60 protein-coding genes and 1 riboswitch (2 of these 61 running past the window's edge) are annotated in these 56,241 nt (G+C 45.9%); of the genes, 25 read left to right on the top strand and 35 right to left on the bottom strand.

The features are described 5' to 3' along the window. On the bottom strand, positions 1–2,173 hold the 5' portion of the coding sequence (locus J2Z65_RS13310) for an FAD-dependent oxidoreductase (protein ID WP_167060672.1). Its footprint begins 74 nt before the window's first position; 2,173 of the gene's 2,247 nt are visible here — the first part of the coding sequence; it begins with the start codon at positions 2,171–2,173; the stop codon falls past the left edge of the window. Between the two features lie 123 nt (positions 2,174–2,296). Between J2Z65_RS13310 and J2Z65_RS13305 the strand changes: the two genes are divergently transcribed. Beyond that, positions 2,297–3,079 carry an AraC family transcriptional regulator gene (locus J2Z65_RS13305; protein ID WP_167060669.1) on the top strand — a complete coding sequence of 261 codons (783 nt, stop codon included), beginning with the start codon at positions 2,297–2,299 and terminating at the stop codon, positions 3,077–3,079. 47 nt (positions 3,080–3,126) lie between these two features. Here the strand turns inward: J2Z65_RS13305 and ytvI are convergent, their stop codons facing one another. From ytvI to J2Z65_RS13290, 3 genes are read right to left on the bottom strand one after another with little or no spacing between them, the layout of a single operon-like run. Then, positions 3,127–4,239 (bottom strand): sporulation integral membrane protein YtvI, encoded by a 1,113-nt coding sequence (ytvI, locus tag J2Z65_RS13300; protein WP_167060666.1) that lies wholly within the window; start codon positions 4,237–4,239, stop codon positions 3,127–3,129. A gap of 25 nt (positions 4,240–4,264) precedes the next feature. After that, a complete protein-coding gene (gene map, locus J2Z65_RS13295; RefSeq protein ID WP_167060663.1) occupies positions 4,265–5,011 on the bottom strand; it encodes a type I methionyl aminopeptidase in 747 nt (248 codons plus the stop codon). A 32-nt stretch (positions 5,012–5,043) separates the two neighbouring features. Then, complete coding sequence (locus tag J2Z65_RS13290; protein ID WP_167060660.1) at positions 5,044–5,403, bottom strand: winged helix-turn-helix transcriptional regulator; 360 nt, start codon at positions 5,401–5,403, stop codon at positions 5,044–5,046. Positions 5,404–5,649: 246 nt separating this feature from the next. On the opposite strand from J2Z65_RS13290, the gene J2Z65_RS13285 reads away from it, so the two are divergent. After that, positions 5,650–5,952 (top strand): iron-sulfur cluster assembly accessory protein, encoded by a 303-nt coding sequence (locus J2Z65_RS13285; RefSeq protein WP_167060657.1) that lies wholly within the window; start codon positions 5,650–5,652, stop codon positions 5,950–5,952. Further along, the gene (locus tag J2Z65_RS13280; protein WP_167060654.1) at positions 5,952–6,173 is read left to right on the top strand and encodes a YuzB family protein; all 222 of its coding nucleotides are present in this window, start codon (positions 5,952–5,954) and stop codon (positions 6,171–6,173) included. The genes J2Z65_RS13285 and J2Z65_RS13280 overlap by 1 nt, the downstream gene beginning before the upstream one ends. A 226-nt stretch (positions 6,174–6,399) precedes the next feature. Here the strand turns inward: J2Z65_RS13280 and J2Z65_RS13275 are convergent, their stop codons facing one another. After that, a complete protein-coding gene (locus tag J2Z65_RS13275) occupies positions 6,400–6,894 on the bottom strand; it encodes a glutathione peroxidase (RefSeq protein WP_193580981.1) in 495 nt (164 codons plus the stop codon). A gap of 131 nt (positions 6,895–7,025) precedes the next feature. After that, positions 7,026–7,916, bottom strand: coding sequence for a TIGR01777 family oxidoreductase (locus J2Z65_RS13270; RefSeq protein ID WP_167060651.1), 891 nt, complete (start codon positions 7,914–7,916; stop codon positions 7,026–7,028). A gap of 108 nt (positions 7,917–8,024) precedes the next feature. Between J2Z65_RS13270 and J2Z65_RS13265 the strand changes: the two genes are divergently transcribed. The 8 genes from J2Z65_RS13265 (at position 8,025) to J2Z65_RS13230 (ending at position 15,548) form a co-directional block, all read left to right on the top strand. Further along, complete coding sequence (locus tag J2Z65_RS13265; RefSeq protein ID WP_167060648.1) at positions 8,025–9,014, top strand: glycine-rich domain-containing protein; 990 nt, start codon at positions 8,025–8,027, stop codon at positions 9,012–9,014. A 136-nt stretch (positions 9,015–9,150) separates the two neighbouring features. Next, positions 9,151–9,858, top strand: a complete 708-nt coding sequence (locus tag J2Z65_RS13260) for a FadR/GntR family transcriptional regulator (RefSeq protein WP_167060645.1) — start codon at positions 9,151–9,153, stop codon at positions 9,856–9,858. A gap of 56 nt (positions 9,859–9,914) precedes the next feature. Then, a complete protein-coding gene (locus J2Z65_RS13255) occupies positions 9,915–11,147 on the top strand; it encodes an MFS transporter (RefSeq protein WP_167060642.1) in 1,233 nt (410 codons plus the stop codon). Between the two features lie 23 nt (positions 11,148–11,170). Next, complete coding sequence (locus tag J2Z65_RS13250; RefSeq protein WP_167060639.1) at positions 11,171–11,977, top strand: ABC transporter ATP-binding protein; 807 nt, start codon at positions 11,171–11,173, stop codon at positions 11,975–11,977. 423 nt (positions 11,978–12,400) lie between these two features. Then, positions 12,401–13,627, top strand: coding sequence for an MDR family MFS transporter (locus tag J2Z65_RS13245; RefSeq protein ID WP_167060636.1), 1,227 nt, complete (start codon positions 12,401–12,403; stop codon positions 13,625–13,627). A 100-nt stretch (positions 13,628–13,727) separates the two neighbouring features. Next, positions 13,728–13,820, top strand: a riboswitch (cyclic di-GMP riboswitch). Between the two features lie 108 nt (positions 13,821–13,928). Then, the gene (locus J2Z65_RS13240; protein WP_167060633.1) at positions 13,929–14,228 is read left to right on the top strand and encodes a hypothetical protein; all 300 of its coding nucleotides are present in this window, start codon (positions 13,929–13,931) and stop codon (positions 14,226–14,228) included. 230 nt (positions 14,229–14,458) lie between these two features. Then, positions 14,459–14,854 carry an SMU1112c/YaeR family gloxylase I-like metalloprotein gene (gene gloA2, locus J2Z65_RS13235; RefSeq protein ID WP_167060630.1) on the top strand — a complete coding sequence of 132 codons (396 nt, stop codon included), beginning with the start codon at positions 14,459–14,461 and terminating at the stop codon, positions 14,852–14,854. A gap of 205 nt (positions 14,855–15,059) precedes the next feature. After that, entirely contained in the window at positions 15,060–15,548 is a 489-nt protein-coding gene (locus J2Z65_RS13230; RefSeq protein WP_167060627.1) for a DUF2798 domain-containing protein, read from the top strand. Between the two features lie 42 nt (positions 15,549–15,590). Here the strand turns inward: J2Z65_RS13230 and J2Z65_RS13225 are convergent, their stop codons facing one another. Next, positions 15,591–16,289 (bottom strand): hypothetical protein, encoded by a 699-nt coding sequence (locus J2Z65_RS13225; RefSeq protein ID WP_167060624.1) that lies wholly within the window; start codon positions 16,287–16,289, stop codon positions 15,591–15,593. 1,083 nt (positions 16,290–17,372) lie between these two features. On the opposite strand from J2Z65_RS13225, the gene J2Z65_RS13220 reads away from it, so the two are divergent. After that, complete coding sequence (locus J2Z65_RS13220; RefSeq protein WP_240159808.1) at positions 17,373–18,149, top strand: metallophosphoesterase; 777 nt, start codon at positions 17,373–17,375, stop codon at positions 18,147–18,149. Between the two features lie 62 nt (positions 18,150–18,211). Here the strand turns inward: J2Z65_RS13220 and J2Z65_RS13215 are convergent, their stop codons facing one another. Next, on the bottom strand, positions 18,212–19,360 hold the full coding sequence (locus J2Z65_RS13215) for a THUMP domain-containing class I SAM-dependent RNA methyltransferase (RefSeq protein WP_167060618.1): 1,149 nt from the start codon (positions 19,358–19,360) through the stop codon (positions 18,212–18,214). Between the two features lie 117 nt (positions 19,361–19,477). Between J2Z65_RS13215 and J2Z65_RS13210 the strand changes: the two genes are divergently transcribed. After that, a complete protein-coding gene (locus J2Z65_RS13210) occupies positions 19,478–20,113 on the top strand; it encodes an O-methyltransferase (RefSeq protein WP_167060615.1) in 636 nt (211 codons plus the stop codon). Between the two features lie 97 nt (positions 20,114–20,210). Here J2Z65_RS13210 and J2Z65_RS13205 read toward each other — a convergent pair whose 3' ends face one another. Both J2Z65_RS13205 and J2Z65_RS13200 read right to left on the bottom strand, forming a co-directional pair. Further along, complete coding sequence (locus J2Z65_RS13205) at positions 20,211–20,429, bottom strand: hypothetical protein (protein WP_167060613.1); 219 nt, start codon at positions 20,427–20,429, stop codon at positions 20,211–20,213. Between the two features lie 81 nt (positions 20,430–20,510). Next, a complete protein-coding gene (locus tag J2Z65_RS13200) occupies positions 20,511–21,284 on the bottom strand; it encodes a metallophosphoesterase family protein (protein WP_167060610.1) in 774 nt (257 codons plus the stop codon). A 153-nt stretch (positions 21,285–21,437) separates the two neighbouring features. Between J2Z65_RS13200 and J2Z65_RS13195 the strand changes: the two genes are divergently transcribed. Together J2Z65_RS13195 and J2Z65_RS13190 are read left to right on the top strand one after the other, a co-directional pair. Next, entirely contained in the window at positions 21,438–22,697 is a 1,260-nt protein-coding gene (locus J2Z65_RS13195; RefSeq protein ID WP_240159807.1) for a CapA family protein, read from the top strand. 17 nt (positions 22,698–22,714) lie between these two features. Beyond that, on the top strand, positions 22,715–23,338 hold the full coding sequence (locus J2Z65_RS13190) for a fumarylacetoacetate hydrolase family protein (protein WP_167060607.1): 624 nt from the start codon (positions 22,715–22,717) through the stop codon (positions 23,336–23,338). A gap of 52 nt (positions 23,339–23,390) precedes the next feature. Here J2Z65_RS13190 and J2Z65_RS13185 read toward each other — a convergent pair whose 3' ends face one another. After that, positions 23,391–24,581: an HD domain-containing phosphohydrolase gene (locus tag J2Z65_RS13185; protein ID WP_167060604.1), complete on the bottom strand. Its 1,191-nt coding sequence runs from the start codon at positions 24,579–24,581 to the stop codon at positions 23,391–23,393. Between the two features lie 171 nt (positions 24,582–24,752). Here J2Z65_RS13185 and J2Z65_RS13180 point away from each other — a divergent pair, with 171 nt between their 5' ends. Then, positions 24,753–25,568, top strand: a complete 816-nt coding sequence (locus tag J2Z65_RS13180) for a DUF92 domain-containing protein (protein ID WP_167060601.1) — start codon at positions 24,753–24,755, stop codon at positions 25,566–25,568. 65 nt (positions 25,569–25,633) lie between these two features. Here J2Z65_RS13180 and J2Z65_RS13175 read toward each other — a convergent pair whose 3' ends face one another. From J2Z65_RS13175 to J2Z65_RS13155, 5 genes are all read right to left on the bottom strand, one after another. Beyond that, on the bottom strand, positions 25,634–25,945 hold the full coding sequence (locus tag J2Z65_RS13175; protein ID WP_167060598.1) for a LapA family protein: 312 nt from the start codon (positions 25,943–25,945) through the stop codon (positions 25,634–25,636). A 65-nt stretch (positions 25,946–26,010) separates the two neighbouring features. Then, positions 26,011–27,801 (bottom strand): oligoendopeptidase F, encoded by a 1,791-nt coding sequence (pepF, locus tag J2Z65_RS13170; RefSeq protein ID WP_240159806.1) that lies wholly within the window; start codon positions 27,799–27,801, stop codon positions 26,011–26,013. Positions 27,802–28,049: 248 nt separating this feature from the next. After that, complete coding sequence (locus J2Z65_RS13165) at positions 28,050–28,232, bottom strand: hypothetical protein (RefSeq protein WP_167060595.1); 183 nt, start codon at positions 28,230–28,232, stop codon at positions 28,050–28,052. Between the two features lie 88 nt (positions 28,233–28,320). Next, positions 28,321–29,157, bottom strand: a complete 837-nt coding sequence (locus tag J2Z65_RS13160) for a YjbE family putative metal transport protein (protein ID WP_167060592.1) — start codon at positions 29,155–29,157, stop codon at positions 28,321–28,323. Positions 29,158–29,431: 274 nt separating this feature from the next. Next, positions 29,432–29,623, bottom strand: coding sequence for a hypothetical protein (locus J2Z65_RS13155; RefSeq protein WP_167062653.1), 192 nt, complete (start codon positions 29,621–29,623; stop codon positions 29,432–29,434). 252 nt (positions 29,624–29,875) lie between these two features. Here J2Z65_RS13155 and J2Z65_RS13150 point away from each other — a divergent pair, with 252 nt between their 5' ends. Together J2Z65_RS13150 and J2Z65_RS13145 are read left to right on the top strand one after the other, a co-directional pair. After that, positions 29,876–30,592, top strand: coding sequence for a class I SAM-dependent methyltransferase (locus tag J2Z65_RS13150; protein WP_240159805.1), 717 nt, complete (start codon positions 29,876–29,878; stop codon positions 30,590–30,592). 127 nt (positions 30,593–30,719) lie between these two features. Continuing rightward, positions 30,720–30,917, top strand: a complete 198-nt coding sequence (locus J2Z65_RS13145) for a cold shock domain-containing protein (protein ID WP_028556542.1) — start codon at positions 30,720–30,722, stop codon at positions 30,915–30,917. Positions 30,918–31,047: 130 nt separating this feature from the next. Here J2Z65_RS13145 and J2Z65_RS13140 read toward each other — a convergent pair whose 3' ends face one another. From J2Z65_RS13140 to J2Z65_RS13085, 12 genes are all read right to left on the bottom strand, one after another. Continuing rightward, complete coding sequence (locus J2Z65_RS13140; RefSeq protein ID WP_167060586.1) at positions 31,048–32,373, bottom strand: GntP family permease; 1,326 nt, start codon at positions 32,371–32,373, stop codon at positions 31,048–31,050. A gap of 81 nt (positions 32,374–32,454) precedes the next feature. Beyond that, positions 32,455–33,168: a UTRA domain-containing protein gene (locus J2Z65_RS13135; protein ID WP_167060584.1), complete on the bottom strand. Its 714-nt coding sequence runs from the start codon at positions 33,166–33,168 to the stop codon at positions 32,455–32,457. An 11-nt stretch (positions 33,169–33,179) separates the two neighbouring features. Then, positions 33,180–34,196, bottom strand: a complete 1,017-nt coding sequence (locus J2Z65_RS13130) for a sugar kinase (RefSeq protein ID WP_167062650.1) — start codon at positions 34,194–34,196, stop codon at positions 33,180–33,182. Further along, the gene (gene dagF, locus J2Z65_RS13125; RefSeq protein ID WP_167060581.1) at positions 34,189–34,944 is read right to left on the bottom strand and encodes a 2-dehydro-3-deoxy-phosphogluconate aldolase; all 756 of its coding nucleotides are present in this window, start codon (positions 34,942–34,944) and stop codon (positions 34,189–34,191) included. Before dagF ends, J2Z65_RS13130 begins: the two co-directional genes overlap by 8 nt. A 1-nt stretch (position 34,945) precedes the next feature. After that, entirely contained in the window at positions 34,946–36,049 is a 1,104-nt protein-coding gene (locus J2Z65_RS13120) for a DgaE family pyridoxal phosphate-dependent ammonia lyase (protein WP_167060578.1), read from the bottom strand. Beyond that, positions 36,027–37,127, bottom strand: coding sequence for an amidohydrolase/deacetylase family metallohydrolase (locus J2Z65_RS13115; RefSeq protein ID WP_167060574.1), 1,101 nt, complete (start codon positions 37,125–37,127; stop codon positions 36,027–36,029). The genes J2Z65_RS13120 and J2Z65_RS13115 overlap by 23 nt, the downstream gene beginning before the upstream one ends. Before the next feature lie 307 nt (positions 37,128–37,434). Continuing rightward, a complete protein-coding gene (locus tag J2Z65_RS13110; RefSeq protein WP_167060571.1) occupies positions 37,435–38,082 on the bottom strand; it encodes a nitroreductase family protein in 648 nt (215 codons plus the stop codon). A gap of 80 nt (positions 38,083–38,162) precedes the next feature. Continuing rightward, positions 38,163–39,266, bottom strand: coding sequence for an efflux RND transporter periplasmic adaptor subunit (locus J2Z65_RS13105; RefSeq protein WP_167060566.1), 1,104 nt, complete (start codon positions 39,264–39,266; stop codon positions 38,163–38,165). A gap of 13 nt (positions 39,267–39,279) precedes the next feature. Continuing rightward, on the bottom strand, positions 39,280–40,629 hold the full coding sequence (locus tag J2Z65_RS13100; RefSeq protein ID WP_167060562.1) for an ABC transporter permease: 1,350 nt from the start codon (positions 40,627–40,629) through the stop codon (positions 39,280–39,282). Then, a complete protein-coding gene (locus J2Z65_RS13095; protein ID WP_167060559.1) occupies positions 40,626–41,318 on the bottom strand; it encodes an ATP-binding cassette domain-containing protein in 693 nt (230 codons plus the stop codon). Before J2Z65_RS13095 ends, J2Z65_RS13100 begins: the two co-directional genes overlap by 4 nt. A gap of 24 nt (positions 41,319–41,342) precedes the next feature. Continuing rightward, positions 41,343–42,521, bottom strand: a complete 1,179-nt coding sequence (locus J2Z65_RS13090) for an MFS transporter (protein WP_167060556.1) — start codon at positions 42,519–42,521, stop codon at positions 41,343–41,345. A 22-nt stretch (positions 42,522–42,543) separates the two neighbouring features. Continuing rightward, on the bottom strand, positions 42,544–43,878 hold the full coding sequence (locus tag J2Z65_RS13085; protein WP_167060553.1) for a multi antimicrobial extrusion protein MatE: 1,335 nt from the start codon (positions 43,876–43,878) through the stop codon (positions 42,544–42,546). A gap of 177 nt (positions 43,879–44,055) precedes the next feature. On the opposite strand from J2Z65_RS13085, the gene J2Z65_RS13080 reads away from it, so the two are divergent. The 5 genes from J2Z65_RS13080 to serS all read left to right on the top strand — a co-directional run bounded on the left by J2Z65_RS13080 (position 44,056) and on the right by serS (position 48,689). Continuing rightward, positions 44,056–44,370, top strand: a complete 315-nt coding sequence (locus J2Z65_RS13080; protein WP_167060550.1) for a hypothetical protein — start codon at positions 44,056–44,058, stop codon at positions 44,368–44,370. A 30-nt stretch (positions 44,371–44,400) separates the two neighbouring features. Next, a complete protein-coding gene (locus J2Z65_RS13075) occupies positions 44,401–45,033 on the top strand; it encodes a hypothetical protein (RefSeq protein WP_167060547.1) in 633 nt (210 codons plus the stop codon). A 31-nt stretch (positions 45,034–45,064) separates the two neighbouring features. Beyond that, a complete protein-coding gene (locus tag J2Z65_RS13070) occupies positions 45,065–46,090 on the top strand; it encodes a tetraprenyl-beta-curcumene synthase family protein (protein WP_167062646.1) in 1,026 nt (341 codons plus the stop codon). A 35-nt stretch (positions 46,091–46,125) separates the two neighbouring features. After that, positions 46,126–47,094, top strand: a complete 969-nt coding sequence (pfkA, locus tag J2Z65_RS13065) for a 6-phosphofructokinase (RefSeq protein WP_167060544.1) — start codon at positions 46,126–46,128, stop codon at positions 47,092–47,094. A 314-nt stretch (positions 47,095–47,408) separates the two neighbouring features. Beyond that, a complete protein-coding gene (serS, locus tag J2Z65_RS13060; protein ID WP_167060541.1) occupies positions 47,409–48,689 on the top strand; it encodes a serine--tRNA ligase in 1,281 nt (426 codons plus the stop codon). 58 nt (positions 48,690–48,747) lie between these two features. On the opposite strand, the gene J2Z65_RS13055 is transcribed toward serS, so the two are convergent. Beyond that, entirely contained in the window at positions 48,748–49,707 is a 960-nt protein-coding gene (locus J2Z65_RS13055; protein WP_167060538.1) for a D-2-hydroxyacid dehydrogenase, read from the bottom strand. 180 nt (positions 49,708–49,887) lie between these two features. Next, positions 49,888–51,072, bottom strand: coding sequence for a putative glycoside hydrolase (locus J2Z65_RS13050; RefSeq protein ID WP_167060536.1), 1,185 nt, complete (start codon positions 51,070–51,072; stop codon positions 49,888–49,890). A gap of 102 nt (positions 51,073–51,174) precedes the next feature. On the opposite strand from J2Z65_RS13050, the gene J2Z65_RS13045 reads away from it, so the two are divergent. Next, positions 51,175–52,332, top strand: coding sequence for an MFS transporter (locus tag J2Z65_RS13045; protein WP_240159804.1), 1,158 nt, complete (start codon positions 51,175–51,177; stop codon positions 52,330–52,332). Between the two features lie 40 nt (positions 52,333–52,372). Here J2Z65_RS13045 and J2Z65_RS13040 read toward each other — a convergent pair whose 3' ends face one another. From J2Z65_RS13040 to J2Z65_RS13020, 5 genes are all read right to left on the bottom strand, one after another. Then, positions 52,373–52,609 (bottom strand): Sec-independent protein translocase subunit TatA/TatB, encoded by a 237-nt coding sequence (locus J2Z65_RS13040; protein ID WP_167060532.1) that lies wholly within the window; start codon positions 52,607–52,609, stop codon positions 52,373–52,375. Positions 52,610–52,739: 130 nt separating this feature from the next. Then, complete coding sequence (locus tag J2Z65_RS13035; RefSeq protein WP_079413795.1) at positions 52,740–52,934, bottom strand: hypothetical protein; 195 nt, start codon at positions 52,932–52,934, stop codon at positions 52,740–52,742. Positions 52,935–53,060: 126 nt separating this feature from the next. Continuing rightward, on the bottom strand, positions 53,061–53,885 hold the full coding sequence (locus J2Z65_RS13030; protein WP_167060529.1) for a YitT family protein: 825 nt from the start codon (positions 53,883–53,885) through the stop codon (positions 53,061–53,063). A gap of 150 nt (positions 53,886–54,035) precedes the next feature. Beyond that, entirely contained in the window at positions 54,036–54,725 is a 690-nt protein-coding gene (locus J2Z65_RS13025; protein WP_167060526.1) for a DUF4247 domain-containing protein, read from the bottom strand. Between the two features lie 51 nt (positions 54,726–54,776). After that, positions 54,777–55,313 carry a DUF4178 domain-containing protein gene (locus J2Z65_RS13020; protein WP_167060523.1) on the bottom strand — a complete coding sequence of 179 codons (537 nt, stop codon included), beginning with the start codon at positions 55,311–55,313 and terminating at the stop codon, positions 54,777–54,779. Positions 55,314–55,605: 292 nt separating this feature from the next. Between J2Z65_RS13020 and cshA the strand changes: the two genes are divergently transcribed. After that, on the top strand, positions 55,606–56,241 hold the 5' portion of the coding sequence (gene cshA / locus J2Z65_RS13015; protein WP_167060520.1) for a degradosome RNA helicase CshA. Its footprint extends 969 nt past the window's final position; the window shows 636 of its 1,605 coding nt (coding positions 1–636); the start codon lies at positions 55,606–55,608; its stop codon lies off the right edge, out of view.

The raw sequence follows: 56,241 nt of genomic DNA, 5'->3' as shown, positions 1-56,241 counted from the left end.
GGTCGGTTTCTAAGGTTTCGGAGAAGGTATGTGTATGATGGCGGGTGTGATTATTGAGACCTTCGGCCACCGTTTTCCAGTCGCCTCCGATATAAGCTTGGAGCTTATAGTCTTTAACCAGCTCAGGAATGATCTCGAATTCTGTCCGATGGTGATGCAAATTAATTAAATCTTCATTGACATCGTCATTCAATGTAAGCTGTACGGCGCGGATCGGCACTGGTTTCGGCCAGCTTGCTTCCAGCCATTCCGGCTTGCCGGCTGTCAAAGCCGCCGATGACCAAAGGTTAGGTCCTCCGTATGGCCGTTTATAGCCATTAGCCGCTTTATTCGCCGTGAATGCAGAAGTAGGCGAGAGCAGCCGGAAGCAAAGCGGTTTGCGTACGAAATCTTTGGAGCTCCAATCCACGACAGGCTGGTGGTGATGCATGTCACCGAAATCAGCCGAATCCGCAGTCTCCATGTTTTTGAAGGAGAGTATGCCGGACTGAGGGGCAGCAGACAAGTGTACCGACAGAGCTGGGTTGCTTCTAAGAATAATAAACGCATTTTGTGCTGTGTCCGGGTGCCAGCTGAGCGGAGCTTTTATCCATTGTTTGCTCCCCTTGGCCACTGCGATTTGAACTGTCGTTACTTGGGTGTGCGGGACGTAGTTTTGCGGCTTTCCTGTGCTCCACAGTTCAACCGTAAGTACCGTAGCTTCCGAGGCATCCAAGAGCAGCTCAACGCCTTCAATAAACGGATCGGCGGGCACGAGAACCGCTGTATGCGCGGTAAGCGGCATTACCGCCGCAGATTGTTCAAGAGCAAGCTGCGTCAAGGTGCTGGACGCAGACAGAGAAGCGCTGAGCACGAGGTCCGACGTATCCTCGTTTTTCAGCCCGAGCACGGCGGCATCCTGCCGCAGCAGCGTTTGCTGCAGCTCGCTCAGGTGGCTGCCGTGCAGCTCGCGTGGCGAGACGCCCTTCGCGGCGCAGAGCGCGGCGCCCGTGCCCGCGGCTTCGCCGATGACGGCGCAGGTCGCCATAACGCGCGTCGTGCCAAAAGCAACGTGGGACGCGCTGATATTGCGCCCAGCCATCAACATATTCGATACGTTGGACGAATAGAGGGAGCGGAAAGGGATGTGGTAGCTGCCGTCCATATGCATATGTTTGGAGCCTTTTGCAGTTGCATACATCCCTTGCGGCGGGTGCAAGTCGATTGACCAGCCGCCGAAGGCTACGCGGTCTTCAAACAGCTCCTGTGCGATCACATCGTTCTGATTCAACACGTAGTCTCCTACGAAACGACGATATTCACGTTTTCCAGGAACGGATCCTATCCATTCGAGCGTGAGGTTTTCACAATCGAATTTACCGGAATTTTTGATATAATCCCAAATACCGTAAATAACAGAGGACAGCTCGTCACGGATTTTTTCATTATCATGAACCGTATCCAGCTCGCCTCCCCATTCAATCCACCAGTAAGCGCATCCATTATCGCCGCTTCGAATTACGCGTTTCATCGGAATGGTCGTTTGGGTGATATCTTTCGCGAAGCTCGGCGGGGTGTACTTTACCGGACGGCCTGCGTCTTTTGTATAGAAGAGCAAGGTACTTCCTAAAGTAATATCATCCGGTACAAGAGGAGCCCACTCTTCATTAAACTCTTCCTGCGCTTCACGGCCAATACGGAACTTAGCGCCCGCCAGAAAACCGACTAATCCATCCCCTGTACAATCCAGATACACCCGGCTATCGAAGCGAATTCGGCGTTCAGAGCCCATCATCCAACCTGTAACGGAACGGATCGTCCGAGAAGTGTCATCGCCTTCGGCTTCAACCTCATGTACATCCGTATTCAAGAACAAGGTGATATTTTTTTCGGCTTTCACTTTTTCAAGCACGATCAGGTCCCATATATAAGGATTCCCATCGATATTACGGTATTGGTTCTCCACGAACATTTCACCCATAATACCGGTTTCACGCGCATTGCGATGAACGCCATGGGAGGTAGCTCCACACACCCAGACACGCACTTCACTGCTGGCATTGCCGCCAAGCACAGGGCGATTCTGGACAAGCGAAACGGTTTGGCCTAACCGTGCAGCCGCGATGGCCGCACATACGCCTGCCAAGCCTCCACCGACAACAGTGATATCGGATGTAACGATTTCATTCTTCATGAATAAGCACCTCGCTAGTTGATGGAATATCTTTGATTTCATTTTAAAATATTCTATTCCCAATGAACATGCAGTCAATTACAATGAGCATATACTTTATTTCACAAATAAGGAGTGGTAGGCTTGGCTGCTGGCGATGTGGCATTGAAACTCCTCTCCCACGTGTATTGGCACCGAAAAGCGGAGTTTATGTATGGCGAAGATACGTATCCCTGCTGGACATTATTTGCGGTGGAAGAAGGGAGATTCTTTTATGGAATTAACGAGCAAAAGGGTGAAGCGGGATTCGGGGATCTAGTTTTATGCCCGCCTCATGTTGGTTTTCAAAGGCGAACCTTGGAGCCATTGTCGTTTCATTTTCTGCAATTCGTCTGGCAGTCAGAACCAAACGGAGAGCAAGCAAGCCGTTGGAGCGGCAAGCTTGTCATCAAGGATAGGGAGAGACTGGCCTCCGATTACCTCTATCTGAAACAGCTGCCCGGCTGGGACGAAGAGAGTACGCTGCATAAACAGCATATGCTCAGCGATATGCTCCGACTGATCCAAATCGAACGGGAACGCAAAGACGAGTTCACTTCAGAAAGTGATGATTTGATGGAAAAAGCACGCCAATATTTGACGGATCATGCTTATGGCAGCTTGTCCATGTTGGATTTGGCTGAGAGTTTGGGGCTCACCCCGGTGCAGCTTACCCGCAGGTTTCGCAGAGCCTTTGCGCAAACGCCATCGGATTTTTTGAATGAAATACGCTTAACGAGAGTGCGCCATCTGCTGGAAGGGTCCACCTTAACCTTGGATGCAATCGCCACAAAATGCGGATTTGAAAATGGATTTTATTTGAGCCGCGTATTTACGCAAAAAATAGGGGTGGCCCCTTCGGTGTACCGCAGCATGTATCGTGTATAAATAGAAAAAAGCTCTGCTATCCAGTGAATGGAATCAGAGCTTTTTGTCTATGGACCGGCATTTGGAAGATTGCCTTGCGTATACTCGTCTTCGGGCTTGCGTATCCAGCGCTCAAAGTAACCTTGCGTATACAGGGCTTTGATCAGGATAATCAAGACAGGCGAAAGGATGACACCCGCAACGCCAAATAAGGAAAGGGATACGATCATAAAGGCTAATGTAGTGAAAGCCGATACGCCTAGTGATTCTCCTGTGATCTTAGGCTCCATGATTTGTCTGACAAGAATGACGACAAGAAGGAGGGCGCTAAGCCAGATTGCCAATGTTGTTTGACCCACGATAAACAAATAAATGATCCATGGGATGAACAAGGTTGAAACCCCTAGCAATGGCAGGACATCGAAGATTGCTGAGAGCAAGGAGATGGAAAAAGCGTTATTTACGTCGAGCAGGAGAAGGGCGATAAATACGACGATGAACGTCAGGCTAATGAGCTTGAACTGCGCTTTTACGTATGAGACGATGCCCTTCACGACATTTTCTTTGAGAAAAAAGAAAACGGCTTTGAACGTTTTGGGTGTTTTCTCACTGGCAAGGCGTTTCCAGGAGTCGATTTCAATGCTTAAGAAATAGGCCAGTATGATTCCAACGATGAAGTTAAACATGAAAGTGGAAAAGGAAGTCAATGAGGCTACTAATCCGGATAAAAAAGCAATGATAAATTTGGAAGCATTCCCTGCGAATTGACCGGCATATTCTTTGGCTTTGAGAATAACATCGGGAGGCAGTGTTTGAAACCGATCATTTAATTCACTAATTTTATGTACGATCTGGTCATTGAATATCGCTTGATAATCGTCCACTTTATCGACAAGGCTCATAATTTGACTTGTGAAAATTACGGCGGCACCGGTTAGTGCGCCTAGGATGATCAAGACGAAGACCAGCGTCGAGATGGCTGATGCAATTGACTTGCGCATTCCTTTCCGATTCAGGAACCTAGCAAAAGGCTCGATCATCATGAAAATGATCAGAGCCAGAAAGATAGGCGTTGCGATGCGATACAAATAGCTGAATAACAGCATGAATAAGTAGACGGTTAGAACAATGAGAGCAATGTCAAAGGCAGTTCTCCAATATTTCTTGTAAAAAGAAATCATGCATGTTCCTCCGGGGACTTTTTGTTTATTGTTCCGTCAAAATAACCGGTCCTTGGTTCGTTATCGCAATCGTGTGTTCATATTGAGCAGACAGACTGCCATCGTAGGTTCTTGCTGTCCAACCATCCGCATCGACCTTAGCGTGGAATTTGCCGACATTCAGCATGGGTTCAATGGTGAAAACCATGCCTTCTTTAATGCGCGGCCCTTTGCCTGCTGGTCCGTAATGAGGAACTTGCGGTTCTTCATGCATTTCGGAGCCGATTCCGTGTCCGATGAAGTCTCTGACAACGGAGAAGCCGTGTGATTCCGCGTATACTTGGATCGCATGGGAGACATCGCCGATACGGTTGCCTGGAACCGCTTGCTCAATGCCTTTGTACAAGGATTCCTTCGTTACTTTTAGCAATTTCTCGGCTGTAGGGGAGATGTTCCCAACGGCATAGGACCACGCGGAGTCCGCCAGCCAGCCATCAATTCGCACAACCATGTCAATCGTTACGATATCGCCGTCGTTCAGCGCTTCTTTCTTCGGAAAGCCGTGACAGATGACGTCGTTAACCGATGCGCAAGTGGCATATGGATAGCCATGATAGCCCTTCTGCTCCGGTGTTGCGCCGTGTTTTGCCAGAAATCCTTCTACGAACTGGTCGATTTCCCAGGAGGTGATGCCAGGGCGAATCATTTTGGCAATCTCCTTATGGCAGTCAGCTAGAATGCGTCCGGCTCTGCCCATTTTGTCAATTTGCTCTTTGGTTTTGATGGTAATCACTTAAGTCCAACTCCTCTGGTGTATTTCAATCATTATGTCCATTTTGCTGACCATAGCTTCATCTCTTTTAATATTTGATGCAAATCCTGGCCTTTCGGTGTCAACGTATACTCAACGGTAACAGGCACAGTAGGGTAAGCCATCCGTTCTAAAACGCCATGATCCTCGAGATGACGTAGAATATCGGTTAAGGATTTAGGGCTGATTCCTGTCACTTGACGCTGTAGTTCGCCGAAACGCTTCGTACCGCAAAATAATTCCCGTAGGACGAGAAACGCCCATTTTCCGCCGATCACCTCAAGTGTTCGTTCAATGGAGCATTCGATTTCTTTGGGTACTTTAGGAACATAGTTGCTGAGTGGGGCGACTTTATCATTCTCAAGTGTTGACATCGAATCGCGTCCTTTCCAATTGGAATGTACATTACTATCATTGAAGTAAGTAAGTTACCATCCTGTATTTAGGGTGAAATATTTTCACTACTATCTATTTTAAAGTTCGTGAAGCCAATTAGCAATAGCAGGCCGATTATGGTATTTGTAAATTGCTTTTTAAGTTGAACATTGTCAAAGGTTGATTTCGTGCCTTAGATTCTTTACAATAAGAAATAAAATTATTGTTTCAGGAGATGTGTACATATGAACGTCAAAATTTCCCGTAATGCAGCGAAAGTACTTCAATTAGAGCTTGATAAAGAAGAAAACAAAGGCCTATTGGTTCGTGTACAAGTGACTCATAAACACGGTGACCACGCTCACTATGGCTTGGGTCTTGACGATAAATCTGCAAATGACGTCGTTGTCAGCACTGATAAAGGCATCGATGTTTTGCTGGATGGAAGTGAACCATTGCTTGACGGCATCCGTATTGACTACTTCTACACACCGGAAGAAGGCTTTATGATTACGAACCCAAGCAAGGGGAACAACGGAGATCACTAATGCGCAATGATATTCGCATTTGTGATAAATGCAAACACATGAAAGTGAAATCCGCACTTTCAAAAATTAAAGTCATTGCACCTGATGCTGAAGTCAAAGTTGCCTGCAAATCCTATTGCGGTCCATGTTCCCGTTTTGCTTTTATATTCATTAACGGCCGCTATGTAACAGGAGCTACCGAAGACGATGCGATTGAAAAGGCTAAAAAATACGTGAAATAATAAGAACTGTCTGGGTATGTACCCAGACGGTTTTTTTGTTGTGGGCGTGCCCAGAGGCACTATCTAGTGTTGCAGCCGAGACGATGTTTTTCAATGCTTAAATGGGCGGAGGGTACAGAGAGTTGAAGGTAACATTGCGAAACAAGCTTAAAGTTCATGCGGAGACACAAATGACCATCCAAAGAAACAGACCTAGCCAAACATCTTCAGCTAGGTCTATTTCCAATTAAGCATGAACTGCAGACTTGGCTAAGAGTTTTTGAATCTCTTTTTCAATTTTGCGCGGGGTTGTCGTAGGGGAGAATCTTTTAATGACTTTGCCTTCTTGATCAACCAAAAATTTCGTGAAATTCCACTTGATGCTGGAACCGAATATTCCGGAAGCCTGCTGCTTCAAGTGACGGTAAAGCGGATGGGTGTCAGCGCCATTGACATCTATTTTGGAAAACAAGGGGAAGTTGACGCCGAAATTGATCTGGCATGCCTGCTCAACCTGAGCATCGTTGCCAGGCTCTTGGTCCTTGAATTGATTGCACGGAAAGCCTAAAACGTTGAAACCTTGATCTTTATAAGTGTCATGAAGGTCTTGAAGGCCCTTAAATTGAGGAGCGAATCCGCATTTGGTCGCGGTATTGACTATAAGCAGCACTTGACCCTTGTAGTCGGCAAAAGACTTTTCGTCACCGCGGATCGTCCGGGCTGTAAACTGATGAACGTTCAAAAGGATCACCTTTTTCATAAATATTTTATACAATTTAATTTTACACAACTTTTATGGATTTGAAAAGCTTTTTTATGAGAATGGTCAAATAAAAAGAAACCCTGATCTCGAGTCGCTCGAAAAATCCGGGTTTATTGTTGTACGATATCCGCCAGCGCTTTGTCAACGGATGTATATGTGAAGTTGAAGCCATGCTGCAGCAGTACGCGGGGCAGCACTTTCTGGCCCTCCAAAAGCAAGGTAGACAATTCACCGAAAACAAGTTTCAGCACAAAAGAAGGGAGCGGAAAAAGATTCGGTCTGTGCAATGCTGTGGCTAATGCCACTCCGAATTGCTTATTCGTGACGGGACTTGGAGCCGTAGCGTTGACGGGCCCGCTGATCGACTCGTTCTGGATACAGAAATCGATCAATCTCACCATGTCTTCTATGTGAATCCAGGACAGCCATTGCTTGCCGCTGCCGATGGTGCCGCCAACGCCGAGCTTATAAGGTAACGCCATCTTCGGAAATGCGCCTTCCTTGCCGTCGAGCACAAGTCCTACGCGAACCTTTACGATTCGTGGTCCCTGGATTTGATCAGCAGCTTGTTCCCATTTCTCAACGACACTGGATAAGAAATCTATCGTATTGTGTGGGCTGCGCTCATCGAAGACAGCCGTCTCTGACGTGCCGTAGACGGACATACCCGAGGCGTTGACGACGACTTTTGGCTTCCTGTCCATCCGTTCGACAAGCTGAGCAACCTGCTGAGCAGCCTTTAACCGGGAATTTAGAATTCTTTGCTTTGCCGCTGCTGTCCAGCGCTGATTAATGGACTCACCGGCTAAATTTACAATGGCGTCCAGCTCTTCAAGGCCAGCAGAATGACTCTGCAGCTGCTCCCACGTTACGGTACGTACCCCATTCATGATACTTCTGGGGGTTCGTGAAATGTTGATAATTTCATGGCCGTGCTGTTGCAAATAGGCAATTAAACGCTTTCCTATAAAACCACTGCCACCAGTGATTGCTATTTTCATCTATGCACACCTCCATCACTTTATTATAGGCCTATTATACAATGTTTTCCAAGGGACTTATTCTTCTCTTTACCAGGCTGTGGTATATTGGAAAAAGGAGGGATGCCCATGTTTCGTTTTTTATTTGGAAAATCGCCTAAGCTGCCCAAGCGCAGTCGGCTTGGTAAATCCAAGCCATTCTATAGGGCATCGGAACTGCCTGAAGGTCTGGGCTTGCTCGAAGGTATTCGGCTGGAACGTATTGTTGCTAAGCTGGAGAGCTCACTACCGGCAGACTATGTTGAAAGACTCCACTATCGGGTAAAAGTTGAATATCCGAGCATGACTGACGATGAATTTGCCTGCAAATGGTTTGAACTTAAGCGTTATTTCTTAATGAACCTTATTTTGAAACGATCACCGATGTTTAGTAGTGAGATCGATGACATATGGCATGAAATGTTGATGTTCACCAGAGAGTATCAGCGATTCGGAGAACAATTTGCAGGCGGCGTCATTCATCATGCTCCTGAACGTGAACCGAAGCAGCTCCCGGGAGAGCGCGCTTGGTTTGATTGGGTGTATGCTCATCTATTCGAATTTGCGCCGAGCAGCAAGCGCTGCTGGAACGGATTCTTCCGCAACCCGCTGGATTCAGAATGCATAGAGATGCTCCGTGAAGGTAAAGTGGATGCGATATCCGCGAGTTTGTTTAATATGGAGCAAGCCCGCCGATATCCTGAGGTTGCTGAGACGATACGCCTCTTAATTGAACAAGCCGTTCGAGATGTAAGGAAAGCCGCGAAGAGCCGCCGTTTAAAGGATACCGAATGGGATGCTTCAATCGCAAACTCGAACTCGATGGTTTATCTCGCAGGCGCCATGATGTTCTTCTCGATTCAGAATCCGCAAAGCTATTCGAGCGATATGAATGCCAATTTCCCGGAGAATTCACCGGAAGGTCCGAGAGATAAGCATAGCAGCTGCTCTTCATCGGGCTGTGGGAGCTTTGGAGGGAGCGATGGCAGCTCCGGGGATCAAGGAGGCGGCAGCTCTTGCTCGTCCGGCTCCTCCTGTTCGTCAAGTTCAAGCTGCGGATCCAGCTGTGGTTCTAGTTGAAGCAATAAGCCAAGGTTACAAGCACTTTCCTATGGGAAGCTCAGGGAAGTGCTTTTCTTTATGCAGGGCATGCTAAAAATAATCTGGAAAAATCAGAATGACCTATGCTATACTTTTTCAAACAGGAGATGATCTGATGAATTCTAAAATGTCTTTTCAACCGCTGAGCCGCCCCAAGTTGGTTGACGATGTGGTGAATCAACTGCAGAAGAAAATCTCGGAAGGTGAAATTAAGCCGGGCGACAAAATTCCGACGGAGCCGGAGCTCATGCAGCAGTTTGCTGTTGGCCGTTCGACGATCCGCGAAGCGGTACGGGTGCTTGTACACGCGGGTCTGCTGGAGAAAAAGCAGGGCTTCGGCACTTTTTTGAAAGCTCAGTCAGCCATGCAGGAACCACTTGACCACAGGCTGCGCAGAGCCGAGATTTTGGAGGTTTACGAGGTCAGAAGGATGCTCGAGCTCGAAATATCCCGGTTAGCGGCTGAGCGCCGCGATGAGAATGACCTTGAGCAGATGCGCAGCGCGCTGGATCAAAGGTTGGAAGCATTGGAGAAAGGTGACACTGACACGTATTTGAGTTCAGACGTGAAGTTTCATCTGTCCATCGCTATCGCCAGCAAAAACAGTGTTGTCATCGACTTGTATCGTTCCTTCACTTCCGCGCTCTTGGAGGCATCGCATAAATTGGTAAGTGTCGAGACGGTGCACGATCCCCATCATTTGTACCACGAGAACATGTACCAAGCGATCAAAGATAAGGATGTCGCGGCAGCCGAGTATTGGACCATGAAAAATCTGGATGAGACCGTCACACAGCTTAAACAATATGTAAACCAGGAGTAGTTTCACACTCCTATAATTTAAAACGTCAGATGATATGATGAAGGAGGCGAGAACAAATGTCAGATTCAAATGCAATACGTAACCAAACAGTTTATGCAATTTTATTTTCCATCTCTATTGTCCATTTATTGAATGATGCCATTCAATCCGTCATTCCCGCCATGTTTCCGATTCTTCATAACTCATTGCAGCTGAGCTTTACGCAAATCGGGTGGATAGCTTTTACGTTGAATGTAACGGCCTCGATGTTCCAGCCTTTGATCGGTTTATACACCGATGCAAAGCCGAAGCCTTTTTTGCTGCCCGCAGGTGTGTTTTTCTCACTTTTGGGTGTGATTTTGCTCGCCGTAGCTTCTTCGTTCGTACAAGTGCTCGGTGCCGTCGTTCTTGTCGGTCTAGGCTCCTCGGTGCTTCATCCTGAGGCATCGCGTGTGGCCTATTTGGCAGCCGGACCCCGGAGAGGGCTTGCACAGTCGATCTTCCAAACAGGCGGCAACATTGGGCAGGCACTGGCTCCGATTTTTACAGCACTGATTTTCGTTCCGTTCGGACAAATTGGGATTATCTGGTTTTCGCTTGTCGCTGCGGTAGCGATTGTCGTTCAATTTTTCGTTGCCAAATGGTATCGGAAGGCGGGAAGCAGCCGTTCAGCTTCTTCAAGTAAAACCACTGCATTGAAACAGCCTTTGCCGCGTAAAAAAGTTGCCTACGCGATTTCGATTCTGATTATGCTGCTATTTTCCAAATTCGTATATGTGGCAAGTATGACGGGATTCTATGCCTTTTACTTAATTCAGAACAATCAGCTCTCAGTTGAAAAAGCGCAGTTATTCATCTTCACCTTGCTTGCCGCCGGGGCAGTCGGTACATTCATGGGCGGTCCGCTGGCGGATCGATTCGGAAGACGGAATATGATTTGGTTTTCCATCTTGGGCACGGCTCCGTTTTCGCTGCTTTTACCGTATGCCAATTTGTTTTGGGCGGGTGTGTTGTGTGCTTGCATTGGATTCATTTTGCTATCGGGATTCTCCGTTATTGTCGTTTATGCGCAGGAACTGCTGCCCGGCAAGGTAGGGACGGTTTCCGGTCTGTTCTTCGGTTTGGCTTTCGGTTTAGGCGGGATTGGCTCCGCCGTGCTAGGCACGCTTGCGGATGCAACAAGCATTTCATTTGTCATTAAGCTTTGTGCTTTTCTGCCGTTGATTGGGCTGTTGGCGGCGTTCCTTCCATCAGATAAAAAATTGAATTTGACCGAAGCTGATCTGCCGCAAAATATGGTAAAAGCATGATTCAAAATGAGGTGATCCTAAATATGCCGATTATTGAAATGGACAAGGTCTCCTGGTACAGAGACAATAAAACGATACTGAACCAAGTGGACTGGCAGGTGTCCCCAAATGAGCATTGGGCTGTACTGGGCTTGAACGGCTCAGGAAAAACGACAATGCTGAATATGATTAATGGCTATATATGGCCGAGTCAAGGGCAAATGTCCGTGCTTGGACATACGTTTGGAACGGTTGATTTAAGAGATTTGCGAAAAAAGATTGGCTGGGTAAGTTCATCCCTGCAGGAGAAACTGTATGCTTCTGACAAAACTCAGCATGTCGTCATAAGTGGAAAGCATGCTTCCATTGGTCTGTATGAGAAGCCGAGCGAGGCAGATTTCGAGCAGGCCGGGGAGCTTATGCAGCGCCTAAATTGCATGCATTTGTACGACCGTACCTATCAATCCTGTTCACAAGGAGAGAAGCAAAAGCTTCTTATTGCACGGGCTTTAATGGCCTCGCCAAAGCTGCTGATTTTGGATGAAGCAACGAATGGTCTGGACTTTCTGTCGAGGGAAGCCTTGCTTTCCAGCATTCAAGAATTGGCTAAGGGACCGGATGCCCCAACCTTATTATTCGTAACGCATCACATCGAAGAAATCCTTCCTGTATTCAATCAAACCTTATTGATTCGCCGCGGTGAGGTGTTTGCAAAGGGGCTGTCACGCGATGTGCTGACAAGCACAAGCCTATCCTCTTTTTTCGAGACGGAAGTAGAAGTGAAATGGCAGAGAGAACGACCATGGCTTTCGATTCCTGCAAATGATGGGCTAAAGCATGATTCAAAATGAGGGTATAAAGCACTTTCCGCTATAGTTGAAGAGGGTGAGAAGATGATCCGCCAAGGATTTTCCGAGCAAGAGATTGCTTTGATGCTTCACTGGATGAAGCGTGTGGACAGCAATTTTCAAGGATAAGTTAGCGAGCTCATCTAATTGCTAGGAGGAGTTTTTTTGAACATATAGTTAGATGTCTAAATAAAATACTTACCGGATGAGGTAACGATTCTTCCCTTTCATAACCTGCAGATGTGGGCATGCAGCACTGCAGATCGTATATAAAAAGCTGGTTTCCCGTTTGATTACGGGGAACCAGCTTTTTGTTCGACAAAAAATAATAATTAAGGACACGAACCGCTGTTTTTCGTGTATAATGGGTTCTTGATCTCAAAGTCTTAACCTTTGGTAAATTAACAGCAAGAGGAGCTCTGACAGATGAATCGAATACGTGTTTTTCTTGGTTCCTATCATCCGATTGTACATACGTTAATTTTAGGCACGGTTATGGCCAGGGCGGCGTCATCCATGAGTCTTCCTTTCCTGGCGATTTACTTAGCTAATCATACGTCGATGAGCGCGGTAATGATCGGGATCGTCATCGGGATGGGAGCTTTGGCAGGAACGATTGGCGGCTTTATCGGCGGTAACTTATCAGACCGATTCGGCAGACGTATCATCATGCTGGCTGCTCTTTTTGGATGGGCAGTAGTGTTTGTAGGCTTTAGCGTTGTGAAATTACCTGTTTTGTTTATGCTGCTCAACATGTTGAACGGCTTGTGCCGTTCCTTCTACGAACCAGTGTCGCAAGCGTTGATGGCAGATCTAACGGAACCGGCTAAACGCCTCAGCGTATTTTCAATGAGATATATGGCCATTAACGTCGGTGTAGCTGTAGGACCATTATTAGGGGCCTTTTTTGCAACGATGGACGGGGCTCTGCCATTTCTACTTACCGGAATTGTCTATTTTATCTATGCCGTTACGCTCTATGTTCTCCTCATTGTTTTTGGCATTAAGCAAATCGAGGGGGAGAAGAAACAGCCTGTTACATTCGTCTCGGCTTTGCGGGTCATCCGCAGTGATGTCACGTTTCGCTACTACATTCTTGGCGGGATCATTGGAGCGATCGGCTACTCGCAGGTTATGGTGACACTTTCGCAGTATTTAGAGCAAAATTTCACCGAAGGTGTAAAAATGTTTGCTGTTCTTATGAGCGTCAATGCCATCGTGGTTATTGCTTTGCAAATACCGCTTACACGGATATCCGACAAGTACACGCCAATTGTGGCTATCATCTTTGGCAATTTGATGTTTGCATTAGGAGATGTCGGTTTTGCGTTCTCGCATTCCCTTATTCCGATGATTGTTTCAATGGCGATCTTTACACTTGGAGAAATATTAAATTACCCCGCGGCGAACATGCTTATTGACAAGTTGGCGCCTGAGCATATGCGCGGTACTTATTTTGGAGCCCAAACTTTAACGAACGTGGGTCACTTTATGGGCCCATGGGTGGGTGGCTTTCTACTCGTTACTTATGGCGGAACCACACTTTATCTCGTAATTGCTGTTGTGACTATCGCGGGCTCTTTATTCTATTGGAAGGGCGCCAATAATCTACAAATATTGATGAGAAATAGGTCGAAAAAAGAAATTTTTTGAAAGAAAATGAAAAATTAGTTCTTATGAACTATACGATTTCAAAACAACTTCCCTTATTCTTGAGAGTGTAGTTATTTCTTGTAAAAGACTTCACAACACATCTCGACAATGGCAAAACTGGCGAAAGTCAGTGACGCAAAGCTACAGGGGCTACCTTGTTCTGAAACGGACTTGTTGCCAGCCAGCTGCCGAACGATTGGGTATTCAACTTAGATCCCCCTCCGATCGGTACACTATGGTGGGGTTTTTCTCTGTCATAACTCTCATAACCTATGAATAAAAAAAAGGAGGACCAAACAGCATGCAGTCTGAACTACATGAAGAGCAGAAAGTAACTTCACTTTGCGGCAATCATGTTGCCCGTTTGGTGCCATCCTCGGATGGACCAAAGCTACTGATTAATCTAGAAGAATACGCGCTTAACGAAGCATGTTGGGATGTCGAAATGTTTCATGGAAGAAGCAACAGTATCTTTATTTTCTACTGGAAAGGCGAAGTCAAGCTTTCTGTGAAAATGCCGAGGATGCCGCAGATTGAAGCATTTATGACAAGACTCTACCAAATCTTGACATCCAAACTTAGAACGGTTCAGCCTATATAGGCGAGCTGTTCTTTTTATTTGAGGAGACAAGTCGATTATCAACAAAATGATTATCACAAATCGACAGGTGCTGATATAATAAGTTTCATGGCGATAATAGTTCTTAAGAACTATGTATTTTGAATAAAATTGTTGAAACGACGAGAGCAGACGGATAAAATTAATGTAATGAGCCGTAGGAGGGGGAGGTCCCCGAATGCGGTTTTTTAACAGAGTCGGGGGGCGCAGCAGTGGAACTCAACCGTATTCATCATGTCGCAATTATTTGCTCGAATTACGAGCGTTCGAAGCATTTCTATGTTGATCTGTTAGGTATGACCATTGTGAATGAAACATATCGGGCAGAACGTGACTCCTATAAGCTGGATCTGCGAATTGGTGAGACAGAGCAGCAGATTGAGCTATTCTCCTTCCCGAATCCGCCAATGAGAGTGAATAGGCCGGAAGCGCGCGGTCTTCGTCATTTGGCTTTTGTGGTTGAGAACATGGACCAAAGCGTCAAAGAGCTGGAGAGCAAGGGAATATCGGTTGAACCGGTCCGCATTGATCCTATAACCGGTGATCGGTATACGTTTTTTGCAGACCCGGACGGGCTGCCTTTGGAATTGGTGGAGCAAGCAGGATGAATACCTATTAAAGAATGACCAATTGCGAGTTATGCTGAAAAAATAAATCCTTCTATCGCTTGGCTGACGATTTGTCAGAGAAACGGTTGAGGGATTTTTTTTGTTATGCGGGAGCGCATATGAGAAATGTTCATAAACTGTTCACTTATGAGGAGGCTTGCACTATCGCTATAATAACAAGGACAAACTGAAAGGATGATGGAAATTGCCAATAACAAAGAAAGAAGATTTTTATTTTGGATTGATGATGTGCGCTGGGATGGTCGTATTTATGACATTTTATAATTTATTTACCCGCGGCTTGATTGGCACGATATCCTTGAAAGAAATACTTGCTCAACTTATTCTAGTCTTTTTTATCGCGTCCTTATTGGAACTATTTATTGTCGGTCCAGTGGCAAAAAAAATTGCTTTTTCATTACCATACGACAAATCTAAGAAAGCATTTGTGATAGTATCCCTTGCATTTTTTATGGTTAGTGGAATGGTTCTCTTTATGTCTCTTTATGGATTGGGGAATGCTTACTTTTCCGGCAGTCTGGTTGGGGAATCATTGCTAGAAAGTTATTTATCTTTGGTGTTGAAAAATTTTGTTTTTGCTTTTCCGCTTCAACTCATTATTGTGGGTCCGCTTGTTCGGTATTTATTCGTTACCTTCGTTAAAGGGAAAAGAATTTCGGGGGCTTTAAGTTAATTGACCGAGAATTAAAGATCAATAATAGTTGCAGAGTAGTCTTTATCCATTTTTATAGTCAATAGAAAGGATTATTCCATTAATGTGTGACGTCGTATTATCTATACTCAAGTAAACCTCTTTGCAGGCTGTTGAAAAGTAATTCAAAGCGATTGAGTTGGATAACTGGTCGGAGAATAACCAATTTGGACAGAGATACACATATTTCTTTTCAGAGTATATTTGTCTAATATGACTCCATATTTCGTCGAATTCTTGAATGTGAATTGAATGAATCGAATCCTCATAGGTTGGATTAATAGACTGATTAAATCTGACATACTTAAAGTCACCCGAAGCGGTATGTACACCATGAAATTGGTATAAATCCAAAACGAAAGGATTTATCTTATTTTCGCTCATTAACAGAGTAAACTTTTCTTTCGATTTAGGATTAAGATTCTCTAATCTTAGTTCAACGGGATTTCCTTTAGACGTTACGACATGAATACTTTGAAAATGGCAAAGTAATTGTCGGAGTGCATCGTCATTTAGATTTATATGTGTTAGTGGAATAATAAGACACATTTCCGGTACTAGAAATATGAATGGAGCAATATAATATTCTGCTATGGGAGATAATTCGTTATTCGCAATGTCCAGCGGCGGAATAGCTTGAAAATTAATATTTTCAAGTCGTGAATACTCAGTTCTAGTTAAATTTTTAACATAGCTTTTATCCATATCTTCAAAGTGGCTCATATAAGTAATCTCCTTTGTTTTGTGATACATGGAGCGTAGTCACTATTTTATGATCTACGCTCCATGAATTCAGAGTTTATCTGGCAATGATATAGCCTAAAATCTTGGTGATTCGCATTCGGATAATTTCATTGTATTTGTTCATGAACTTTTTTCTACTGCTTGTAAGTAATTCTTTTGAAGAGGAATAATATCAATTGTATACCAACCTTCTGAATCATCATATATTTGTATCTCTACCGATAGATTACTAATACCAGCATTAATATCACATTTTAAAAAGGTATTCAAAGTCTAACAAATAGATTTGATAATGACCAAAACACTCCAGCCTATCGATAGCGTTTCACCGCTTTAGGCGCTACTTTTAACATAGAACGCTAGGTCAATTAAAGAAAGCGGTAGCTAAGACAAAAAAGTCTCAGCTGCCGCTGTTTTATTTCGACATTATATAATTTATATGTTTATAAGTGGAACTAGAGGCCGCTATTTTGCCAAAAAGATCCCTTTGCGCGAGGGAAAGGGAACTAGGGTCCGCTATTTCGCCATTTTGACAGAAAGTTGGACGATGGAGGTTGAATAAGAGCCTGTAGTTCCCCCAAACCCACGAAATTCAGCTTTTTGCATAAATAAGGGAATGGAGTTCCCCTATTTATGGTGGGCATCCATGTTAAATAACCGCCGCTGTGTCCGAAGCGTGATGAGGAGCGAAAACAGTGGGTATTTAAACGAAATGTATAATAGTTCGTCTAATATAAGTAAACAAAAGTAAATGGAGGGATATTCCAATAAATGCATAGATTAATTGTTTTTAGTTTATTGCTAGTTTTATTAACTTCCTGTAGTGATACTCTGGATAAGGAAATTGTAGATAGTGCTCCTACTAAAAGAGCAGGGACTGAAAGAACCGTTCTAATCGATAAAAGTAGTAATAAAAACGAAAATAATGATGTCAACTTAGGCAACAAGATTGAACTCTTATACTCATGTGGCATTAATGTATTAACCCTATAATAAAACTTAGAATATACACCTTAACGATCCCAGTTGTATGAGGTCCTATTTTTGGTGAGGAGGATGCGCTTGGAAGGAAATGTATTGAACTGCCTTTACTTATTCTTAGTTCTATTTATTTGCTACATAATCTTTATCTTACCAACACAATGGCTAAAAATTGAGCGAATAAAATATGCTCTTAATTTAAATGTGAGAATCCTGCAAATAAGTGATTTGCATGTTGAAAGATTAAGAATTAGTCCATCCAGAATAGCCGCTATTATTAATAATGAAAAACCCGATTATGTATTCATTACTGGTGATTTTACCAAATACCGAAAAAGTCTTCCTAGACTAGAAGAGTACTTGAGAGCGATGACTATTTGTAACGTGCCCATATATTGTGTTCTTGGAAACCATGATTATCAGCAGAAAAATGTCATAGATATTGTCAAGCTTTTAAGAAAATATGGGCTTCATTTGTTAAGAAACGAGTCGCTGCATTTAGAACGATTTGAATTAATTGGAATTGATGATTTCGATTCAGGTAGGAGTGACATTGAAGCTGCTTTTCAAACTGTTGATGATCGTAGAACTAAACTCATTATTACCCACGATCCTAACGTAGTACTGCATTTAAATAAAGGCTTTGACTATTTAATGGCTGGACATCTTCACGGTAAACAATTCAATATTCCATTTTTCTTTCATATCAAAAACGCAGGTAAGTTGCCTAGAAAGGGGATTTATAAGGGATTACATAAACATCAATTTGGGGCTTACTACATATCTAAAGGCATTGGGCAAACAGGAGTTAATGCAAGATTTTTTGTCAGAAGCGAAGTAACAATGCATTATTTATAATAAGACAGCGGCGGCTAAGACGTAATGTCTCAGCTGCCGCTGTCTTATTAAAATCTCGGAGACTATTTATCGTGCCTGCGCGGAGGAAATGGACCAAGATACTGGTACAGGTTACACTCGATCCGCCCGTTAAACAGCTTGCGCTTCTTATCGGCGCGGCGGTTCATGTAATGCTCGAGCTGCGTGCTCGGGCTCAAAATGAACATGCTCCACGAAGGCATTGGAGCTGTAAGCGCTCCGAGCTCGCGCAGCGCGACCTCGACATCCTTGGCCTCGCCAAGCCTCTCTCCGTATGGCGGATTGGTGATCAGGCAGCCATAGTCGCCGCGCGGGCGGGCTTTGGCTACCGGTTCTACGCGAAGCTGGAACTGCTTCGTCAAGCCAGCCGACTTCGCGGCGGCCTCTGCCACTTCGATGGCAGACGGATCAATATCGCTGCCGATGATGTGAAGCGGCACATTGTCACGGACCGCGTCGAAGGCTTCGTCGCGCGCTTTGTCCCAGAGCTTGCGCGGCACGTTGCCCCACGCTTCGCTGGGGAAGCTGCGCCGCAGGCCTGGCGCAATGTTCCAGCCGATCATAGCGGCTTCGATCGGGATGGTTCCCGACCCGCAGAACGGGTCGTAGAGCGGTCGATCGACGCTCCAGCGGCTGAGCAGGATCATGGCCGCCGCCATCGTTTCCTTCAGCGGCGCTTCAGTCACAAGTTTGCGGTAGCCGCGTTTGTGCAGGCTGGGGCCGGTGGTGTCGATCGTGAGTGTCGCGATATCGTTCAGGAGCGCAACCTCAATTACGTAGCGTGCCCCGTTCTCGGGGAACCATTCTGTGCCGTATTGAAGCTTTAACTTCTCAACGACAGCTTTTTTTACGATGCCTTGGCAGGCAGGTACGCTGGACAGTTGTGACTTATGGGAACGCCCTTGCACAGGGAATTCGGCATCGTTAGGAATCCAGTCTGGCCAGGAGAGGGCCTTTGTGCCTTCAAAAAGCTCGTCGAAGGTCAGGGCTTTAAACTGGCCCATAAGCACCAGAATCCGATCCGCTGTACGCAGCCATAGATTGGCCCGGCAGATAGCAAGCTCATCTCCCGTGAAGCGTACGCGGCCGTTCTCGACGGTTACCTCGGTATAGCCGAGGTCGCGGACTTCGCGGGCAACGATGGCTTCAAGTCCCATTGGGCAAGTTGCAATTAGTTCGATAGGTTGTGGCATGTTTAGATTCCTTCCATCCGGGTTGTGCTTCGTTCATAAAACTCATACAATTAACAAGTATAGGACAAATAAGATATACTTACAAACGAAACAGGTAAAACTCTTAGGAGGAACAACATGGAAACCATAACAGCTGAAAGCTATATGGAAGGCTTATACGCGGATGATCCCGTGCTGGAGCGGGTAAAGGAAGTCATTAGAACCCATAATATGCCGGAAATATCCATTGCACCCGGTTATGGCAGACTGCTCACAATGCTTGTGTCAATGATTGGCGCAAAAAAGGTGCTGGAAATAGGTGCTTTAGGCGGTTATAGCGGGATCTGCCTGGCAAGAGGGCTTAAAGCAGAGGGCAAGCTCGTTTCACTTGAGTTGAAACAGGATTTCGCCGATGTAGCTAAGCAGAATGTGGCGGATGCAGGACTTGGTGAACTTGTCGAGTATCGAATCGGCGAAGCATTGGTGCACCTGAATGAGCTGCTCGCGCAGGGAGAGCGTTTCGATTTCTTTTTTATCGATGCGGACAAAGTGAATTATCCGAACTATTTGGAGCTGGCTATCCAATTAGCGAATCCAGGCGCCGTTATTGCAGGCGATAATACGTTAATGAGGGGCAAAGTTATTGATGCAAGCCAAACCAAAGCCTCCGTGCAAGCGATGCGCAGCTTCAATAAGCTTGTTGCCACGGATCCGCGTTTGGAAAGCACGATCCTTCCAGCCTATGACGGTTTGGCGTTGGCACGTGTGAAATAAAGCGAGCATGAGTTCCTGCCTAGCGCGAGGCTTCATGAATAAACAGGACCTTCCTCCCACTATATAAGTGGAGTTGAAGGTCCTTTTGCATATTATTCTAAGAATTCTGCTGATGAATTTTAAGTGATTGATATTCGCTTAATTGCCAAGGCGCTGTTGGTTCTATCTGTGTAACAGGAGGTGCAGGTTGAGGTGTGGAAATGGGGTGTACAATTTGCTGCTTTTTGAAAGGAATAGCACTCATCCCGTTCCAGTATATGAGCAAAATCTCCGCGCATAAAACGATGAATGCAATTTTTGGCCAATTCAACTTCATAGATGGCATCCTCACTTTCAATGATGCACCTATGTTACCATTTTGTGGAATTAATTTCCATAATTATTTTTCTGTGTTGTCTTATTTATGCACAAGACCTGTTGTAATCTCAAGCTCATAACGGTCACTTTCGGGCATTTGAACAATGTGAGCCCTCCGGACAGCAAGCTCGATATCATACGGAACCCGAACGTATTGAATGGCGAAGCCTGCCTGCTCCACACTGCCCAGATTGCCTTCCAGAACGCAGTAGCAGGCTTGCGGAATGCCATCATAGGGAATGCCCACGCTGCCTACGTTAAAGAGCATCAGCCCGCTGTCCGTATGCGTTTCAGTGTGTTTTTCCGAAGGGTTCCTGATCGTAATCAAATAAGGGATGTGGATGTCTCCGTATCCGACAATATCAGGCTGTTTCCCGTTAGCCGTTTCTCCGGTCATCTCCGTATTTTGAAACATGGCAAGGCGCTCTTTCTTGGAAGCTTTGCGCTTCACGCGATGATAGACGCTTAGGGAGGAAGCGTGAAACAGCCGGAACAATTTGCCGCTTAGGTGTAAATCAACGGAAAAAGGCAGTTCCTTCAAATAAGCAAGCCTATCAGGCCCTAACTGCTGCTGCTGCCAAATGCCGGCAGGCTGATCCTGCGGCAGGTTGATCCCCAAGTCCCAGTTCCCCTGAATGACAACATCACAAGTCCTCTGAATACAATCAACAACGGCTGCCGAATCAGGTCCTTTGCCGACCAGGTCGCCCAAGCAATAGATCCGTTCAATGCCACGCTGCTTGATATCTGCAAGCACGGCTTCAAGTGCAGGTAAATTTCCATGGATATCCGAAATAATCGCGATTTTTTCCAACGTTTTTGATCCCTTTCCATGCTATTTTCAATAAAGAATAGTATTGTTTCTGTTATACCATACAGAGTCCAATCTGAAAATGAGAGCACTTGACTATTACCCATTGGTAGATTCTTCTGCTATAATTTGTAGGGGGAAAGGGGAAGGTTTTGAATGGAATCCAGACAAGAGCGTCACCGTAAAGCGAAGAAAGAGCGAGCTCCTCAGAAGAAAACTCCGCTGAAAGTGATAGGAGGGCTCACGCTGGCCGCAGCCGCCTGTTTCGCCATAGGTATTGGCGCATCCTATTGGACGTCGAACAGCAATACCGCCGAAGAGCAAGGGGCGGCGCCGTCACCGGCAGCTGTTGATTCGCCTCAGCCGACGCAAGCAGCGAGTACGGAGCCAAGCACAAAGCCGAGCCCTGCATCTACAGCAAACGCTGTCATGCCATCGCCGGCACCCGCGATAACGGACAAGCCTGCGAGCAGTGGCGGGCAAGTGAGTCTGACTTTTGTGGGAGATGTGCTGTTCGCCTCCAAAGTGGAAGATATTTTGAAGCAAAAAGGCTATGATTACCCTTATACGAATGTAAAAGACTATTTGAGCAAGCCGGATTTCACCATCGCTAATTTGGAAACACCCATAACGACTAGAGGTACCGTTCAGAAAAAGGATTACGTCTATCGCTCCTCGCCTTTGTCACTGCCACCGCTGAAGGATGCAGGCATTGATCTCGTTAATTTAGCGAATAATCATGTGATGGATTATGGTCCGGAGGGATTGCAGGACACGATGAATGCTCTTGATCAAGAGGGCATTAAACGCATAGGTGCCGGCAAAGATTTGGACGAAGCGTATCAACCGGTCATATTGGAAAAAGATGGCGTGAAGATTGCCTTCCTTGGTTTTAGCCGTGTCGTTCCGGAGGCCTCCTGGAAAGCAGGACCCGGTCACCTGGGCGTGGCAGAAACCTACAACTACAAGCTGCCGGTAGAAGCCATTCAGAAAGCGAAAGAGAGTGCTAATCTAGTCGTCGTCGTTGCGCACTGGGGCGCCGAAAGAAGCGATCATCCGGATAAGAACCAAACCGATTTGGCGCACCGGTATATCGACGCAGGAGCAGATCTGGTCGTTGGCGGCCATCCGCATGTTTTACAAGGCTTTGAGCAGTACAAGGGCAAATGGATCGCGTATAGTTTAGGCAATTTCATTTTTACAACAAATGATACTCCTAAGACATGGGAAACGGTTATTTTGGAAGCCGCATGCTCGAAGGAGCAATCGTGCAATATCCATCTTGTGCCTATTTTGACCAAGGCCGCACTGCCAACACCGATGAACTCGGAAGACAGCTCCAAGTTGTTCCAAAGGTTGAGTCAAATTTCGATCGGTTCCAAGGTGGACACGCAAGGAAATGTTAGCAAGAAATAATGTGAGGAGACGACTACATGACAGAAATTCGCAATATTTACTGTGTAGGACGCAATTACCGGGCGCATGCCGCTGAGCTGGGGAACGATGTTCCTGATCAGCCGATGATTTTTACGAAACCGACACATGCTTTGGCCGAGATGAGTGGCGGTGAGCTGACGCTTCCAGGTGATCAAGGTGAAATTCACTATGAGGCTGAATTGGTCCTGCATATCGCAAAGCCTTATCATGAAGGCATTCGCGTGGATGAAATTGTTGACAAATATGCGCTTGGTATCGACTTTACTCTAAGAGACGTGCAGTCTGTCATTAAGAAAAAGGGCCAACCTTGGCTGCCGGCCAAAGGCTTTCTGAAGTCAGCGCCGATCACAGCCTTCCGTCAATTTCCCGGTGCTTCCAAGCTTACCGAGGAAAATTTCCAGCTTCGTAAGAACGGACAAGTGGTCCAAAACGGAAATATCAGCAACATGATCTTCGATCTGCAAACCATCATTGATTACATAGCTAAGCATTATGGGCTGGGTGCTGGCGATATCATTTACACGGGGACTCCTGAAGGGGTAGGTCCTGTGCACAAGGGCGACCTTTTGGAATTGGTTTGGGGCGAAGAAGTATTTGGAGCCGTTACGGTTCACCTATAAAAAAAAGGGCAGTCTCTTAAGGTCGATATTGACCTGAGAGATTTGCCCTTTTCTATTGATTATCTGCCGCATTCTCTAATGTCGCATCGGCATACTGCTCGCGAACGCGAAGGATCGCTGGTAATTGACGAAAAAACGCATCAACGACTCGGGGATCAAAGTGCTCGCCGCGTTCATCTTTAAGCAGCTGCAGGATGCGATCCAACTCCCAGGCTTTTTTGTAGACACGCTCACTGCCTAGTGCATCGAACACGTCGGCAATTGCGGTAATTCGCCCGTAGATGTGAATGTCTTCTTCTTTGATTCCACGGGGATATCCGCGTCCGTTCCATTTCTCATGATGCTCATAGGCGACAATTGCCGCTGTTTTGAGTATATGTCGATTGGATTTTTTAAGCAGGTTATAGCCGATCAGTGTATGATGCTGCATGATTTTAAATTCTTCGTCAGTTAATTTCCCTGGTTTATTGAGCACGCTGTCGGGGATCGCTACTTTACCGATATCATGCATTGGCGAAGTCATTTTGAGCAGCTCAGCTTCTTCTTTGCTCATGCCTAATCCAAGTGCGAGGAGATAGGAATACTCAGCGACACGTTTGACATGGTTGCCTGTTTCTTTGGAGCGGCTCTCGCCAATTTCACCCATTGTGAAAATAATTTCCTTTTGCGTTTCTTCAATTTCGCTCGTGAGAAGCGCGGATTCCAAGGATTTGCCCGCGTAGGAGGAAGCGAGTGTCAAATATTCCATGTCTTTATCCGTAAATTGCCCACACTCCGTCAGCTTATTAATGGCTTGATAAGCGCCCATAATTTCACCCTGGCTGTTTCGAAAAGGAATGACCATCAGTGCTTTCGTGCGGTAGCCTGTTTGCTGGTCTGTGGAAAGAGCGCCATTAAGCAAGTATGTCTTATATTGTTCATTTGTGTAAGCATCATCAATAAATACTGCTTTATCATGGGTGACAGCATAACCGACAAGGCCGGCTGATCTCGGAATCCGAATCTCATCGAGTCCATGAGCTACTTTGGACCATAACTCATTCTTGCTCGTATCGAGCAGCCAAACCGTGCAACGATCTGAAACAATCATTTCGCGACCCATATCCGCCATCAGCATGAGGACATTTTCGAGCACGCGTTCATTGGCAATTTTGGCTGCGTATTCAAAAATAATGCGCAGCATTTCTTGAGGTTCCAAGTCTTTTTTGACCTGGGACTTGAACGGGATGTGATCGTTTTCCATGTCAGCCTCCTAACTTTCGAACTATCTTACCATAATATTCTCGTAAAAAGATTAACTTCCTGCTAAAATTACCCGATTTATGCATGGTTTTGTCGAAATTAGTTTGTGACGGGTTTCGGGATGAAGCCCCAATCCAGCTATGCTACAATAAGTGGGAATAGAGGTGCTGAAATGGATTGGATTTGGGGAGTAATTGGGAGTTTGCTCATTGCAGGAGCAGCCTATTGGAGAGGATCTCTCTCGCTGTCTGGTTTGATTTCTGCGGTGGTGCTTGGAACCCTCATGTTTGTGTTCGGAAGCTTAGCCTGGTTTGGGACGTTGATCGCTTTTTTTGTTTCTTCCAGCATATTATCCAAGCTTAAGCATCAGCGTAAAGCCGCTGCCGAAAGCGGCTATGCCAAAGGCGGAAGGCGCGATGCGGGACAAGTTGCGGCCAATGGCGGACTTGGTTTAGTGCTTTGCATGGGTCATACCCTATGGCCTGATCCGGTTTGGTGGGTATTATTTGTTGGGGTAATGGCAACCGTTACGGCGGATACATGGGCTACTGAGATTGGCGGAATGAGCGCATCTGAGCCTAGGTCTATTCTGAATGGGAGACGTGTTCCAGCGGGAACATCAGGCGGCGTAAGTGTTCTTGGCTTGCTGGCCTCTGTGGCTGGAGGAGCGTTTATTGGATGGATCAGTGGATGGTTTAGCTTGATGGGAGAGCAGGGATATGTGATAAGTAGACTATCTGTTTTCATTGCGCTCGGTGCGATTTCAGGGTTGTTGGGTTCATTGGCCGATTCTTGGTTAGGGGCAACGCTGCAGGTGATGTATCGTTGTACGGTTTGTGGAAAAACGGTGGAGAAAGAGGTCCACTGCGGGCAGAACGCTGCACAAATACGCGGTATGAAATTCATGACCAATGATCGTGTGAATGCCCTCTCCTCGCTGATCGGAGGCGTTCTGTGCTGCCTATTGTGGTTTTTGTCCGCTGGTTGAACAGGAAAAAAAGTGCAGCAAATGTTTGAATTTCCGAATTCAATACATTTGCTGCACTTTTCTCTTTAATGTACGGTAGGCGGCGCTTCAATAACGGATTCCCTAGCAGGCTGCTGCGCGACAGGAGACAGCGCGGCATCTTGCAACTGCTTTTCCAACTGCTTCACTTTACGATGCAGCTTGTACTGACGAACCATTCCGAATAGACCAACGATCAAACCACCCAACAACGTAGAGGTCAAAATGACAAGAATGAGCGGGATGGACGTTTGGGCAAATATGAAATTAACTTGCACCGGTTCGACATTCACGACTGCGAAAACAGCTGTAAGGAGGGCGAATAGTAAAGCGCAGATCAGAATCCATTGCATCTTCATCCGGCATACATCCTTTCAAGCTGCGAAAAGGTTGAAAGCTTGCGCCTCCAACCTTCCGCTTGCACTTACTTCGTAAGCTCTTCCATCTGATCAAGCAGGGAGCTGAAGACGCTCATGGCTTGCTTGATCGGCTCCGGTGTGGACATGTCAACGCCGGCTTTTTTGAGGATATTCAAGGAGTAGTCGCTGCCGCCGCTTTTCAGGAAGCCCAAGTAACGGTCAACGGCAGGCTGGCCTTCATCCAAAATTTGCTTCGCAAAGCTGGTCGCAGCCGAGAAACCTGTTGCGTATTTGTACACATAGAAGCTGTTATAGAAGTGGGGGATACGCGCCCATTCCATCTCAATATCCTGATCCACGACCATGTCCTTGCCATGGTACAGCTTATTCAAGCCATAGTAGATCTCGCTGAATTCTTGAGGTGTTAGAGATTCGCCCTGCTCCGATTTCTCATGTGTGATCATTTCGAATTCAGCAAACATCGTTTGACGGAAAACCGTCGTCCGGAACTGATCCGCATAGTATGTCAACAAATAGAGCTTCTCTTTCGGATCCGTTACACGTTTCAATAAATAGTCCATGAGCAGCGCCTCATTCAGGGTTGAAGCGACTTCCGCAAGGAAAATCGTATACTGCGCATAGCGGTATTCTTGATTTTCATCGGATAAGTAGGAATGGATGGCATGACCCATTTCATGCGTCAGGGTAAACATGCTGTTTAAATTGTCTTTATGGTTCAAGAGCACATATGGATGTGTGCCATAGGCACCCCAGCTGTATGCGCCGTTACGCTTATTCTTGTTCTCGTAAACGTCGATCCAGTGGTTATCGAAGCCGTCTTGAAGAATCTTCAAGTAGTTTTCACCCAGAGGGGCTAAGCTTTTCTTGATTTCTTCTTTGGCCTGTTGGTAAGTAATATCCATTTTGAACTCTTCAACCAACGGAGCAAAGAGGTCATACATATGTAATTCATCGACTTTTAGCAGCTTTTTACGAAGCTTCAGATAACGCTGCAGCTGCGGCAGAGAGTCGTGAACGGTGGAAATTAAGTTCGTATACACTTCCTTCTTGATGTTATCGCCGAAAAGGGTCGATTCCAGAACGGAAGGATAGTGGCGCGCTTTGGCATAAAAAATGTTCTTATTAATATTCGCGCTTAGCGTAGCGCCAATCGTGTTCTTATTGTTGCGGTAAGTTTCATATACGGCATGGAAAGCATTTTTGCGAACTTCCGGATCGCGGCTTTCCAAGAACTGGATGTAGCTGCCGTGGGTAAGCTGGACTTCCTCGCCTTTTTCATTCTTGATTGCAGGGAATTTCAAATCGGCGTTATTCAACATGCCGTAAATCGTGCTTGGCGCTCCCGCCATATTACCTGCTTGAGCCAGCAGCGCTTCCTGTTCTTTGGACAACGTGTGCGGCTTCTGACGAATCATCTCTTCAAGCGTGTCTTTGTAGAAGGATAAAGAAGGATCGTTCACCAATTGCTGAAGTTTTTCATCGGATAGACTTAGAATTTCCGGTGAAATAAAGGAGAGCGCTTCGCCCACTTCGACACTAATTTTTTTCGCTTTTTCGGATAAGGCCTGATAAGTGGGTTCTGCTGTATCTTCATGATGTTTCATGTTGGAATACACATAGAGTCTTTCTGTTTTCAAAGAGACTTCATCTTCCAACTGGAAACATTGCTTGACGGTAGCGGCATCGTTAAGTTTTCCTTGGAAGGCGCTGATTTTGCCAAGCGAGCTCTTCACATCCTGAAATTCCTTTTCCCAAGCTTTACCATCGGCATATAAATCTTCGAGATTCCAACGGTGCTCGGCAGGTACTTGCTTGCGTTCCAATAGTTGAGCCATGAGAGCCCTCCTGTCCTTGTTTTGAGTTTGGGGTAATCGGTCCTCTTTCGCATGCAAATCGGCTGCTGGGACAGAGCTAAGGAGAAGTCCCATTGCCGCAGTCACATAGATCCAGCGCATTACGGTCACGCTCCCGGCATGTACCCATGTGGGGCTTTTTTGATTTAAACCCATTTCATGGTTTTCACCTAGTATGACCGTTAACCCACTCATTTATGATTATAAGAAAAAGCTGGAAGGAAGTAAATTTACTTTCCGGCGCCGAAGAAGCTGATCAAGATAAGAACAAACGAAATCGAGACCATCACAATCGCCAACAAGGCGAGATACCGTTTCATTTGTGCCGGAAGGCTGTCTTTTTTCATAATCAAAATGATGGCAAGGCAAAAGGATACGAGAATAAATGTGAGTATAGAACCGGATTCGGTCATGAGTAAATCATCCTTATCCCTATAGAATATGACGCGTACTAACTACTGCATGATAGTAACTTTCGCTGTAAACAGGCAAACTCCTTTTTCACCCGGCATGCTGCATAGTTTCATCCGGATTCTCATCATCTTCCGTCTTCACCAAAATGAGCTTGCCGCGGGAATCCATTTTGACCGTAAAACGATCCTCTGGCGCAATTTGCGCTTCGTCGCTTAATTCCTTCGGGAGTGTTAACTGGCCGCGGTCACCCACTTCAACGAGGTAGCCGACCATTTTGGACCATTTGCCTGCCGCAAGTACAATCACAATGAGAAGACCGATGAACAGCCATTTGCTTAGCGGATTTGAAGCGAAATAAGGGGACAGGAACTTTTCGCCGGTAATCATTTTACCTGCAGTTAATGCGAGTACGCCTGCACCGATATAAATGATCCATGGATAAGTCTCAATCCATTTGATGAACAGTGTGCTGCCCCAGACAACGATCGGGACACTGACGAGAAGGCCGATGATGACGAGCAGGAAATCTCCATGAGCAGCGCCGGCGACAGCGATAACATTATCGAGCCCCATTACGGCATCGGCTATAATAATCGTTCGGATCGCAGCCCACATGCTGTTTTTTGCTTGAACCTGCTCGTGATTTTTCTTTTCGCTAAGCAGCTTATACGAAATCCATAGGAGCAGGATTCCACCCGCTAAGAGAAGGCCAGGGATTTTCAGAAGTGTAACCACAATTAGAGTTGCCAGAGCGCGAATAACGATGGCGCCAACCGTTCCCCATAAGATAACTTTCTTTTGCGTTTCCTTTTTCAAATTGCGTGCCGCCATACCGATAACGATCGCGTTATCTCCTGCAAGCACCAAATCAATAAGAATAATACTGAGTAATGAGACGAAAAAGCCTGCTGACAACCATTCCACAACAACCACTCCTTTAGCATATTTTTTTGAAAAAAATAGAGCCCAGCACCGATGACCGGTGAAGGCTCTAATTCATCAAAAAAGACCTTCACCAAAAAATTGGCAAAGGTCTTGCTAACAACGATAGTCGTTGCCAATAAAGCCGGGATCTGATGAGGATCCGAATTGACGACTTTACTGTATCAGCTACTCCCCTTTGGAGTATTGCGTATGAACTTATAAGTTAATTATAGAAAGCCAAAGAATGAAAGTCAAGACATTTGGTCCAAGTGGATTATACTTCTTTGAAAGCATCCATAATCGCTTGCCATTCTTCCTCGGTGCCATCGAACTTCTCCTTGGCAAATCGCTCGTTAGCCCAGTGCAGCATTGCCGGCCGCCCGATAAAAGTGTGGCACTCTTCGCCCCACTGATCCGAAATCTCAGTAAGAACAATCTTGGTTCCTTGGACTTCAACATTGAGCATGTTCCATTTATCTTTTTTGTAGATTGTATGTTTCTTGAAAGGTTGTTTTGACACGGTTGTTCCTCGTTTCTGTAGTAAGCTTATAGATATATGCAATCGTATCATAAATAAACGCGATTTCCAAACGGCTAGTCAAGAAATTCCTATTGCCAGCGGAAAGCCCGCATGGTAATATTCTCCTAATCCTTTCCAGAGGGAAACGGGTTATGAGGCATTTAGTTGAGATGAACATTGAGCTGAGGAGAGATGAGCATGGAACACATACGTATTTATGAGCAAGTTGGGGTCGCAATGACCTCTAGATCGTACGCAGAGTACGAGAAAATGTTTATGCTGCATACCGCAGATTTGCAAGGTAAGCGTGTCCTGGATGTTGCAGGCGGAGCGTCTTCGTTCACTGCAGAAGCAAGGCAGCTTGGTATTCTCTCGGAGGCGGTCGATCCGCTTTATGATCAATCGCCAGAGGCGATTGAACGGCATGGCAGACAAGAGATTGAACTTGTCGCGGCAAAGATGGAGAAGCTGCAGGATGTCTATGACTGGACGTTCTACGGTTCACTTCACAATCATACGTCCGGCCGGATTAAGGGCCTTGAGAGGTTTCTAGAGGACTTCTCAAGCCGTGATGGTGCTTCGAGGTATCATGCGGCGTATCTTCCGTCGCTGCCTTTTGAGCAAGAATCCTTCGATTTCGTATTGTGCAGTCATTTTCTCTTTCTTTATGAAGAGCAATTCGATTACGCCTTTCATCTGAAGGCGGTGCGAGAGCTGCTTCGCGTCGTCAAGTCTGGCGGTGAGGTGCGGATTTATCCATTGCTCAGTTTTCGTACGGTTGAATACAGCAGCCTTTCGAAACTAATGAACGATCTCACAATTGAGGGGCATTTGGTGGGAAAAAGAGAGGCGAGCCTCCCATTTTTACCGAATTCTCATCAATATTTAAGCATAATTAAGAGCGGCTCTGCATAGTGGAAAACGTTGGTACATCAACAAATTTTAGCTTGTCTACGGCTTTTTATTCGTTGATTTATCCCAAATGTGATGGTATAATTTCCTTATTCGTCATAGATGGCGATATTTTTAGGAGGTTGTTCACTTGAAAGGTACAGTTAAATGGTTTAACGCAGAAAAAGGCTACGGTTTCATTTCTGTTGATGGAGGCGACGATGTATTCGTTCACTTCTCCGCGATTCAGGGCGAAGGATTCAAAACATTAGAAGAAGGCCAATCCGTTGAGTTCGATATCACTCAAGGCAACCGTGGTCCTCAAGCAGCTAACGTCACAAAATTATAAGAAATTGGGAGTCCCCACTTATAAATAGAGTGTCATAGCACAAACAACAGAGACAGTCCCATTGGGGCTGTCTTTTTTGCTGTAAGAAAGGCCTGTACACCTCCTTTTGGAGGGGATGCACAGGCTTTTTTTATACGAACATATCTATGATCAGCACGGTTCCGAATGCGATGAATGAGAGGAGCGTCTCCAGTACGGTCCACGTTTTGAACGTTTCTTTGACCGTTAACCCGAGGTATTCCTTGACCATCCAGAAGCCGGCGTCGTTGACGTGAGATAGCATGAGCGAGCCTGCGCCAGTTGCGATAACCAGCAGCTCCAAATTAACGCCTGACATATGCTCTACGATCGGTGAAACAATACCCGCGGCTGTCGTTAAGGCGACAGTCGCCGAGCCTGTTGCGACACGGATTAATCCGGCAACCATGAAAGCCAGCACAATCGGAGAGAGGGAGATATTTTCGGCCATTTGCGCAATGGAAGTTCCAACGCCGCTGGCGATAAGGATTTGTTTAAATCCGCCGCCGGCACCGATGATCAAAATAATCGAAGCTACAGGCAGCAGGCAATCGTGTGACAGCTTGCTGATGTAATTTTTGTTCATGCCTTGGCGAATGCCCAAGAAATAAAACGCAGCGAAACAAGAAATAAGAAGCGCGATCACGGAATTTCCGATAAATACGAGGAATTTCATGAAACCGCTCGGAACAGGCAGATAAGGCGCGATCACGGACAGAACCATTAACAATACAGGCAATAAGATAATGAAAAAGGAAATACCAGCGCCGGGCAATTTCTCAGGCTCTGTGCTTGCATCCAAAAGCTCTGGTTCATTCTCAGGAACAACACGCTTGTTTACCCATTTGGCAAACAACGGCCCTGCAATGATCGCAGCTGGAATCGCAATGATCAGAGAGTAAATCAGCACTTTACCGATGTCTGCTTTATAAATACCGATGGCTGTCATAGCGCCAGGATGCGGTGGCACCAGACCGTGAACAATGGACAATCCGGCAATGACGGGTAAGCCGATCAGCAAAATATTTTGCTTCGTTGATTTGTGAATGGAGATGACGAGCGGCAGCAGCATGACAATCCCGACATCAAAAAAGACGGGGATCCCAATTATAAAACCGGATAGCAGCATGGCCCATGGCAAACGTTTTTCACCAAATACCCGAATGAAGAAATTGGCTACTTGTGTGCCGGCACCGGAATCCGACATCATTTTTCCTAAAATTGTACCTAGCGCCAATATACCGACCAAGTGGCCAAGAACAGCGCCGACGCCGGTTTCATAAGCGCCAACGATCTTATCCATGGACAAGCCTGCCATAAGCGCAAGGAACAAGCTGGCGACGGTTAAAGAGATAAAGGCATGCCATTTCCACCAGGCTACACCAAGTATGACAATGACGATAGCAAGCAGAGTGACCATCAGTAGATATATATTCATCGTAAAATCCCTCTTCTCATGAAGTTAGTAAGCGTTATCAAGGTGTGGACGAGAAAAGGAATCGAGCCTGTACCCGTTTTCCTAAATATCGTAATTGACGACATAATTGTGCATTTCGGTGCTGTAATGTCCTGCACTGAATTCGATTAGAGCACCATGTTCATCATAGGAATACCGTAATCTTTTCAGCAAAGGCGTACCTGCTTTCACCTGCAGCATGTCGTCGATAGGTGAGGGAGCGGTGACAGCAGCAAACTCATCCCGATATTTTTCCAAGACAATGCCATGGTCTTCAAGCAGCTCGTACAGGGATTGATCATTCAAATCCGTGAGCTCGATTGTGGACATTTGCAGCGAAAGATAGTGGGAATAGTGAATATAGGGCTTTTCATTCAAGTGATACAATCGCTCTATATAGAAACAGCGCTCTCCAAACAACTGATAAGGCAAGGTTCCCGCCATATTCGTGACAATTTCAGCTCGCAGCAGCTGTTTGTGAATTCGGTAGCCTTCTTCAACGAGCACCTCTGTGAAACGTTTCCATTTGGACAGCTTGGACAGAGAAGCATTTCGAATAACTTTGGTGCCTTTGCCGCTGCCTTTTTCCAAATAGCCTTCTTGCGCCAATTCTTTGATGGCATTGCGAACAGTGATCTTGCTGACGTTGAATTCCTGCTCTAACTGGGGTTCGGATGGAATATTGGTACCCAAAGGATACACACCGTGTAAGATGCGATCCTTCAGGATATTCATAATTTGCAAATATAAGGGTCGTTTATTGCGGGATAAGTTCACCTAAACGTTCACTACCTTTCTACATCGCCTACGGCTTCCGTCATCGCGCGCAAAATGTCGCTTTCGGATGACATGGGGGTATCGCCGACAATGGTATGTGCAAGCATGCCAGCGGCAGCTGCAAACCCAACCGTTTTTTCGGGTGAAAATCCTTGGATTTCCCCATGAACGATACCGCTTGTGTAAGCATCTCCAGCACCAATTCTATCATAGATAGAAAATGTGAGCAGATTTGAAAAGGTGAACGCTTGATTCTTATAAATAAATCCGCGTAAGGAATGAGTGTTGTCATTGTTGATATGACGATGCGTTCCTGCAATGACAGCGATCTGATACTTGTCTGCTACCGCTGGAATCAGCTCCATCAGTTGCTCTTGACGTTCGGTTTGATCGGTTTGCATGCCAAGAATGTACATGGCGTCTTTCTCGTTCATCATGACAATGTCTGCGAGCTGCAGCATGTCCTCATAGTGAGGTTTTGCTTTCGCATAGCCACCCTCGCCCCAATGGGCCGGACGATAGTTGCAATCGAAAACAACGATGCCGCCGCATGCTTTAACTTCTTTGGCCAAAGCTTTCATATGCCGCCGCACTTGATCATTCATAGCGAGCGTAATCCCGCAGAAATGGATGATATCTATATCTTTAGCAATTTCAGCAAAATTATAAGTGTTCTCAGGAGCGGTGTTAAAGCTGCTTTCCTGACGGTTGGAATACGTGACGCGGCTGGGCCGCGCTCCGAAACCATTTTCTAAAAAATACATGCCGACGTAGTTACCGCCGCGGGTAATCATCGACGAGTTGACACCTAATTTGCGCAGGTAAGCTTCCGCCGCGTCTCCCACAGCGTTGGACGGCAATCTGGAGATCAGATATCCGGTGTGCCCGAAGCGAGCTAGGGCTGAACTTATATTCACGCCTGTACCGGAGAACGTGTAGTGTAGCGAGCTGGCTTGAGATAAGAGTTCATACCCCGGCACCTGCAGGCGCATCATAACCTCTCCAAAAGCAGCAATTCGCTTAGCCATGTTGATCAACTAGTTTCTTCATGATGCTGAGCAATTCGCGTACATCCGATGTATTTGTTTTTCCCGTTGCTTTGTCGATGATCGACGAATAGACATGAGGGATGACTTGCGGAACTTTGGCTTCAAGCGCGATGCGCAGAATCGTTTCAAAGTTTTCCATGTTGATGCCGCCGGTTGGCTCTAAAGCAAAGCCTTCTTCGCCACAAGCCTGAGCAACGGCGCGAAGCTCGTCTTCACGGCTCAAGCCGTTCATTGGGAAATATTTGAGGGCATTTCCGCCCATGTCGCGAACAAGCGCGATGGCTGTTTTGACAGGTACGATGGCATGCTCGGATTGAGCCGCGCTCACAGGACCTGTTGAAATATTGACATAACCTACGCGGCCAGTTGGAGAGACCAAGCTGTTGATCCAGCTGTCTTGCTCGCCGAGGTTTGCTCGTGTAGCGCCAACAGCAGGGAACACTTGATTGATGTGCGTGCCTGGATAATGCTTGGCAATGGCTGCAACGACAGCGGCTTGACGATTATCTCCTGCGCCAAGTCCGATGGATACGGCTTCGTCAATCGCTTTCCCGTATTCTTTCATTGCGGCAACGGCAGTTTCCACTGTTGGATAATCTTTTGAAAGGACACCGACTAGCACGTATCCCTCAGCTGCTTCGAATACTTCTTTCGCGTTTTCTACGCTGTTAGCGAGCACATTAAGAGCTGCGCGGCCTTTATAAAGTCGTTTTGCCATGTTGGACATGTTATTGACCTCCTGCAAGTTTACGTATTTGAGCAGCGATAACCTCAATATCATCGCCTTGAAGCGGACGTGGATCGATATCAAAATAGCCTTGTCTCACGCCGTAATCGCGTGTATAAATGGCGATTTCACCTTCGCGGAGCCCGTTTACGACTTCTTTAGCCGTCGTCCCGGTTTGCTCTGGATCAATTTGAATGCGCCCGCGGAAAATGGCACGGCCGGCTTCGTCCTGTACAATCGTTACTTTAATGCCCTTTAGTTCGCTCAGCGGCATTAGCACCTGTAAAGCAGCTTTTTCTTGCTCGCTTTTGTCTTCTTTGACACCATATTCATCCAATGCTTGAAGCAAGCCGAACGTGGTTTCTTTTCCGACTTTCATACTCCGGCCTATACCATGCAGTTGGACTTTAAGCCATTCGATATAAGTGCGTTTGCCGCCGACAATACCTGAAGTAGGGCCTTCAATCGCTTTTGATCCGCTGTAAATAGCTAGATCCGAAACTTTCACATACTTTTGAATGTCTTCTTCCGCTGCAGCATCCACGATAAGCGGCACGTTATTACGTTGAGCGATCTCCCATGCTTCCTCAACGGAGATCATGTTCTTTTGGACGGCATGATGGGATTTGACATAGAGAATTGCGGCTGTATTTTCGGTAATTGCATCTTCGATATGTTCAGCTTTTCCTTCATTCGCGTAGCCAACTTCGATGAGCTTGCCGCCTCCAAGGTAAACCATAGTTTCCACGGGAGCTCCGTACTGGACGTTGTGGCCTTTGAGAATGATGATTTCACGCTTGGCAATCGGGTCCTGATGCAATCGTTCGCTCATCCGGCGATTCCCTTGCGTTACGACTGCCGCGACAGAGAGAGCGATTCCGCTTGAGGCGGAGTTGACGACAACGGCGGCTTCGGAGCCAAGAATTTTTGCCATATAGTCGCCGGCTTTATCGACGAGATCCGCGATCTCAACGTAATTTTGACCGCCATGTTTCATGGCTTCCATAACGGTATCGGTCGGAGCGGATACACCTAGAATGCTCATGCGTCCACTTGCATTGATAACCCGTTTAAGGCCGTATTTAGCATTTAATGAGAGCGCCATTCACAACTACTCCTTTAGGTTGAATTGTTTGATCTGCCGTACGTTGGTCCCCTTCGGAGTCAATGAGCACAATCTCCTCATTCTGAACGGTAAAAAGCGTAAGGTTGGCCGTATCACCAACTTGGATTCGACCCAATTCCGGCTTGTTCAGCCAACTTGCAGCATGGGAGGTAACCGCATCAATGACCTCTTGAAGCGAATAGCCCAAGTACAGAAATTTCGTCAATATGTTGGACATACTAAATACAGGTCCCTTCAAGCGATTCCCGCGGTAAATGTCTGTCGAGATTGTATCCAAACCGATATGATGCTTTTTCGCGGCTTCCGCAACTTTGAAAGAAAAGCTTGCCGTGCCGTGACCAACATCCAGATGTACGCCTCTTGCTATCGCTTCTGTAAGTACCTGCAAAGGCTTGCCGTCTTCATCAAAAAGGTTATTCGCTTTCCCGTTCAAATAATGCGTAATGATGTCTTTCTTTTCTAAAAGAGAAATGACTTCTTCAATGCTCGGCGGTCCTGAACCGATATGGACCATCAAGGGAAGTGAGGTCGCATTCGAAAGTGCTCGCGCAGCACGCAAAGGCTCAATGCCGGAATCGCGAACAACACTTTTGCTGATTCTTGCTTTTAAACCGACGATGAAGTCTTTATATGTTCGTGCAGCTTCAACAACCTTCTCGTGATTAATCCAGGACATATCGGATAATTCATCGATCCTTTGCAACCCAATGCGTGAAATGTTTAAAAAAGCGAATAAGTTCGTTCTAGCATGCTTTCTGCTTTCAGCTAACTCCGCAATACGGTCAGCTCCGCAGCTTCCGGCATCAATAATCGTGGTGACACCTTGTTTGATGCCAATCTCATCGATTTCATCCCCATAAGGATCGAATGCAGGAAATGCATGAACATGCATATCGATCCAGCCGCTCGAAACATAGGCACCCGAGAAGTCAACAATCTGCTTTCCTTGTCCCTGACCGGGACTTGTCAATTCAGCAATTTTTCCATCTTCGATTACAATATCGAGAAATTCTCCGCTTACATGCTTTACATTGTGTAGGACGAATCGCTCTTGCATGCATGTCACCTTTTTCCATAACTCGAATTATTAACGCTTTCACTAAGTCTTCCTTGGAAGTTCTCCTTATATGTAGGAGAAGGTTGTAAATAATTTAATTGAATATAACGTTATAATGTTAGAATAGCATATCGGATCGTCCAAGTAAATATAACGTTATAATGTTTAAAATGATAATTTTGCCATGGTGAGCAAGGCATGGAATATGCGGTTAAATTTAAAATGGGGATCGCAAGCCGCGGTGGAAAGTACTCGTTCAATATGGAAAAAGGAGCTGTCCGCGAATTGCGGCAGCTCCTTTTATCTTTTAATCGATAATTTGAAGAATCTCATCGATTTCTTTACGTGCTAATTTACCCGGGCGATCCTTCGGATGACCGAGGGCGATAACCATATTAATCTGACATTCTTCCGGAATGTCCAGATACGCGCGAATTTGGTCTTGAGCCAGCAGGACAGGTCCTGTCATTGGGCAAGTTGCGAGACCTCTGGCATGCGCGGCAAGCATCAGATTCTGGGAGGCTAAGCAGGAACTCTTGATTCCTTCTTCGGCCCAGACCGCATCTTCAACAAGCTCAATCGGATCAAAAATACGATCGCGGAATTTGGACTCGTATGGCGTCGCTAAACAGATGATCAGCACAGGAGCATCTGAAAATGCTGTGGCATAAGGTCCAAAAGATTTCACCAATAGGCGTGCTTCCCGGGAGAGACCTTTATCCTCGGCAGCTGCGGCTCTGAGGTGAAGCTGTTCCCATGTCAATTGTTCAATATGTTTAATCTTCTCTGTATTTCGTATCGCAATAAACTTCCACGTTTGGGAATTCGTATCGCTTGGCGCATAACGGGCGCAATCGATGATTTCTCGAATGTCTTCTGTCGCGACTTCCTGCTCAGTAAAATTTCGAACGCTGCGGCGTTCCAGTACAATGGACTTGAAATCCTCATAATTCATAAAAAACGATTACCTGCCTTTGCTGCTTCATTTTCGTCATCATTATTACTTGATACTAAGACTATAGTATAAAACAGTTGTCACTGCAGCACAACCGTATCCCCTTCTTGGAGACCTTTGATGACCTCCGTTTTCTCCGGCGTTTCCATTCCGATCTCAATTTCACGGCGTTCTGCGCCTTGTGACGTCTGGAGCATGACGTAGTAGACGTCTTTCTCATGCATCACGGCTAACGTGGGGACGACGGTTGCTCCGTTTTTCTTCTCCGTCTCGATTGTACCTGAAAGACTGAGTCCTGCAATTAGCTGTTCATCCGGTTCCAATGAAATAGTAACTTCGAACTGCGCGGAAGCCGAGCCTTGATCGGTACCAGCTTTAGCAAATTTGGATACTTTTTCAACTTTGCCCTGCAGTTTTTTCTGCTTTAAAGCTTCAACCTTTACTTGGACAGACATGCCCGGCTTAATCCGAAATACATCGAACTCACCGACAGTACAAACTAACTGCAATTTCGTTAGATCCACAATTTTCCCGATCCGCGCGCTTTCCTCAACAGATTTTGGGATTTTGGAGGAATCCTCGAATAAGAAGATGCCGTCATCGGGAGCAGCGAAGGCTGCCTGTTCTACTTTCTCTTGCTTCTTCGCGAGCTGCAATTGAATGGATTCGTCATTTACCTGATTCAACTGTTCCTGAATTTTACGTCCTTCGGAAGAGGCAAAACGTGATCGGGCATCATCTTCACTGACGGCGCCCGCAGGTATGTTGGTTGTTTCTCCTTCAGGACCTGCTGCTTTGAACTTAGCAAGATCGGCTTCCAGCTTTTGCTTCTTCAGATTCGATTGGAGGGAGGCGATTTCAGTTTTCAGCGGTGTGGCATCAAGCTCGAATAGCAGCTGGCCCTTTTTCACCTGAGCTCCGTCCGTAATCTGCCAGGTTTTTATTTCACCGCCAAATGGCGCGTAGACACGTGTTTCCTTTTCGTAGGATGACTTTCCTTTTACTTCAACACTGTTAACCAGATCCTCTTTCGTCACTTTAAATTGCAAGGCGCTGGGAGCTGAAGCAGTGTCTGTCTTTGTTCCCTTCATTGCTTGGGGGTGGCTGGATATGTATAAAAAGCTGCTAATACCGCAGACAATAATGGCCGTTAAGAGTAGTATCCAGGTTTTCTTTTTCCTCATGCTAGGCAAACTCCTATTCTCGTTTAATTGCAGTCAATGCATCGGTACGTGATGCTTTAATGGCGGGGTACAGCCCCGAGAGGACGCCGGTCATAATAGCGAAAAACATACCGACAGGAAGAATCCATAGGGAAATGAATAATATTTCAGCCGGCTCTCCCGAATTAGAACCGAAACGGATAATAATTAGATTGATCCCCCAAATAACCCAATAGGAGAGCATGATGCCTACAAGGCCGCCAAGCAGGCCTAATAGTGAAGACTCCACAATAAACATGTTGCGGATCTGTTTTAAATTCGCTCCTAACACTTTCATGATGCCAATCTGCCTGCGTCGTTGATGGGTGGACATCGTCATAGCAACAACAATGGAAATCGAAGCAACGAAAAGCACAAAAAGCCCGACCCCTGTAAGCAGTAAACGAACGATAACGAATTCACCTTTCATTCGATCCTCTTGGTATAAATTGGTTTGTGTGGTTAGCTGGAGTTTCTTAATCCACTCATCAACTTGCTTCACATTCGTGCTGCTATCTATTTTGACTTTCACTTCGGAATATTGAACTTGCCCGTTAGCAGCAGATTTGTTGAGGGCCTCCAGTATTTTTAGGCCGGTTTGCGGTGAGACATAAGCGGTTTTGTTACCTTGCAGCATTGAGTCCGGTAGTCCATCGGGCTTCTTGAGAATGCCAGTAACGCGAAGCGTCACCTCTCTGGGCTCGGCGATACTTGCACCGGAACTTCCCACAGGCTGCTCTTGGGAATTATTCGCTTTCAGCAGCAATTGCTTTTGATAAAGCGGATAAGGAATTGCTCCCATTTGCCGGTACGTTTCGGCCTGTTCTTTGCTAGGGTTTTGCTGCATCAGCTTATTGCGAATTTCTAGTGTCTTCGAATCCAATACGCCAAGGGTAGTGCCGTAGTTAAGTACAATATGATTGTCCTGATTGCTTGCCCCGCCCTGCTGGAACTTGGAGTCGAAATCCTCTAGTGTACTCAGCTCGGTAGCAATTAGATGGAGATAGCTTTGTTTACCGTCGTCGACGGTGAAGTTGAACTGACCCAAATCTTGAAAACTAGCGACGGATTTCACATGAGGGAAAGTACGAATGAGTTCGAGTTTGCTTGGTGTCAGTTTAGACGGGGAGTTTGGGTCGCCGCTTTGATCAGAGATCGTAATTTCATCCGTTTTGAGATAGAAGCTCATTTGTTTCTGGCTGTAATGTTGAATCGATTCACCGAAGCCGAGCGCAACCATGATGGAAGCGGAACCGATGGCAATCCCTACGGTACACAGCGCGGTCACAACCTTGCGCCGCTGCAGCTGGTCCCAACCTAGGCGAACGTAATCCTTAAACTTCATCCCGCCTCACCTTCCTGCGCGTTTCCTTCCAGCAAGTATCCGTCGCGCAGCTGTAAAATCCGCTGAGTCCGGCGCGCCACCTCGTGCTCATGCGTAACGATAACGAAGGTAATACCTGAATTTTGATTCAAATCAATGAGTAAATCGATAATTTCGGCTTCTGTCTTCGTATCGAGATTACCTGTGGGTTCGTCGGCAAAGACGATGGTTGGTTTCGTAATGAGGGAGCGGGCAATACTGACACGCTGCTGTTGTCCTCCGGAAAGCTGTGAGGGAAATAGATCGGACTTATCACCGATACCGACTTGTTGCAAGAGCGTCATAGCCCTCTGCTTACGTTCTGGGCCGGCAACGCTTTGGAAGACGAGTGGCAATTCTACGTTCTCCCGAACGGTTAAATGTGGTATTAATTCATAAGATTGGAAAATGAAGCCGATGTGTGTCCTTCGAAATTCCGCCAAGCGGTTTTCGCTCATTTTCTCAATAGCTTGTCCAGCGATGTTAATAGAACCTCGGGTAGGCTTCATTAAGCCTGCCATTAAATTTAACAGTGTTGACTTCCCGGAGCCTGAACTGCCGAGCAGAGCGACCATTTCGCCTTGCTCTACCCGGAAGCTAAGTTCATGCAGAACGGGAGTATCCTCTTGCCCTGTGCGGAAACTGTGAGATAACCGTTCAATGGCTAACACGAAATCATTCCCTTCATTTTAAAACTACCTGCGACTCGGCAAGCGTTCATCGTTTTGGAATAGATGAGTGCCCAAGAAACCGATCGTCGCGACAATCGATAAACATCCGGCAATGACGTAAACTGTGCTTCCCCCCGCAGCGTCATAAATCAAACCACCTAATGTTCCGCTAATTAATCCAGCGATGCTTGACCAAGCTACAGCAAAAATCGCTTGACCGGATGAGCGATATTCATCAGGAATAATTTGGCTCAGATAGCGATTGGCCGTAATAAGGAAAACACCGAAGGTTAAGCTATGCAGCAGTTGAACGCCGATGACCCACGCAGGATTATGAATGTTACCCATAATGAAAAAGCGCAGGGCGTAAATGACCCCTGCAAACGCAAGGAGCGGCAATTCTTTAAACCGGTGCCCATGCTTGCTAAGTAAGAAGAACACGGGGATCTCACTAAGCGCGGAGGCCATCCAGGCGTAACCGATCAGTGAATCGGAAGCGCCGAGCTGCCGCATGTAAAGAGCCAGGAAGCCGTCATTAAAGCGATGGGAAACGGACATGATGATGATTAAAGTTAAGAACCAGACAAACTTCTTGGAACGTAAGATGCTAAGCATGCCGCCGAAAGCCATTTTCTTGCCGCTTTGGCGAGCGTCCTTTAAGAAGAAAACAAGGACTAGTGTGCAAGAGATGGTGAACAGACAAAGAATCGGCGTGAGACCTGTTCCGTAATGTCTAAGCAGCAAGCCAAATCCGCCGGCTGAAACTGCGAACCCGATGGAGCCCCAAACACGAAAGGATGCATAGCTTTTGCCGCTAGCCCGAATGCTTAGCATGACTTGGCTGTCATTGAGCGAGTTTACCGGCTGCTGAAAGAAGAAAAACATTGCCAAACAAACATACAAGAGGGAGAACCACCCGGCTGTAAAAACGAAGATCGCCGTGATGAGCTGACCGATAATCAGAAAGATCATGATTTTTTTGACCGTTTGAAAACGGTCGCTCAGAAAGCCCCATAGTAAATTTGTTGCGATCCCGATTAATGGCCCAATCGCATAGAGCAGTCCAATTTGCAGCTTGGAATACCCTTTGTAATCAAAGTAAAGAGGAAAGAAAGTGACTACGATGCCCATTGTCATAAAAAAGGAAAAAGTGAACAAGCGGAGCAGGGTATGTTGTGACTTTATAAGAATAGACGTACGCATAGTTGGTTATCACTCGTTTTCCCTACAAATTTATTGAAGATAGGCTTGGCTGCCTCTCTTCGGACGTGCGTTTGAGCACATAAACCACAACTAACAGTTCAGCCAGCGTACCAATGGATTGCGCTAATGCGCCGATCATCCCGTTCCAACCGGGGACTGTCCAAATGGCGATAAACAACGTTATTACCGTAATCGTAGCATTCGCAGATTGCGAGAAAACCATGATTTTCGTTTGCCCTCTGAGCATAATGATCCCGTTCATATAATCCAACCAAGGAAATACAAACGTCATAATCATAAAGATGCGCATAGCATGCAGACTCGCATGCATAAGCTCAGAATTGACGCCCATTACATGGAACATAAACCAAGGACCTAGAGGTGTATAAGCGAGAATTGCGATAAGTGTTCCAGGAATAAAGCTAAGGATAAGGACGAACCGGAGGACCGCTTTCCTGTCTTTCCGGTAAAAATTCAATACGATTTGATGTATGTAAGAGAAAAAACTTAAAACCAGCTGCGTTAAAGAGCCGGCAATGGCAAACGAAGATATCGCAAGATGTATATGCGTTGTTTTCCCTAAGACGGCATTAATCGCAGGACCGATGATGACGGCAATGACCGATGAATACAACAGCGGCTTATAAAATCTGAAAATTTGTTTCTGGGTTTCAATGGGGTGTCCTGGCGCCTTTTCAGGAATGACTTTTTTTAGCAAGCTGGTTCCTTCCCAGATGGCGACGAAAGCCTCGATCACCATGCCAAGTAGAAAAATAATGGCGCCAACCCGTCCGCTAGTGACATTGTCCGTTGTAATAAAGTATAACGATAACAAATACATCGCGACAATTCGCACGCCCATCCCGATGGTTAACCATTTTGTCCGCATATTAAAAATAATAATGCCGTGAAATAAACACCTCAGCCCGGAAAAAATGCTTACGTACATCAAAATACGATAAACACTGAGTGTACTGTCTAATAATTCGCGTTCAACGCCAAAGAAATAAAGAAATACCCACTCTCCGACCGGAGTGTAGCATATAATAAGACCAATGAGAATAATGCAGGCAAATACATAAGAACTAACCGCTGCCATAGCTCGGAAGGAAATACGGTCCCTGACGAGGGTTGAACAAGCTTGTCTCAGCAAAACAACCGGCTTCTCGGTTAAGCCTAACAAACTTAGCGGCAGCGCATAGCTGGCAATGACGACTTCAGGGTTATCTGCACGGGCGAGTGTGCTGTTAATGATAACGTGCGAGAGGGTAACAAGCGTTGCGGAAAGGCCGAGGGGGAGAAAAAAGGAGATAAGCTGTTTCCATGAGATCGTTCTTTTCATTGCTGAAGCGGTCATCTGTATCTCTCCTAACTATTTCCCTTCTAAAAACGTTATTTAAGTATACCAGAAAATGAAATATTGTTGACATACAATTTTAACTGGAAACCCAAGGTTTGAAGTGATACATTTAAAGGTAGAATGTTTGTTGAACTATCGCAGCATGTTTTTACTGCAAGGAGGTAATTCAGAAGAATGAGCTGCTATTTTCAGTACGATGCCAGACTTGGTATCGAGACGCCGGCTTTAGAACATGATTGGGATTCGTACCCTGCCGATGTGCGCGTTGATATCTTATTTCAATGGGAACAAATTCGTGGAGTCATTCCTGACAGAATTATTAAGTTAGAGGCCTCAATTATTCGTAAACAAAATCAGCTGGATCAAGAAGATGATTTTATAACTTCGTGTCGTTTGAATTCTGAAATTGCTGATTTGGCATCGATCATAAATGATCTTCACCTTTGGTTCCGGATTAATCAGGATTTGGAAGCGAAGACCCACCATTAAGTTTGTCTAATGAAAGGGAGAGTGACTGGCATGCATAGCAATAAAGATGGGGCAGAATGGTTGGAAGCTATTGCGAAGCCGCTCTTGGAGCATCTGCCTGCGTTATATCCAATTGAAGAATGGGATTTGGCCATGGATGCGAACATTGAAGCGATGTTACCGGCTAATATGGCACAAGGCAGTCCGGAGCAAGAAATGTATGGGTTGGCTATCAAAGCAGGTCTTTATTTGTTGAACGAAAGCCTAGACAAGTCGCATGATATTGCCCAGGAAATTACCAATGCTTCCGGCAGCTATTGGCATGCTCTCATGCACCGAATGGAAGGCGATTACAGCAATGCGAAATATTGGTTTAATGATGTCGGGCATCACCCTATTTTTTCAAATTTAATTGCCTGCGTGCGAGATTACTTGACAGTGAAAGACTTGGCGGATCTGGACAATGAGGCGCTGCGTCAGAAGCTGGAAGTACTGATTACATCTCCTGTTTGGAACCCTTGTGTGTTCATAGACGTTGTGGAGCTTCAAGTATCCCTGGTTCAGAACTCGACAGTGGATAGCTGGCTGAGGCATATTCAGCGATACGAAATGCAGCTTTTGCTGCAATATTGCTACGAACAAAGTTGTGGAGGAAGTCTGCTTGAAGCAATCGGACAAAAGTAGTACAAAGGTTCCGCAGGGTCCACTCCGGTTAATGCTCAGGGTATATCGCTATATTTTGCCGGATGTAGGCGAACAGCTTTCCATATGGAAAACAAGAGCGGAGAACATACCAGATACTGAGTTGCGTACGCAAGCCTTAGCCAGCATTGCAACGAAAAAATTTCATTGCCAAGGTGGCGCCGTCTATGCCGCTGCTAATTTGTCGATGCGTCATGTATTAATCCCGCTCATCGTCGCCTTTCAAACGATTAGCGATTATTTAGATAATTTATGTGATCGCAGCACCTCCTTAGATCCCCAAGACTTTAGACAGCTGCATCAATCGATGCTGGATGCTGTAGATCCATCAAAACCTCTGAATGATTACTATGCGTACAGGCAGGAAAAAGAAGACGGTAACTATTTAAGAGATCTCGTTCTGAAATGTCAGTCCTGTATCGATTTGCTGCCGTCTTATGGACAAGTCGCGGATCAGGTGCGGGATTTCGTTGCTTTATACTGTGATTTACAGGTGTACAAGCATATTCGCAAAGATATGCGGGAGCCTGAGCTTCAGCAATGGTGGAATCTCCATCATCATCGATATAGTCAGATTGCTTGGAATGAGTTTGCAGCAGCGACAGGTTCGACATTAGGGATGTTTATGCTGTTCCTGGCAGCATGTGACTCGCAGTTGAGTGATAAACAGGTTGAGTCGATTCGCGAGGCTTACTTCCCTTACGTTTGCGGTCTGCATATTCTGCTTGATTATTTAATCGATCAGGAAGAAGATGTTTTGGGCGGAGATCTGAACTTCTGCAGCTATTATGGCTCGATGGAGGACACGGTGGAGAGGATTGCATTTATCGTGCAAGAGGCCCGCAGCAAAATTTTGTTCTTGGAACATCCGCGATTTCATCGTATGATAATCGAAGGTTTGCTTGCGTTATATTTATCAGATCCAAAAGTGAATGGACAGCAACAAGTTAAGAACATATCGAAGCGTCTAATGAAGAATAGTCCGTTAACCCGGTTGTTTTTCTGGCTAAATAGCATGTTTATTCGTACGACATCATGAATGTCCTGCACAAGAATTCGAAGGAGGAAAATGAAATGTCAGCAGTAAAATCAATTGCAGTACTAACAAGCGGTGGAGACTCACAGGGGATGAATGCGGCCGTTCGTGCGGTTGTAAGAAGCGCATTGTTCCATGGTCTGGAAGTTTATGCCGTGCAACGCGGCTATCATGGTTTAATTAACGATGATATTCGCAAAATGGATCTTCGCAGCGTCGGTGATATCATTCAACGCGGAGGAACAATCCTGCAAACAGCACGCTGTAAAGAATTTATGACACCGGAAGGCCAACAAATCGCGGCTGACAACCTGCGTAAGCGCGGGATTGACGGCTTGGTTGTTATCGGTGGGGATGGTTCCTATCAAGGAGCGAACAAACTTAGCAAGCTAGGTATCAAAACGATGGGGCTGCCAGGAACAATCGATAATGACATCCCTTTTACTGACTTTACAATCGGTTTCGATACAGCGGTTAGCATCGTTGTTGATGCGATCAACAAGCTTCGCGACACGATGACTTCACACGAGCGTTCGTCAGTTGTAGAAGTTATGGGCCGTCACTGCGGAGAGATTGCACTCTACGCGGGGCTTGCCAGCGGTGCTGAAACGATTATCGTTCCTGAGGTTGAGGTTGATATTTGCGAAGTGGCTAACCGAATGAAAGACAACTTCGCACATGGCAAACGCCACAGTATCATCCTGGTAGCTGAAGGCGCTGGTACAGGCGAAGGCGTTGCGAAACAAATTACCGAAGTTGTCGGCATTGAACCGCGTGTCACCGTTCTTGGCCATATTCAACGCGGAGGAACACCGACGCATAACGACCGAATTCTGGCGAGCCGCCTAGGCGATTTTGCAGTTCGCAGACTGATGGAAGGCGACTCTTCCAAAGCATGCGGCGTTATCAAAGGCGAATTAGTCGCTACGGATATCGACTTGGTCGTTCATACGAAGCGCGAATTTAACAAAGAGCTGTATGAACTGGCAAGCCGTTTGTCCCAATAAGTCTTAGAATCAGTAAGCCTATTGACCAAGCGTAGGACTTCGTTTATAATATCAAACAACGTACAAAGCGACATTATGTCTGTGAAGAGCATCCAACTCGGAGACGTTTATGATCGGAACGGCTGATGACTGATTAAGCATCGACTTCTCTAAATAAACCGGCACCGCCCGTTATCGCGGAACCAAGCGGATGATGGCAAGAAATTGCTGTCATCAAGTTGGGTGGCACCGCGAGCAGAACGCTCCTCGTCCCAATTCGGACAGGGGCGTTCTTTGTCTTTTTCTCACAATCGAAAAGGAAGCGGTGACGGAGTATGCTGGATATCAAATGGATTCGCAATCATCAAGATCAGGTTAGGGAAGCTGCCCTGCAAAAGGGAGTAGAATGTCCTCTTGAGGAGCTTCTAGAGGTAGAAGAGAAGAAGAGACAACTGCAGCATCGTGTCGATCAACTTCGTGCAGAACGTAATCGGTCGACTGCGAAAATCGCAAAGTATATGGCTGAGAAGAATCGACCAGAGGCTGAAGAGTTGAAGGAGCAGGTCCGCAGCTGGAATATTAGCTTGGCTGTGGACGAAGAGGAGCTCGGGAAATATGAGGAGCGGTTCAAGGAACTTATGCTGACCGTCCCGAATTTAGTTTCACCGCAAACGCCTTTCGGTGCTACAGATCAAGATAATGTTGTCGTAAAGGTTGTAGGAGAGCTTCCAACCTTCACATTTGAGCCTCGCGATCATATGCAGATCGGGGAAGATCTGGACATCATTGACGTTCCAAGAGGTGTAAAGGTCGCCGGAAGCCGCAATTATTACCTCAAAGGAATGGGGCTATATTTGCACCGAGCGGTTCAACAGCTGGCGATAGATCTGCTAACGGATCGAGGCTTTACCGTCATGGATGTGCCGCTCATGGTTCGTGAAGATACACTCGTGAACGCAGCATTCTTTCCGGCAGGCAAAGATCAGACCTACGAGCTGGATGAGAACAAATGGTTAGTAGGTACGTCGGAAGGACCGCTGATTTCGTATTTTGCGAATGAAACCGTAGATCTCTCGCATGGCCCTATTCAGCTGGCAGCGGCATCGAATTGCTTCCGCAAGGAGGCGGGGTCGGCAGGCAGAGATGTGCGCGGTTTGTATCGGGTTCATCAATTTGCGAAGGTCGAGCAGGTGATTGTTTGTGAAGATGATCCTGCGCTAGCTGATCAAATGTTGGATCAAATCACTCGGAATGCGGAAGACATACTTGATTTGCTAGAGCTGCCATACCGGATCGTTGCCGTATGTGCCGGAGATATGGGGGCCAAAAATTATAAGCAGTACGACATCGAGACTTGGATGCCAAGCCGAAATGCGTATGGCGAAACCCACTCGTCGTCAAGCCTCCTTGATTTTCAAGCTCGCCGCAGCGGGCTGCGTTACCGCGATGAGAATGGCGAGCTTCGCTACTGCTATACGCTCAATAATACAGCTGTTGCCACACCGCGCATTCTGATTCCTTTACTTGAGAATCATCAACAAGCTGATGGTTCAATCTATATCCCTGCGGCTCTTCGCCCATATATGAGAGGGTTGGCGGCGATACCTGGCAACTAATGATAACGCACCTTATCACTGGGAGGTTTCCACTTAGGATAAGGTGCGTTTCGTTATCTTAGTAGCCTTCAGTAAGACTAACAACGTTCATCATGTCTCCACCATCTAGCATGGCTCTCAAGTTATGATAGAAAATGGAGGAGACACGCTCCGTGTACTGAGCGGATGATCCGGCAATATGAGGCGTAATAATCACATTCTTCATGCTCCAGAGCGGAGAAGTCGCCGGTAAAGGCTCCTGCTCAAAGACATCGAGTGCAGCACCGGCTAGCTTGCCTTCTTGCAGCATTTGTATCAATGCACCTTCATCGATAACATCGCCTCGAGCAAGGTTGATCAAGAGTGCGCTAGATTTCATAAGGCAAAGATGCTCTTTCGTCACTAAGCCTCGCGTTTTCGGGGTGCTAGGGAGCAGCAAGACGACGAAATCGCTTATGGCAAGAAGATGACGGAGCCCCTCGTCCCCGCTGACGGTATTATCAAAGCCTGGTTGTGGTGTGCCCGTACGGTTGAATCCGATGACCGACATATCAAAAGCCTTCGCTTTACGAGCAACGGCTTCACCGATTGCACCGGCACCAACAATGCCTAACGTTTTACCGGCAAGTTCGTCGACGCTTATACTCTGGTACCATTCTTTCTGGATCTGGCACTCATACAGTGTATTTGCTTTACGAACCCATTGCAGCATCAAACTGAGGGTAAACTCACTCATCTGAATCGTATGTACTCCGCGTGCGTTGGTTAGCGGAACTCGTCGCTCTGCCAATTCTTGAAGAGGCAACTTGTCTACTCCAGCGGATAAAGTTTGCATCCATCTTAGCTTTGGAGCTTTATCAGCTGTGACAAGATCCGGATTAATCCGACCGGCTGTAACGATAACTTCAGCGTCGGCAATGTGCTCTTGAGCTTCCTTTGAAGAATTAAACCATAGGAATTGGCATCGGTCCTTAAGATCCTGTGGCATCTGTTCTGACATAAGGGATAGATCCATACTCGTAATCGCGACAATTTTCATTTCTTCAACTCCTTTAGTAATTCTTACGCAATTGGCTCTTATATAACTTTTAGTGTACAGCTTTACCGCAAATCTGGTAACATAATCTTGATTATACGATAAAACACCCTGAGGTATATAGGGCTGTTGACAAACAGAATGTTGCCAACAGCCCCATATACCCTCAGGGTGTTTCCTTGATTAATAACCTACATCAGATGTGTAATTGTTGTTTGCGTTCCAAAGCAGGAATTCGTCCACGCCGTTATCTTTCAAAGCGCGAATTTGTTCCTCCACTTCATGCTTGCCATATTTAATGTAACCAGGGACCCAAGAAGCGGTGAAATCTTGAATCCAGGGGCGGACAATGGGCTTCCAACCCTTCTTGTCAATCGCCTCCAATTTTTTCGTTGTATCCTTCGAGGCACCGTTAATCGTTACATAAGGAGCAGCATCCGGTACTTTAGCACCAAACCAGCCTGTGCTATAGTGACTCGGATAAATCATTGGCGAAATGACATCGACATTTTGAGAAATTTTTTCGAAATCCTGCCCGATACCCTCGGCTGCTGGCACTGATGCCGCATAACCGAAAATATCAACCGAAACACGAACACCAAGGGGCTGTAACTGTTCTTTGGCATACTTGACGAATGAAGCGACAGCATCAATGCGAGCGCGATCATCTTTTGTGTATTTGAGCGTATCGGCTCTTTTCTCAAAGCCCTCCGGGAACCGGACGTAGTCGAACTGAATTTCTTTGAATCCGGCTTTTACCGCTTCTTTGGCTACTGCGATGTTGTAATCCCATACTTCTTTGTTATATGGGTTTACGAAACTGTCAGGCGGATTTTTGCCATTGCCCCAGACAGTGCCGTCCGGATTAACAAAGGATAATTCTGGTTTCTTCTTAGCAAGAATGGTGTCTTTGAAAACAACGATGCGTGCAATGGGATAAATGTTATGTTCATTAAGGCTACTCATCAAGCTTGGCATATTGCCAATAATTTTCTGGGTGGTGCCCATCGCGTCCAGTTCGGCATTGCCAGTTTCCCAAGTGATGTAACCCCAATCATCTTTGACGTCGATGACCATTGCATTCAGTTCCGTGTCGTCCATTAATTTCATAAGGGTGCCCAGACGAGATCCTCCGGCACTATGCGCCGTGACATATACACCTTTGACTTTTGGAGCGTCTTTTTGCGGATCAAGCTTGTTAACAGGAGCGAGAGGATCTGTTGGGTCTTGTGTTGGGGCAGGTTGAACGATAGCTACCGCATTCTTAGCATCCAAAGATGCTTGAACAAGCTGCTCAAAGCTAGCGTCCGGGTTGGCAGCAGTAACATTGCCCCAAATCAGGGCAAGTGAAGCAAGTAAAATTTCCATGAAGTATAAGTCCTCTCCTATCTTGTTCTAGCTTCATTATAAAGCAAGCGGTACATGCAGCACAGAGGAAATTTGTAGAGGGATGTAGAAAGAAGGTAGACGTTGTTGAAAGTTGATAAGCAAATTATTTCGTTGTCAGGTGTTAACTTTTTTTACTATGCTTCAAGTGCTATTTTATTGCCCTATTTGCCCCTTTATTTGCAAACAAAAGGCTACACAGCAGCAGAAATTGGACTGTTAATGATGATAGGTCCGTTCATCTCCATATTTGCGCAGCCCTTCTGGGGGTATGTAAGCGACAGATTTAATTCAGTGAAAAATATCGTCTTTTTACTGTGGGTACTTTCGTTATTGGGCAGTTTTGGACTCTTTCTAACGAATGGCTTCGGGCTCACGCTAGGCTTCATTCTGCTGCTCTATTTCTTCTTGCTGCCGTCGATTCCGCTCATCGATAATTTGGTCGTGAAATCAACAGCCGGACGCGGAATGTCCTATGGATCTGTTCGGGTATGGGGTTCCATTGGCTTTTCGGGAGTTGCTTTAATTTCGGGGCTGCTGCTTGATGAATTAGGCGGGGTGGCCAGAATTCCATACTTTTATTGGGTTCTATGGATTTTTCCGTTCCTGTTTCTTGCCTTTATCAAGGATGAGAAGAGCAGCGGACAGCGGATTACGTTAAGTGCGATCGGTATTATTTTTAAAAGCAAAAGCTTCTTGTGGTTCATGTTAATGATCCTGATCATTTCGATACCGCATCGCATGAATGATGCGCTGTTAGGTTTATATCTCAATAAACTAGGTGCTACGGACGCGATGGTAAGCTGGGCATGGGCGATTGCGGCATGCAGTGAAATTCCTGTATTTGCCTTAATTAATCGCTATATTCATCGCTATCATGAGCTGACTATTCTCGGTATCGTCGCAATCATCTATACGGTTCGTTGGATTCTTTACTCTGTCATCACCGATCCTTGGGTACTAATCGGGCTGCAAGTGACACAAATGCTCACCTTCGCAGTGTTGTGGATTGTAGCTGTTCAATATGTCGTTCGTTTGCTGCCGGAGCAGTTTGGTTCAACGGGACAGTCGATACTTGCCATGGTGTTCATGGGGCTTGCCGGAATTATCGGCGGCTCGATAGGCGGATGGTTGAGCGAACAGTGGGGGGGCGCCAGCATGTACGTATTTGCGACAGTGATGTCAGCTATAGCGGCAGTTATGTTCCTTGGTACACAGGCGGTTATGCGCGGCAGAAGTTGAAATGAAATAAAAAGCACCCGGCATGCCGGGTGCTTATCATTTATTTGTGAACCTGACCTGCTTCTGTATTCGTTACTTCTGCAGGATTAATCTCTTTACGAGCCGGTACAGGCTGATCATCAGAAGTGTTGTTACCGCCGTTCCCATTCGTTGCATCTTTGAATTCACGAAACATTTTGCCAAAACCTCTGCCAAGCTCAGGCAGTTTATTAGGCCCAAACAAAAGAAGGGCAACAATTGCAATTAAGATGATGTGCCAAGGAGATAATGCTCCCATGCTAGACACCTCCAATAATTTATCTTAAGCACTATTATACCATGCTCTTATCATAACCTATATACCCTAATTATTACAAACTGGATAACAATGAATAAATATTCTTGCCAAAATCAGAAAAAGACGCCCTTTAATGATACAGGGCGTCTTTATGATGTTCCGAAATGCTGAATTGAATAATCTCCATGACATCTTCTGCCTCTAGCGCCTCGATACCGAACCGAAGGACGATCTCAGAGTCCAGCTCACAGCTGGTTAAGAAGGGGTACAACTCGGGTGTTAATTTCATTACAATCCTGGATAATTTGACTGTTTCCACAAGCATCACCCTTCCAATCATAAGATTAGAATAAGAACTACGCCTGAACCACTCACGATGAAACCAGAACTATATGAAATTACAATCATTATAACACAATTTAATCCGGAAGAAAGAGGCGGGTTACACGATTTACGATTTCAGCTTGCGGAATTCGCCGACGACACCGACTGTTTCAACGATATTTACGAACGCTTTTGGGTCTATCTTCTTGATAATTCGTTTTAGTTCAGCTAGCTCATAACGAGTAGTGACAGTCATGAGCATATCATGTTGTTGTTTCGTATAAGCGCCTTCAGTTTTTACTAGTGTGACACCTCTTGGAAGCTGCAGCAGCTCATGAGTCAACTCATCCTTCTGTTTCGTAACAATGAATGCCGTCACCTTAACGTGGCGAATATGTACCGTATCGACGACTTTACCACAGATATAGATGGCTAACATGGAAAAGAGGGCAAGGTCCCAATTATGCTTAAAATAACCAAGTGCGACAATGACGATGCCGTTCATGCCGGATATAATGTTTCCAAGTGGAAAATCGAATTTACGTGTCAGGATTAAACCTACAATATCAAAGCCGCCGGTGGAACCGCCGATCCTTAAGGTAATACCGCTTCCGATCCCGATCAATACGCCACCGAATACTGCGCCAAGGATAGGCTCTTGTGCAACATAGCTCGTAGGGAGCACCTGCATCAACCACGAGGTTAAAATAACGGATGCAACGCTGATCATGATGAATCTGCGCCCTATCGAAATCATACCCCAAATCATGAGTGGCAAGTTAAAGATTAAATATAATAAGCCAATATTCCAGTTCGTAAAATAGCCGATAATCATGGCGAATCCCGAAACCCCGCCGCTAAGCAGCTGGTGAGGAATGAGAAACATGTTGAAGCCGACGGCTACAAGCAGAGCGCCAACTAAAATGATGACGGCATCCAGCGCTTTTTTCAAAAAAAATCACCTCTAAAATAGTATGCAGCATAATGCAAGTATAATTCATTCTTTCAAAACTTCAATCATTATTTAACCTTCGTTCAATAAAAGTTTTTGGAAATAAAAAAAGCTGTGTCCATTCCGTGGACAACAGCTTTTAAATAAGAATTAGCGCCTTTTGAAGGAGCCGGTCTTCTTCGATGTGCTTGGCTTGGTGGTTGAAGGCTTCGTCACCTTATTCGGTGTGGAGCCATCGTTTTTGCGGGCCGTCGATGAGCTTCCTGAGCTTGGGTTTGCCGTCCCGCTCTTGAAGGTCCCCGTCCGATCGGAGGTTGTCGGCTTTTTGTCCTTAGATGTGTCGGTCGTCGGCGCAGTCGCTTTGCCGCTACCGGCATTATAAGTTGGCGTCCGCGTGTAGCCTCTATAATCATAAGATCCTTTGTTATTGAACCAATTGCCTCCGAACAAGGATTGCAGCAGCGTAGCTGTTAAATACCCTTGTAAAAATGAGGAATCGTAATGGGTTTTGGCATACTCGATACTGTCTACCTGAACAAGCGTATTCTTGTTTTCATTAGGATCTTTCTGGATGTTGATGACTTTATCGCTATAAACAAGGAACATTTGATCTTCGGATTCCTTGCTTTTTTCTTTCGGTGACTCTTTCGCGGCAAGCTCAGTTGCGACGGTAGGGACATTTTTGCCTTCGACTAAATATACTTTAGAAAGGTTAGTGCCTTTGCCCTCTACACTAACAAGGGGATACTCATCTTTGATATAACGTACGGCATCAGCGCCACACCCGGTTAGAAGGGCGATGATCAATACGAAGTAAAGCCATGATGTCCATCTTTTCACTTTACAGTAAACCCTCCTTTTGGGGTATGACTCAATGATAACATAGGTCGTTTAAGGCGTCGATTTTAAAAATTTAATCTGATTCCCTGGCGTGCGTTCTCCTTCAAGGGCGATAAACTTACCATCCTGCCACTGAAGGAAGAAAAATCTGCGATCCGGGCCGAAATAGCGCCAAAAGATAACATCATCACCACTGCGGAAATCGGTATTTCCTTCCGTCCGCGTAACATCATTGCGATGAAACTCCAAGTCGAACATGACGTCAGCATCTAATTCTAATCGAGTTGGAACATCATTGGGATCATCGAGCGCGCCTTCAATGAAGCTGCAAAGGAAACAATCATAGGTTCGTCCTTTTTCCACAATCAGACACTGAATATTTTTGCCGCTTTGCAAATAATAAGCGTAGCGATGCGGAGCAAAACCCCGGTCGAAATAAATGACTTTACCGGATACGACGTATTCCTCTAAGTCTACATTTACAATATCCCCAACTCTGGCATCTTCGAGCGGATTACCGGCGGGGGTTGTATCCGGCACTTGTTTCTGACTTCGCAAAATGCTGCTTACTCGTTTAAATATGGACATTGTAAAACTCTCCTCTGTTCCGAATATTGTTCTACCATGTAATACGCTTAGCTTATGCGTAAGGTTTCGTTCTCATCATTCGTTCTCTTCGTGAAAGCAGCCTCTGGTATTGTGCATATGACTTGTGCTATAATATTTTAGATGTTCTTAAGGGCGGCCCATTGGATCATGGAAGATGATGAATCGAAATGTTATCCACCAAGAAACTATAGACACGGATAGGAAGTCGTACTTAAGGGTAAAAAAGATACAAGGCATTAGCCTGCCCTGTACAAAAGGAGATTGAATTTATTTGAAAACATTTCAGGAGTTTGGTTTAGAGCCGGCGATTCTACGTGCGGTAACGGAGATGGGTTTTGAAGAATCCACACCGATTCAAGAAAAAACAATTCCGTTAGCGATGGAAGGCCGGGATTTGATCGGTCAAGCACAAACAGGTACTGGTAAAACAGCTGCTTTCGGTATCCCGCTTATCCACAAAATTAATATGAAAGAAGAGCGCATTTCCGCTCTTATTATGTGTCCAACACGGGAACTTGCCATCCAGGTTGCGGAAGAGATTGAAAAGCTCGGCCGTTTCAAAGGCATTCGTTCCTTACCGATTTACGGTGGACAGGATATTGTTAAACAAATTCGCGCGCTCAAAAAGAAACCGCAAATCATCATCGGTACGCCTGGTCGTTTGCTAGATCACATTAACCGCAAAACGATTAAGCTTGATGATGTTCAAACGGTAATTCTGGATGAAGCTGATGAAATGCTTGACATGGGCTTCATGGATGATATCCAATCCATTTTGAAGCTCGTTCCGGAAGAGCGCCACACGATGCTGTTCTCCGCAACAATGCCAGCGAACATTCAAAGATTGGCTCAACAATTCCTGCGTAATCCTGAGCATGTATCGGTTATCCCGAAACAAGTCAGCGCG

Source organism: Paenibacillus aceris (assembly GCF_017874035.1).
Taxonomy (GTDB): Bacteria; Bacillota; Bacilli; order Paenibacillales; family NBRC-103111; genus Paenibacillus_E; species Paenibacillus_E aceris.
This window is presented reverse-complemented; position numbering and strand designations above follow the sequence as displayed.

What these genes read in the sequence shown, in the direction of transcription:
- ytvI (WP_167060666.1), bottom strand. Translation starts at nt 4,239, where the DNA reads ATGATTTCTTTTTACAAGAAATATTGGAGAACTGCCTTTGACATTGCT.
- J2Z65_RS13290 (WP_167060660.1), bottom strand. Translation starts at nt 5,403, where the DNA reads ATGTCAACACTTGAGAATGATAAAGTCGCCCCACTCAGCAACTATGTT.
- J2Z65_RS13285 (WP_167060657.1), top strand. Translation starts at nt 5,650, where the DNA reads ATGAACGTCAAAATTTCCCGTAATGCAGCGAAAGTACTTCAATTAGAG.
- J2Z65_RS13280 (WP_167060654.1), top strand. Translation starts at nt 5,952, where the DNA reads ATGCGCAATGATATTCGCATTTGTGATAAATGCAAACACATGAAAGTG.
- J2Z65_RS13270 (WP_167060651.1), bottom strand. Translation starts at nt 7,916, where the DNA reads ATGAAAATAGCAATCACTGGTGGCAGTGGTTTTATAGGAAAGCGTTTA.
- J2Z65_RS13265 (WP_167060648.1), top strand. Translation starts at nt 8,025, where the DNA reads ATGTTTCGTTTTTTATTTGGAAAATCGCCTAAGCTGCCCAAGCGCAGT.
- J2Z65_RS13260 (WP_167060645.1), top strand. Translation starts at nt 9,151, where the DNA reads ATGAATTCTAAAATGTCTTTTCAACCGCTGAGCCGCCCCAAGTTGGTT.
- J2Z65_RS13255 (WP_167060642.1), top strand. Translation starts at nt 9,915, where the DNA reads ATGTCAGATTCAAATGCAATACGTAACCAAACAGTTTATGCAATTTTA.
- J2Z65_RS13250 (WP_167060639.1), top strand. Translation starts at nt 11,171, where the DNA reads ATGCCGATTATTGAAATGGACAAGGTCTCCTGGTACAGAGACAATAAA.
- J2Z65_RS13245 (WP_167060636.1), top strand. Translation starts at nt 12,401, where the DNA reads ATGAATCGAATACGTGTTTTTCTTGGTTCCTATCATCCGATTGTACAT.
- J2Z65_RS13240 (WP_167060633.1), top strand. Translation starts at nt 13,929, where the DNA reads ATGCAGTCTGAACTACATGAAGAGCAGAAAGTAACTTCACTTTGCGGC.
- J2Z65_RS13225 (WP_167060624.1), bottom strand. Translation starts at nt 16,289, where the DNA reads ATGAGCCACTTTGAAGATATGGATAAAAGCTATGTTAAAAATTTAACT.
- J2Z65_RS13215 (WP_167060618.1), bottom strand. Translation starts at nt 19,360, where the DNA reads ATGCCACAACCTATCGAACTAATTGCAACTTGCCCAATGGGACTTGAA.
- J2Z65_RS13210 (WP_167060615.1), top strand. Translation starts at nt 19,478, where the DNA reads ATGGAAACCATAACAGCTGAAAGCTATATGGAAGGCTTATACGCGGAT.
- J2Z65_RS13205 (WP_167060613.1), bottom strand. Translation starts at nt 20,429, where the DNA reads ATGAAGTTGAATTGGCCAAAAATTGCATTCATCGTTTTATGCGCGGAG.
- J2Z65_RS13195 (WP_240159807.1), top strand. Translation starts at nt 21,438, where the DNA reads ATGGAATCCAGACAAGAGCGTCACCGTAAAGCGAAGAAAGAGCGAGCT.
- J2Z65_RS13190 (WP_167060607.1), top strand. Translation starts at nt 22,715, where the DNA reads ATGACAGAAATTCGCAATATTTACTGTGTAGGACGCAATTACCGGGCG.
- J2Z65_RS13185 (WP_167060604.1), bottom strand. Translation starts at nt 24,581, where the DNA reads ATGGAAAACGATCACATCCCGTTCAAGTCCCAGGTCAAAAAAGACTTG.
- J2Z65_RS13180 (WP_167060601.1), top strand. Translation starts at nt 24,753, where the DNA reads ATGGATTGGATTTGGGGAGTAATTGGGAGTTTGCTCATTGCAGGAGCA.
- J2Z65_RS13175 (WP_167060598.1), bottom strand. Translation starts at nt 25,945, where the DNA reads ATGAAGATGCAATGGATTCTGATCTGCGCTTTACTATTCGCCCTCCTT.
- pepF (WP_240159806.1), bottom strand. Translation starts at nt 27,801, where the DNA reads ATGGCTCAACTATTGGAACGCAAGCAAGTACCTGCCGAGCACCGTTGG.
- J2Z65_RS13165 (WP_167060595.1), bottom strand. Translation starts at nt 28,232, where the DNA reads ATGACCGAATCCGGTTCTATACTCACATTTATTCTCGTATCCTTTTGC.
- J2Z65_RS13155 (WP_167062653.1), bottom strand. Translation starts at nt 29,623, where the DNA reads ATGCTCAATGTTGAAGTCCAAGGAACCAAGATTGTTCTTACTGAGATT.
- J2Z65_RS13150 (WP_240159805.1), top strand. Translation starts at nt 29,876, where the DNA reads ATGGAACACATACGTATTTATGAGCAAGTTGGGGTCGCAATGACCTCT.
- J2Z65_RS13140 (WP_167060586.1), bottom strand. Translation starts at nt 32,373, where the DNA reads ATGAATATATATCTACTGATGGTCACTCTGCTTGCTATCGTCATTGTC.
- J2Z65_RS13130 (WP_167062650.1), bottom strand. Translation starts at nt 34,196, where the DNA reads ATGGCTAAGCGAATTGCTGCTTTTGGAGAGGTTATGATGCGCCTGCAG.
- dagF (WP_167060581.1), bottom strand. Translation starts at nt 34,944, where the DNA reads ATGTCCAACATGGCAAAACGACTTTATAAAGGCCGCGCAGCTCTTAAT.
- J2Z65_RS13120 (WP_167060578.1), bottom strand. Translation starts at nt 36,049, where the DNA reads ATGGCGCTCTCATTAAATGCTAAATACGGCCTTAAACGGGTTATCAAT.
- J2Z65_RS13115 (WP_167060574.1), bottom strand. Translation starts at nt 37,127, where the DNA reads ATGCAAGAGCGATTCGTCCTACACAATGTAAAGCATGTAAGCGGAGAA.
- J2Z65_RS13110 (WP_167060571.1), bottom strand. Translation starts at nt 38,082, where the DNA reads ATGAATTATGAGGATTTCAAGTCCATTGTACTGGAACGCCGCAGCGTT.
- J2Z65_RS13105 (WP_167060566.1), bottom strand. Translation starts at nt 39,266, where the DNA reads ATGAGGAAAAAGAAAACCTGGATACTACTCTTAACGGCCATTATTGTC.
- J2Z65_RS13100 (WP_167060562.1), bottom strand. Translation starts at nt 40,629, where the DNA reads ATGAAGTTTAAGGATTACGTTCGCCTAGGTTGGGACCAGCTGCAGCGG.
- J2Z65_RS13090 (WP_167060556.1), bottom strand. Translation starts at nt 42,521, where the DNA reads ATGCGTACGTCTATTCTTATAAAGTCACAACATACCCTGCTCCGCTTG.
- J2Z65_RS13085 (WP_167060553.1), bottom strand. Translation starts at nt 43,878, where the DNA reads ATGACCGCTTCAGCAATGAAAAGAACGATCTCATGGAAACAGCTTATC.
- J2Z65_RS13080 (WP_167060550.1), top strand. Translation starts at nt 44,056, where the DNA reads ATGAGCTGCTATTTTCAGTACGATGCCAGACTTGGTATCGAGACGCCG.
- J2Z65_RS13075 (WP_167060547.1), top strand. Translation starts at nt 44,401, where the DNA reads ATGCATAGCAATAAAGATGGGGCAGAATGGTTGGAAGCTATTGCGAAG.
- J2Z65_RS13070 (WP_167062646.1), top strand. Translation starts at nt 45,065, where the DNA reads ATGCTCAGGGTATATCGCTATATTTTGCCGGATGTAGGCGAACAGCTT.
- pfkA (WP_167060544.1), top strand. Translation starts at nt 46,126, where the DNA reads ATGTCAGCAGTAAAATCAATTGCAGTACTAACAAGCGGTGGAGACTCA.
- serS (WP_167060541.1), top strand. Translation starts at nt 47,409, where the DNA reads ATGCTGGATATCAAATGGATTCGCAATCATCAAGATCAGGTTAGGGAA.
- J2Z65_RS13055 (WP_167060538.1), bottom strand. Translation starts at nt 49,707, where the DNA reads ATGAAAATTGTCGCGATTACGAGTATGGATCTATCCCTTATGTCAGAA.
- J2Z65_RS13050 (WP_167060536.1), bottom strand. Translation starts at nt 51,072, where the DNA reads ATGGAAATTTTACTTGCTTCACTTGCCCTGATTTGGGGCAATGTTACT.
- J2Z65_RS13040 (WP_167060532.1), bottom strand. Translation starts at nt 52,609, where the DNA reads ATGGGAGCATTATCTCCTTGGCACATCATCTTAATTGCAATTGTTGCC.
- J2Z65_RS13035 (WP_079413795.1), bottom strand. Translation starts at nt 52,934, where the DNA reads ATGCTTGTGGAAACAGTCAAATTATCCAGGATTGTAATGAAATTAACA.
- J2Z65_RS13020 (WP_167060523.1), bottom strand. Translation starts at nt 55,313, where the DNA reads ATGTCCATATTTAAACGAGTAAGCAGCATTTTGCGAAGTCAGAAACAA.